The sequence below is a fragment of the Citreicoccus inhibens genome, from assembly GCF_019039035.1.
Taxonomy (GTDB): Bacteria; Myxococcota; Myxococcia; order Myxococcales; family Myxococcaceae; genus Citreicoccus; species Citreicoccus inhibens.
Genome location: NZ_JAHNZT010000027.1, coordinates 55,704 through 112,229, shown reverse-complemented (window position 1 = coordinate 112,229; position 56,526 = coordinate 55,704). Strand labels below are relative to the sequence as shown.

Below are 56,526 nucleotides of genomic sequence, written 5' to 3'. Positions count from 1 at the left end.
CGCTCGTTCAGGTGGATGGTGTTGCCGTACTGGTCCGCGAACACCTGGATCTCCACGTGGTGTGGCTTCTCCAGGTACTTCTCGATGTAGACGGCGTCGTTGCCGAAGGCGTTGAGCGCCTCGCTCTTGGCGGAGCGCCAGGCGGACTCGAACTCCTGGAGGCTCTCCACGCGCCGCATGCCCTTGCCGCCGCCACCGCCCGCGGCCTTGAGCATGATGGGGAAGCCGATCTTCTGGGCGTAGTCGCGGGCCTCGCCCTCGGTGGCGAAGGGCTCGGTGGAGCCGGGCACCACGGGCACGCCGGCCTTGATCATGTTGGCGCGGGCGCGGGTCTTCTCGCCCATGGCGTCCATGGCGGAGGCGGGCGGACCGATGAAGGTGATGCCGGCCTTCTCGCAGGCGCGCACGAAGGACGCGTTCTCGGAGAGGAAGCCGTAGCCGGGGTGGATGGCGTCCGCGCCGGACTTCTTCGCGACCTCGAGGATGCGCTCCTGGACGAGGTAGCTCTCACGCGAGGGCGGGGGGCCGACGAAGTAGGCCTGGTCGGCGGTGCGGACGTGGAGCGCGGAGCGGTCCGCCTCGGAGTAGACGGCCACCGTGGAGATGCCGAGCTCCTTGCAGGTGCGCATTACCCGGATGGCGATCTCGCCGCGGTTGGCGACGAGCACTTTGCGGATCTTGGGCATGGGCGCCCCTCTAGCACGGGCGCCCGGGTTTGCCGACCCTACTTCCGCATGCCGCGGTACTGCTCCATGTAGGCCCGCGCCTGGGCCAGCTTCGCCTCCACGAACAGGTCGTCTTCGTCCGGAACCGGGGCGGGCGCGGGCAGGAGCGGCTGGGTGGCCGCGCCCCCCGAGCCGAAGTCCACCGCCGCCGCCAGGAGATTGCGCGCCGCGTCGCCGCTGAACAGGTGCGAGAGCGTGGGCGTCTCCACGCCGAGCCACCGCGCGCCCTGGCGCACGACGTCCAGGTACTCGCCCTCGGACGCACGGGCCGGGTAGCCGGGGACGGCGAGGCACGCGCGGGCGTAGCTGTGCTCGCGGTCCACGTAGAGGCCGAGCGTCCGCTCGCGACACTCCTGGGCGAGCCCCTTGGCGATGGCGTCCAGGTGCTCCTCGGGCGAGGGGCCCTTGCCGCCAGGCAGCGGCACCTCGGCCACGTGCCAGCCCGCGTCCGCCAGCCCGTCCGGACGGTGGGGCACCCAATGGGCCTCGGGCGGGGGGACGTCCAGCGCATCACAGACGCGCTGAAGCGTCGGGGGCAGGGCAGGGAGGGGGCCTTCGACGTCGGACACGAAGAAAACGAGGCGGCGCAGGGTCACGCGGGCAGCTCCTTGGGTAGCTCCCTGAAAGCCCACGCGCCGCCCGAGAATTTCCCGGACGGCGCGCGCCTGCCTGCCCTGCGTCCGGAGGAGGGCGTCCTCCGGGCGACGCGGGATTACAGCGGGATGTTGCCGTGCTTGCGCGGCAGGTTCTCCTGGCGCTTGTCCTTGAGCATCTCCAGGGCGCGGATGACCTTGCTGCGCGTGTCCTCGGGCCGGATGACCTCGTCGATGTAGCCCAGCTCCGCCGCCTTGAACGGGTTGGCGAACTTCTCGCGGTACTCGGCCACCAGGCGCGCGCGCTCGGCGTTGGGGTCCTTCGCCTTGAGCAGCTCGTTGCGGAAGATGATGTTGACCGCGCCCTCGGGGCCCATCACGGCGATCTCCGCCGACGGGTACGCGTAGTTGATGTCCGCGCGGATGTGCTTGGAGGCCATCACGTCATACGCGCCGCCGTAGGCCTTGCGCGTGATGATGGTGATCTTGGGGACCGTGGCCTCGGCGTACGCGTACAGCAGCTTGGCGCCGTGGGTGATGATGCCGCCCCACTCCTGGTCGGTGCCGGGCAGGAAGCCGGGCACGTCCACGAAGGTGACGAGCGGGATGTTGAAGCAGTCGCAGAAGCGCACGAAGCGCGCGGCCTTCACGCTGGCGTCGATGTCCAGGCAGCCGGCGAGCACCGCGGGCTGGTTGGCGACGATGCCCACGCTGCGCCCGTTCATGCGCGCGAAGCCGACGACGATGTTCTTGGCGAAGTGCTCCTGCACCTCGAAGAAGTGCTTGTTGTCGACGACCGCCCGGACGATCTCCTTGATGTCGTAGGGCTTGTTGGGGTTGCTCGGCACGAGCGTCTTGAGGGACTCCTCGGCGCGGAACGGGTCGTCGTCACACGGCTGGGCGGGCGCGTCCTCCTGGTTGTTGGAGGGGAGGAACGAGAGCAGCTCGCGGGTCATCACGATGGCCGCCTGCTCGTTCTCCGCCGCGAAGTGCGCCACGCCGGACTTCTGGTTGTGCGTGAGCGCGCCGCCCAGGGCCTCCTTCGACACCTCCTCGTGCGTCACCGTCTTGATGACGTCCGGGCCGGTGATGAACATGTAGGAGGTGTCCTTCACCATCATGATGAAGTCGGTGATGGCCGGCGAGTACACCGCGCCGCCCGCGCACGGACCCAGGATGAGGGAGATTTGCGGCACCACGCCCGAGGCGAGCGTGTTGCGCAGGAAGATGTCCGCGTAGCCCGCGAGGCTCTCCACGCCTTCCTGGATGCGCGCGCCGCCCGAGTCATTCAGGCCGATGACCGGCGCACCCACGCGGGTGGCCATGTCCATGATCTTGCAAATCTTCTGGGCGTAGGCGCCGGACAGCGAGCCGCCGAAGACGGTGAAGTCCTGGGCGAAGACGAAGACCTTGCGGCCCTCGACGGTGCCGTAGCCGGTGACGACGCCGTCGCCGAGGATCTTCTTGTCGCCCATGCCGAAGTCGTTCGAGCGGTGGGTGACGAACTTGTCCAACTCGCAGAAGGAGCCGGGGTCCAGCAGCAGGTCGATGCGCTCGCGGGCCGTGAGCTTGCCGGCCTCGTGCTGCTTGGCGATGCGGTCAGCGCCGCCGCCTTGCTCGGCCTGCTGCTCCATCTGCTGGAGCCGTGCGCGGAGAGGATCCTTCTCGGGGGTTCCGTCCATGGGGCGCCGTCTACCACACCGGCGCGCGGCCCGCGCGTGTCCCGAACCAGCGCCCGGGCCCCGCGCGCCCGACCCGGCGCGGTGCGGCATGGCCTGGGGGGAGGGCGGTCCTGCCCCGGGGCGCCGGGCGGTCCGGGTGGGTAGATTGGCGGTGGGAGGCCGTTCATGAGCGTCATCACCCTCGCGAAGCAGGGCAAGAAGGTCGTGCTGGACAAGCTCGCCACCTCGCCGGACAAGAAGGTGAAGCGCGAGTCGGCGAAGGAGGAGTTCGAGGCGCTGGGCGCCGAGCTCTTCGACCTGCAGGACCTCCAATGGGGGGCCCGGCTGAACTCGGTGCTCATCGTCCTGCAAGGGCGCGACACGGCCGGCAAGGACGGCACCATCAAGCACGTGGTGGGGGACCTGAACCCGCGCGGCGTGGCCGTCACGTCCTTCGGCGTGCCCACGGCGGAGGAGAACGAGCACGACTTCCTCTGGCGCGTGCACAAGCACACCCCGCGCCTGGGCGAGTTCGCCATCTTCAACCGCTCCCACTACGAGGACGTGTTGGCGGTGCGCGTGCACAAGCTGGCGCCGAAGCCGCTGTGGAAGGCCCGCTACGGCCACATCCGCGACTTCGAGGAGATGCTGGCCGAGCACGGCTGCATCGTCCTCAAGTTCTTCCTCCACATCAGCCGCGAGGAGCAGGAGCAGCGCCTGCTGGACCGGGAGAAGGAGCCGCGCAAGGCGTGGAAGATCAGCGCCGGCGACTGGGATGACCGGCGGCACTGGGGCGACTATTCGCAGGCGTACCAGGATGTCTTCGAGCAGACATCCACGCCGTGGGCGCCGTGGACGCTCGTGCCCTCGGATGCGAAGTGGTACCGCAACCTGGTGGTGGCGCGGCGGGTGGCGGAGGCGCTCCGGCCGTACCGCAAGGCGTGGCAGGAGCGCCTGGATGAAGTGGGCACGCGCAAGAAGGCGGAGCTGAAGTCCTGGCGCAAGAAGCGCTAGTTCGGCTTGGAGAGCAGCCGGTCCACGGCCTCCACGTCGATGGCGTAGCGCGCGCGCAGCTCCGTGACGGACACCTCCCAGAGCTGTCCCCACGCCGCGCCGAACAGGGGCTGCGCGCGCTGGCCCAGGAGCCAGCCGCGCACGAGGGCGCGCAGGCGCGCGTCGCGCTCGGCGAAGGCGTAGAGCAGGGTGTTGGCCAGTCCGCCGGTGAGCACCGCGAGCGCGAACGGGCTGCCAATCTGCGCGAGGCTGAAGGCCTGGACCCCCAGCTCGCCGGCCACGTCCGCGGAGAAGCCGGTGAGCACGTGCCACACATCGTGCGTCTCCAAGAGGTGCGCGCGGACGTAGAGCGCGTCCGTGGGGGCCTCCATGCGCGGGAGCGCGGCGGGGTCCAGTCCGTTCACGCGCAGGTGCTCCGAGTAGCTGCGGCCCAGCGTGCCAGGGGGAAGCGCTCCCAGCCACGTCAGGTCCAGGTGCCCCACGCGCGGGCGCTCGCAGAAGGCGCGCGCCACGGCGGGGTGGCGCTGGAGGTTCCGAGCCAGGGCTTGGAGTGACTCGGGCGGCACCAGCACCGGGGCCAGCTCCAGGATGTCCGTCAACAGCGTCGGGTCGCGCACCGCGTGCGTGGCCCGCCAGGCCGCCTTCGCCCACTTGAGGGGATTGTGCATTGCTTCCTCCGCTGCTCGCGGTGCCGCAAGCGCACCGTTGTTGAACCACCGGCGCCCGCCCGGCCCGCGGGGGCGACCGGGTGTTCGCGGGTGGGCTGCCCGCAGGCGGACGCCCTGAGCCCGCCGCTGCTCGGAATTGGGAAATGGGCGCGAGGGGCTCGGAGCGCAACCCCTCGGAACCTCGCGAAACGTTCGTTGGCGCACGCGATGCACAAGGGGCCAGCGCGGTGCGGCGCTGCTCCACGCCAGCCCATCGCACGAGGCACCACTTCCTGCCTGCGTGGAGAGGAGAGCCGTCATGATCTGCAACGAGAGCGGGGTCGACCGTTCGCTGCGTGTCCTGGAGGGGTTGGTGATGTTGGCGTTGGTGGTGGCGGGGCCGCGCACGCCGTGGGGCCTGGTGGGGTTGGTGCCGCTGCTCACGGGCGTGTTGGGGTACTGCCCGCTCTACGCGCTGCTCGGCGTGAGCACGCAGCCGAGCGGGCTGGTGTCCGTGCGCGGCATGCCGTGAAGCGCTCGGGTGTCCTCTTGGCCCGAGGCGGGCGGACAACCGGGCTCCTTCCTGTCCCGTGCGCGCGTCGCCGGTGGGATGGAGCTTGAGACTCCGGACCGGGCCCATGCCTCCAGTGGCCCGCGCGCCACCAGGATGCTCCGGAGGAGGGCCGATGCCAGCCACCACACGCGGGGGACTACAATTCGCGTCGTTTCGCGGCATCCCCATCCGCGCGCATTTCTCCCTGCTGCTCATCCTTCCCCTGTTGGCCTTCCTGTTCGGCGGCGCGTTCCGTCGCGCGGCGGAGGTGGCGCACCTGCCTCCCGAGCGCCTGGCGGGCTCGCCCTTTCTCTGGGGGCTGGTGGTCGCCGTCGGGCTGTTCGCCTCCGTGCTCGTCCACGAGCTGGCGCACACCGTCTACGCGCTCCGCCACGGCGGCCGGGTGCGGGGCATCACGCTGATGATGGTGGGCGGTGTGTCCGAGCTGTCCGAGGCGCCGCCGCGTCCGCGCGACGAGGCGTTGATGGCGCTGATGGGACCGCTGACGAGCCTGGGCCTCGCCGCGGTGCTGGCCGGCGCGACGTGGCTCCTGCGCGACCTGCACGCATTCAACCTCCAGTTCGCCTGTTTCTACCTGGGCACCCTCAACCTCTTCCTGGGCCTGTTCAACCTGCTGCCGGCGTTCCCCATGGATGGGGGACGCATCGTGCGCGCGGTGCTCACCAGCCGATGGGGCCCGCTGCGCGCCACGCGCGTGGCCGCGGGACTGGGGCGTGGGTTCGCGGTGCTGCTGGGGTTGTGGGGGCTCGTGCAGCTCAACCCGCTGCTCGTGCTCATCGCGTTCTTCATCTTCCTGGGCGCCGAGGGCGAGGCGCGGCAGGTGCGGATGAAGGTGACGCTGGAGGGCATTCCCGTGGCGCAGCTCATGTCGCCTCGGCGCGTGGGCGTGGACGTGGGGGACTCGCTCTGGGATGCGCAGTGGGCGCTGCGGCGCGAGCGCGTGCCCGTGCTCCCCGTGACGGAGGAGGGGCGCCCGGTGGGGCGGGTGACGTTGGAGGCCCTTGGCGCCGTGCCCGAGGATGAGCGCGGTCACCGCACCACGCGCGAGGTGATGCAGTCGCCCGCGGTGACGGTGTCGCTCGCGGACGACGGGTGGACGGCGGTGCGGCGCATGGCCGAGGCCCAGGTGCCGCAGCTCGCGGTGGTGGAGGAGGACGGGCGCCTGGCGGGGACGGTGGACGTCACCGACGTGCAGCAGACGCTGGCCCTGCACGCGTCGCGGACCGAGCGCGAGGAGCGCCGCGGGCCGCGCTGGCGTCAGGAGCGGCCCGCCTGAGCCCGAGGTGCTCGGGGGTTACTGCGCGGGCGGCAGGGCCCACGTCATCGCGAAGCGGTGGCCTCCGCCGGCCGCGCTGTCGAGCCAGCCGGTGAGGCGCTCGCTGCGCGCGAGCAGCGGCCCCAGCTCCGAGCTGGCGGCGAACATCGCCGCGAGGCTGTCATCCCCCATGACGTCCAGGAGCGACACCTGCGACAGGCCCCGCGCCAGGCGCTTGGGGTCCACCGCGAACTCCACCGCGTGCTGCTGCGCGGTGGGCGCGGCGGGCAGCACCCCCAGCAGGGCCTGCGTCACGGCCTCGTCGTTGCCCATCACGAGCTGGTTGCCCTTGAGGCGCAGCACCAGCGTGCCGCCCTTCACCGCGAGCGCCCAGCCGTCCGCCAGCGGCTTCGCGCCCGGGAACTGGCCCACGGGCTCCAGGGCGGCCTTCGCCGCCGCCGCGTCCTTCACCTCGGCGGCCAGGGCCTGCCGTCCGGCGAAGAAGCGGCCCGTGGCGGAGCGCAGCGAGCCGCGCACCTGCACCGCGTCCACATCCAGCAGCACCGCGCCCGTGAGCTGTCGGGCCACCGCCGCGGCCACGGCCTTCACCCCGTCCGCCGGGCACTCCGGACACACGGACTGCACCGCGGTGCGCACCGAGCCCAACGCCTGCGCCACCCCGGCCGGGGCAATCTGCGCGCGCGCGACGAGGAGCCCCTCGGGCTTCACCGCGCCGTAGGGGCTCGCGGCCAGCGCCTGGAAGGGCGGCAGCGGCAGCGTGGACGCGGTGCCCTCCACCTGGAGCGAGTTCGCGGTCCCATCCAGGCCCAGCACCCCCTCGGGCGTCTGGAGATACAGCACGCCCGGCACCTTGCCCATGCGCGCGTCGGGCGTGGGCGCGCGGCCCACCAAGCGCACCGCTTCCTTCAGCAGCGCGCCGCGCTCGTCGGAGCCGCCGAAGGCGCAGGCCTCGTCGCCCTTCAGGGCATAGCCCACGCTGCCGCCCTGCGGACGCGGCAGGCTCACCGTCGTCACGCCCTTGGCCGCGACGGGCTTCACCGCGCCGTTGGGGGCCAGCGCCTCGGCGGCCTTGGCCTGGAAGGTCTTCGCGTCCTTCAGGTGCGTGCAGGACACCCGCCCGTCACCCCGCATGGACACGGTGGCGGGGCCCGCGGCGTCGATGCCCAGCGCGGCGAGCGTCTCCGGGTGCGCGGGATCCAACTCCAGGAAGGGGTGCAGCTCGGGCCGCCACGCCGCGGGCCGCAGCAGGCTCGAGTAGGTGCCCGCCCGCTCCAGGAAGGCGGTCAGCCCTTGGACCCGGTCGAACTGGGGCACGTGGACCACGGTGTTCGCCGAGGCGGCGATGCGGGGAGCGGGGGCTGCGGCCAGGGAGGCGGCCAGGGCGAGCGCGAGCATGCCCCGACGTGAGAGCAGACGTCCTCCCCTGTCAAGGTGAACGGCGCCTAGAACGCGCCACTCAACGTCAGGCCGCCACCGTTGGCGTTCATGGCCAACGCGGGCAGCACTCCGAGTGCTTCCGGCGTCGTCAGCTCATACGCCACCACCGCGCCCAGCACGGCCACGGGCGCGCCCACCAGCACCCAGGTGGCGCCTCGGTCCTGTGAGCCCCCCACGAAGGCCGCCACCGTGCCCGGCACCCCGCCCGCGAGCGCTGCCAGGAGGCTGCCCCGCCCGTCCAACAGCGTGCCCACCGTCCACGTGCCCAGCCCCGCGCCCAAACCCAACCCCAGCGACGGCAGCAGCGCCGAGCCGCGCATGCGGTGCCACGGGAAGTCCTGCCGCGTGGTCCAGCCCTTGAGCCCCAGCCCCAGCGCCGCCCCCGCCGCCGCGCCGCCCAGGAAGGCCCCCGCGGGCCGCAGCAGGCCCGGCTCGGAGGTGACCGGGGTGAGCGTCGCCTCCTGTGCGCTCGCGCGTCCCGCGAGCAGCGCGAGGGCCAGCCCCGCGCCCCGCGCCAGCGTGCGCGAGGGGTGAGGCCGGGAAGGGAAGACGCGACTCGGACAGGGGGACTGGCTCAACGCACTCCTCCTCGCGACGGGGCCGTGGGCCGCGCTAGAGGCGGCCGGCGTTGGCCCATTCAATCATCCGCTCCGCCAGCTCCTCGGCGTTGCGGCGCAGGTGCGCCAACTGAAGCACCTCGTCATCCGTGCGCGCCAGCGCGAGCCGCCGCGTCAGCCCGTCCGCGAAGCGCACCACCTGGGCGATGCTGACGTAGAAGCGGTCCTCCAGCACGCCCGCGAAGCGCGCCACCTCGGCGTCCACCCCGTGCCCCTCCGTCACCAGCGCCTCCACCAACGCCTGGCGCGCCACCGGGTGCTCATACTCCGCCGGATGGCGAAGCTGGCGCTTCCACGGCTGCGCCTCCCAGCGCAGCCGCGCGGGGTCCTTGGCCACCCACGTCGAGCGCGTGTCCGCGCCGCCCAGGCGGGGTGCGCCTTTCTCTCCTGGCATCCACAAGCCCATCTCCATCAGTGCCCCCTCTCCACTACGGGGTCCGTCCACAGGCATGACTGACATCGATGCATCACTCCATCCGCGTGGGTACGTCGCAGCGCGCCACCGGCGCGGACCGGTGGCACGAGGTAATGACGCGGTCGCCCCGAATCCTTGGGGAGGGTGCCCGTGAGGGCATCGTTGACAGGGAGCGGGGCGATCGGGACAGTCCGCCGCGCCATGGCGACCTACCCCGCGACCCCCCGCGAAGCCTTCCAACAGCTGCGAGCCCTCGCCGAGGACCTGCGCCAACCCGAGCGTCGGGCCCTGGCCCTGACGGAGCTGCGCGCGCTGGCGGAGCTGGCGCGGGGCAAGCCCGAGAACGCGCCGCTGCGGCTGGAGCAGGTGGTGGTGGCGGTGGGCGCGTCGCAGGAGCGGCTGGAGCTGTTCCTGTTGCCCTCCATCTTCGCGCCCGAGGCGTGGGCCTTCACCTTCCTGGAGGGACTCCTGAAGGTGCCGCTGGACGAGTACGCGGGGAAGCGGCTGGTGGAGGTGGGCTCGGGCTCGGGGTGGATCTGCCTGGCGCTGGCGAAGTTCACCGGCCTCGCGCGCATCCACGGCATGGACCTCAACCCGCACGCGCCGGTGGTGGGGGTGTGCAACGCGTGGCTCAACGGCGACGAGCAGCTCGTGTCGCGCCTGTCCTTCGGCGAGAGCGACCTGTTGCGGGGCCTGCCCGAGACGCCGTCCTGGGACTTCATCGTCGGGTGCATCCCGCAGGTGCTGCGCGGCGAGGGGCTGCCGGCGGAGCTGGAGCTGTCGCAGGCGGATGAGCAGGCGCTCTACGACCTCTCCAACTACTGCACGCTCCAGAACGTCTATGAGGACCACTTCGGCCTGGGCCTCATCGCGCGCCTGTTGGACGAGGCGCCCGAGCGGTTGGCGCCGGGAGGCCGGCTGCTGTTGAACCTCGCGGGCCGGCCGGGGCGCGCCATCATCGAGCGCATGTTCACCCGCCGGGGCTTCGCCACCCGCGTGAGCGTGGCGCGCCGGGTGATGCAGGCGGCGGACACGGACATCCGCCCGCTGGTGGCGCTGGAGCAGCGCACCGGACGCGAGTTCGAGTTCTTCATGGAGGCCCACAGCCCCGAGCCGCTGCGCGCCGCGACCGCGCTCGGGTGGCTGCAGGCGGGCAATCCCATCTGGCACGAGGTGGCCGTCTGGGAGGCGAACCTCGCCCAGCCGCGCGAGACGCTGGCGCTGCGCGCGTCGCTCCGGAAGCTGAGCATCGCCGCGCTCCAAGAAGAGCTGGACCTGGGCGCTGCGTCCGCCGAGCAGCTCGGGTTCGCGGCGTCGCTGGCGGGGCGATTGGCGCGCACGCCGGAGTTGCCGTACGCGCACGAGGCGGGCGACGCGCCGTTCCGCCGCATGGTGGCGCGCTACCTGGACCGTTACTTCGGGCTGCGGCTGGCCGAGGACGCGCTGTTCGTCGCGCCCGAGCGTGAGCAGGCGGTGTACTCGCTGCTGTTGTCCATGTGCGACCCGGGCGACGAGGTGCTCGTGTCGCGCAGCCTGCACCCGCTCTTTGCCCGCTCGCTGGACAAGGCGGGCGTGCGCGCCACGGTGACGCACACGTCGCTCGGGGAGATTCAGCGCCTGTTGGCCGCGTTCGACGTGAAGGCGGTGTTCCTCACGGTGGAGCCCGGCGAGCGCACCAACCTGGCCGTGCTGCGCGACATCGTCGCGGAGGCCGCGCGGCGCGGCATCTGGGTGGTGCTGGATGAGAGCGCCTTCTTCAACATCACCGGGGGCGTGGAGCCGCGCACGCTGTTCGAGTTCCTCGCCCGCGAGGTGCCTTCGCCCAACCTGGTGGTCCTCTACGGGCTCATCAAGAACGCGGTGTGGCCGGACCTGGAGCTGACGCTGCTGTTGCCCGTGCCGGAGCCCCTGCGCGCCGACCTGGAGGTGGCCGCGGAGGTGACGTACTCGCGCATCAGCACGCTGGCGCAGTGGTTCTACGAGCGCACCTTCGCGGAGCTGCTCGCCTTCCGCCTCGCCTTCGCGGAGCCCGCGCCTCCCGCGCCGCGCCCGAAGCCGGAGAATCCGCTGCCGCGCTCGCAGCGCATCGCCCACCTGTCCACGTTCCCCGCCTTCCTGCCTCGCATCTTCCGCGAGGAGGATCCCGAGCTGGTGCGGTTGGACTACGGCGAGAACGAGGGGCCGCTGCCGCCGCCGCTGGTGGAGGGACTCGTCGCGGCCAGCGTCGCGCCGCCCGCCGCGGGCACGCAGACGGGGCTCGCCGAGGCCCTCACGTCGTTCCTCTTGGAGACGCGCGGCGCGCGCTATTCGCCGGACGAGCTGGTGCTGGCTCCGGGCGTGTGGCCGCTCGTGCATCACCTGGGCGTGGCGCTGCGCCAGCGGTTGGGCCGCGCTCCTCGCGTGTTCCTGGCCACGCCCTGCTACGGCGTCCTGCCGCCCACCTTCGTCGCGGCCGGATGCGAGGTGGAGCTGGGGACGCTCGCGTCGTTGCTCGCGCGTCGGGGCGCGGGTTCGCCCGACGCGGTGGTGGTGTCCCAGCCGTCCAATCCCGCGGGCACGTACCTGACGCACCAGGAGCTGGTGGCCCTGTCCACGTACGTGGTGGAGCAGCGGTGCCTGCTGGTGTCCGATGAAATCTTCGGCCTGGTGCACCTCACCAACCCCACCGCCGAGACGGTGCACAGCCCTGTCACGCTGGAGGGCGCGGTGCCGGGCGTGGGCGCGCGCACGGTCATCCTGGGCGGGCTGTCCAAGGAGTTCGCCGCGGGGGGACTGCGCGTGGGCTGGCTGGCCACGAGAGACAGGGCGCTTGCTCAAGCGCTGCGCGACAGCGGGCCGGGCGCGCTGCATCTGCCCACCGCGCGCGCGGCGGCGTACCTCTACGCGGCCTATGCGCGCAGCCCCGAGGGGCAGCTCTTGTACGCGGCGCGGCACCGGGCCCTGCGAGACTTCCTGGGGAAGATGCGCCGCGAGCTGGCGGAGAAGCGCGCGCTCCTGGCGGAGGTGCTTCCGGACGCGGGGCTCTCCGAGTCCGCTGAGGTCGGCGGCCTGTTCCTCGCGCCGCGCGTGACGGCGTGGCTGGGCCGCGAGGTGGATGGTGAGCGGCTCACGCCGGAGAACCTGCCGCGCATCGTCTACACGCACACGCGCGTGGTGCTCAACGGCGGCGCGTGGTGTGGGGATCCGGAGCGCGTGCGCGCGGTGTTCTCCATCCCGATGGCGAAGCTCTTGCGGGCTCGGGACAGGCTGCGCGCGTTCGGGATGATGGTGCGCACGCGCTGAGGATGCTGGCTGGTTGACACGGAGCGAGCCCCACGGGCCACTGCCGCGCGGACGCGCGGCGCGGCACACTGCTCCCCCGGCACCGGCGCGCGCGGAGGCCGCCGGGCCTGATGGGGGGGATGCGCGATGGGCGAGCCCGGGCCACGGCCGGCGATCGAGCTCCTGGATGTGCACAAGTCGTTTGGCGACCAGTCGGTGCTCGCTGGGGTGAGCCTCGTGGTCCCCGAGGGCACCACCTGCGCGCTGTTGGGCGTGTCCGGCTCGGGCAAGACCGTGCTGATGAAGCTCATCGACGGATTGCTCCAGCCGGACCGAGGCACGGTGCGCGTGGCGGGCGAGGACCTGTCCCGCCTGGGCGTGGTGGACCTGGACCGGGTGCGGCGCAAGCTGGGCATCCTCTTCCAGGGCGGCGCGCTGTTCGACTCGCTCACCGTCTTCGACAACGTCGCCTTCCCGCTGCGCGAGCGGGCCCGCCTGCCCGAGCGGCAGGTGCGTGAGCGCGTGCGGCGCGCGCTGGCGCTGGTGGACCTGGAGGCCGCGGCGGACCAGTACCCGGGCGAGCTGTCGGGCGGCATGCTCAAGCGCGCGGCGTTCGCTCGCGCCATGGTGCTGGAGCCCTCGGTGCTGCTCTACGACGACCCCACCGCGGGGTTGGATCCGCTCAAGACGCGCTCCGTGGTGGACGTCATGCTGATGGGCAAGCAGCAGCTCCACGCCACCTCGCTCGTCATCACGCCGGACGTGGCCACCGCCTTCGAGGTGGGGGACCACCTGGCCTTGCTGCACGAAGGGCGCATCGTGGAGCACGCCGCTCCGGACGCGTTCCGTCAGTCCCGGCACCCCGCGGTGCGCGCCTTCCTGCATGACTGGCTGGAGCGCCGCGCGCAGCACGCCTCCTCGGACTCGACTGCTTCCCACTGAACGTTCGGGGCGGGCCTGTTCACGTCGGGACAGTCCCGGCGAGCGCGGTGTGAACGCAGTGGACCCATCGCGCCCGCATCGTGCGGAATCGCCGCGAGGAAGCGCGGTGCCTCCCGTCCCGCGAGAGTCAGGGCCCAGCGAGGCCCTCGGGGTATGTCATGCCAAACCTGCTCGATCTGCCACGCCAGGCCTTGCTGGATTTTCGCTCGCGCCTGAGTCACCTGCCGCTGGTGTCTCAGCTCCAGCGACGCAATGTCGTCCCGGAGAGCCTCAACCTGTCGAGCCCCGCGCCCCAGGACTCGATGCTCGCGGACCCCGAGCGCGTGGAGGTGTGGCGGCTGGCCATCGAGCGTTACGTGCGCACGGGGCAAGTGGTGGTGGACGTGTGCACGGGCACGGGCCTGCGCACGTTCCTGGCTGCCTCGCGCCACCCGCGCAAGCTGTACGCGGTGGATGACTCGCGGCTCTTGGACACCACGCAGTGGGTGGCGCGGCGCAACGGCCTGGACCACATCGACTTCGTGCGCGAGCCGCTCCGGCGCTTCCAGTCGGCGGAGCGCGCGGACGTGCTCCTGCACGAGCTGCTGGGAGATGCGCTGTTCGACGCGGGCATGGTTCCGCGGATGCTCGACATGCGCTCGCGGTTGCTCCGGCCGGGCGGGCGCATCCTGCCCAACCGCTTCGAGGTGTTCGTGGAGCCGGTGCAGCTGCGCGACGAGGCCTGCATCCCCTTCATCTGGAGCCAGCGCTTCCCCAGTGTGGACTACCGCTGCCTGCAGTCGCTGCGCGAGGCGATGAGCCCCTCGTACTTCACGCGGCTGGTGCGCTCGTACGAGGTGGAGCACCTCTTGTGCGAGCCCGAGCCATCCTTCGCCTTCGACCTGGAGACGATGGCCGTGGACGGTCTGCCCAGCGTCGTCCGCTACGAGCGGCCCGTGGTGGAGAGCGGGCGCGTGGATGGCCTGTGCCTCTTCTACAAGGTGGCCTTTGACGCGGAGCTGTCCTTCACGGTGTCGCCGCTGCGCGGGCGCCACCACACGGGCATGACGCTCTTGCGCGTGGACCCGCGCGAGTACGAGCGCTTCGAGATGCTCTCCTTCGAGTTGGAGCTGCCGGACCCGGCGGATGTCCGCACGTGGCGCTGGCGGTTTCTCTGAACGATTGCGCGGACCTTGCTCCGCGGGCCGGTTGCGGGCGAGAACGGCGCCATGTCGGCCCGAGAGCGGATGGCGAGCGCGGACGCGGCGTGGCTCCAGATGGAGGAGCCCGCCAACCTGATGATGATCACCGCGGTGCTCTGGTTCGAGGGACGCCTGGACCGGCAGCGCCTGCGGGACGTCGTGCGCGAGCGGCTGGTCGAGCGCTACCCGCGCTTCCGCCAGCGCGTGGAGACCGGGCGCCCCGGCGCGCCGCACTGGGTGGATGTGGAGGACCTGGACCTGGACGCCCATGTGACGTCCGTGGAGGTGGCCGCGCCGGGTGACCGGGCCGCGCTGGAGGCGCTGGTGGGGCACTGGATGAGCGTGCCGCTGGAGCGCTCTCGGCCGCTGTGGCACCTGCACGTGGTGGAGGGCGCGAACGGCGGCGATGTGCTGCTGGCCCGGCTGCACCACTGCATGGCGGACGGCATCGCGCTGGCGCGGGTGCTGCTGTCGCTCACGGATGGCGCCGAGGTGGAGGTGCCTGTCCCGGAGCCCCGGCGCGTGGAGACGCCGGGGTGGATGCGGCTGGCGCTCGGCGCGATGAGCGTGGCGGGGACGGCGCGCGCGGCGCTGCGCAAGGGCGTGCAGCTGGTGCAGGAGCCCATCCTCGCCGGAGACCTGATGCGCGAGGGCGCGCTGGGCGCCGCGGCGCTGGGCAAGCTCCTGGTGATGCCGGCGGATCCTCCGTCGCCGCTGCGGGGACCGCTGGGCCAGGAGAAGCGCGCCGCGTGGTCCACGCCCATCCCGTTGGCTCGGGTGAAGGCGCTGGGGCGCGCGCTGGAGGGCACGGTGAACGATGTGCTCCTGGCGGCGCTCGCGGGCGCGGTGCGGCGCTACCTGGAGTCGCGCGACGCCCCCGCCGAGGACGTGCACGTGCTGGTGCCGGTGAACCTGCGGCCCTTGGATGAGCCCGTGCCCCGCGCGCTCGGCAATCGCTTCGGCGTCGTCTTCCTGCGCTTGCCCGTGCATATCGAGGAGCCTCGGCGGCGGGTGCGCGAGCTGGCGCGTCGCATGGAGGCGCTGAAGCGGTCTCCCGAGGCGGTGCTCACCTTCGGCGCGCTGGAGTTCCTCGGGCACACGCCGGCCGCGGTGGAGCGGTGGGTGGTGGACGTCATGGGGACGAAGGCCTCGCTGGTGGCCACCAACGTGCCCGGCCCCAAGGCGCCCGTGTCGCTGGCGGGCACCCGCTTGGAGGGCCTGACGTTCTGGGTGCCGCAGGCGGGCCACGTGGGGCTGGGCGTGAGCCTCTTCAGCTATGCGGGGCAGGTGACGGTGGGCGTGGCGGCGGATGCGTCGCGCGTGCCTGAGCCCGCGTCGCTCCTCGCCGCCTTCGACGCGGAGCTGGATGCGCTCGATGCCGCGTGCGCGTAGCGCCCGCCGTCACATCAGGCCGTGCTCCTCCAACTTGTTGTAGAGCGTGCGCCGGCTGATGCCGAGCAGGCGCGCCGCCAGCGTGCGGTTGTCTCCCGCGCGCTTGAGCGCGTCCTCCATGGCGTGCCGCTCGGTGTCCTTGCGCCGCGACTCCAGCGTGCCCGCTTCGGCGTTGCCAGAAGCTGCCTCCACCGCGGGCGAAGGCGCGACGGGCATGAGGGTGAGGCCGGGCTGTCGTCCCAGCTCGCGCGCCACGTCCGCGCCGGTGAGCTGGGGGCCATCCGAGAGCACCACGAGGCGCTCCATGAAGTTCTGGAGCTGCCGCACGTTGCCGGGCCACGGCTGGGCCTGGAGTGCGGCCAGCCCCTCCGGCGTGAGCGTGAAGGGCGGGCGTCCGTTGGCCTTCGCGTGCACCTCCAGGAAGTGCAGGGCGAGCGCCTCCAGGTCCTCGGGGCGCTCGCGCAGGGGCGGCAGCCACACCGGCACCACGTTGAGGCGATAGAAGAGGTCCTCGCGGAACTCTCCGCGCCGCACCATCTCCTCGAGCGGTCGGTGCGTGGCCGCCACGAAGCGCACGTCGACCTTCACCGTCTGCGTTCCGCCGAGTCGCTCGAACTCGCGCTCCTGGAGCACGCGCAGCAGCTTCACCTGCACGGCGGGGGAGATGTCGCCAATCTCGTCGAGGAAGAGGGTGCCCCCGTGGGCCAGCTCCACGCGGCCCGGCTTGCGCGTGGCGGCGCCGGTGAAGGCCCCCTTCTCGTAGCCGAACAGCTCGCTCTCCAGCAGCGTGTCCGGCAAGGCCGCGCAGTGCAGCTTCACGAACGGGCCCTCGCGTCGCGGGCTGTTCTCGTGGACGGCGCGCGCGGCCAGCTCCTTGCCCGTGCCGGACTCGCCGCGCACCAGCACCGTGGCGGTGCCCGTGGCCGCCTTCGCCAGCAGCGCCAGGGCTTGAGACAGCGCCGGGCCCTGACCGACGAACGCGCTCCGCGACTTCAGCGGCGCGCGCGGGGCCTCGCTGTACGCGCCCACGAGCGCCTTGCGCACCGTGAAGAGAATCTCCTCCCGGTCGAACGGCTTCAGCATGAAGTCCGCGGCGCCGGCTCGCATCGCCTCCACGGCCAGCGGCACCGTGCCGTGCGCGGTCAGCAGGATGACGGGCACCTCCGGCCAGCCCTTCGCCACCTCGGTGAGCAGCTCCATGCCGTTCATGCCCGGCATGCGCACGTCGCTGATGACCACGTCGATGGGGCGGCGCGCCAGGCACGTCAGCGCCTCGGCCGCGCTCATCACCACGTGCGGCGTCAGGCCGGCCTGCGCGAGCAGCGCGCCCAGCACCTTGGCCACGGCCGCGTCGTCATCCACCAGCAGGACCTGGCCCTTCAACGGCTCGTTCACGCGGCTTCTCCGTGGGGCTGCCGGGCCGGTGACGCGGATGCCGTCGGCAGGTGAAGGCGGAGAATCGTGCCACGCCCCTCGTTGCTCGTCAGCGCCACCGAGCCGCCGTGCGCCTCCACCACGCGCCGCACGAAGGCGAGCCCCAGGCCGCTGCCCGAGGCCTTGGTGGTGTAGAACTCGTCGAAGGCCCGCTCGCGCGTGCGGGCGTCCATGCCCTCGCCGGTGTCCTCCACCGCGAGCGTCACGCCGCCCCCATCCTCCGTGGTGCGCACGGTGAGGGTGCCGCCCGAGGGCATCGCCTCGAACGCGTTGCGCACCAGGTTCTCCAGCGCGTGGGTCAGCAGGTCCTCGTCTCCCACGAGCGCCGGCAGCGTCGGGGCCAGGGCGCGCACCAGCGCCACCTTCCCGGGGTTGGCGAAGGCCTGGAGGGACAGCACGCTGTCCACCAGCCGGTGAAGGTCCAGGGGGCGCATGAGCGGCTCCACGCGCGCCAGTCGCTGGTAGGTGCCCACCACGCCGTCGAGCCGCTCCACCTGCTCCAGCAACAGGTCCAGGAAGTCGCCGTGCGCATCCCAGGGTTGGCCGCGCGCGTGCTCCTCCTTGAGGTACTGCGCGGCGCCCTTCATCGCGGCGATGGGGTTGCGCAGGTCGTGCGCCATCTGCGCGGAGAAGCGCCCGAGCGTGGCCAGCCGCTCCAGTCGCTCCCGCTGGGTGACGAAGGCGGTGACTCCGCGACGGGCCGCCGCGAGCATCGCGAAGGTGATGGTGGTGGTGCCGATGACCAGCGGGCCCGCTTGGCCCGCGAACAGCCAGAAGACCGCGAGGTAGGCGAGCACGCCCGACAGCGCCAGCACGCCCGCGGACAGCGCGCCACTCGCGCCCTGGTCCTCACCGAAGAGTCGGAAGCGCAGCGCCACCGTGGCCATCACGGGCAGGCCCAACAGCGTGCCCAGGCTGCCCAGCCTCGGGATGCTCAGGCCCACGTCCGCCGCGAAGTCCGTGAGCAGCAGCGCCACGGTCAGCGCGAGCCCCAACAGCACGAGCCCCGCGCGAGCCCGCTCCTCGGCTTGTCTCGCGCGGAGCAGGTGCGCGCCCAGCAACCAGAAGCCGGCGGCGAGCACCGGCAGAGCCAGCGCACCCATCAGCAAGGCCAGGCGGGCCGGCGTGCGCCACACGGCCAGGGCCGGAGTGCTCGGGCTCGCCAGCAGCGCGAAGCCGACGGAGCCCATCACCGCGTAGGCGCCGTACATCGCCCAGGCCGAGCGCTTGCGGCGCCCCACGAAGGCGAGGATGAAGTGCAGCGCGCTGGGCAACATCATCAGCGCGGCGAGCGCGCCCACCAGCCGCCAGTCGGACTCCCCCGAGCGCACCAGCGCGAAGGACGCGAAGTCCCACGTCGACAGGCAGATGCACAACAGCGACAGCGGGAGCGCCAGGACGCCGCGCCCCACGCGCGCGAGCGAGAGCCCCGCGAGAGCGACCAGCCCCGCGCACGCCACGAGACTGAGCCACATCGCGCTCGTCATGGCGTGCGGACGGCTCCTTGGGTCAGAGCATTCCCAGGCGGCGGGCGTTGGCCAGGTCCACGGCGGCGGCTTCCCAGCGACGCACGGCCTGCTCGCGCTCGGCCTCGGGCGAGTCCGCGTAGAAGCCCAGCGTGTCGTTGAGCGCGCGGCTCAGTTCCTCGATGGCGGCGAGGCGCACGTCCAGCTCGCGGTGGCGCAGCGCCGCGACGAGCCAGTCCGCGCGGCGACGGCTGCGGTTCTCCGCCCACCACGCGGTCCACTGACGCGGCTGGAGGCCGAGCGTGGCGCGCGTCACCTCGCGCAGGGCCTCGGCGGCGGCCTGGGCGCACATGGCGTCGTCGCTGCCCGTGAGGTTGATGAGGCCCTCGATGGACTCGCGGTCGTGCAGGGCGCCCAGCGCGCGCGCGGCCAGGGAGCGGCGCAGCGGATCTCGATTCGTCAGCTCCTGGCGCAGGTCGCGCAGGGCCACGTCCAGCCGCGGCAGGTGCTTGAGCGCGGCGGCGGCCACGCGCGCGGCGCTGGAGATGTCCGGCTCCAGGTCGAACAGGCCGCGCAGCACGCCATCCACCAGCTCGACGAAGGGCAGGCTGCCCGCGGTGAGCAGCGCGAAGTAGCGCGTGTCCGCGTCGTTCGAGTCCAGCAGCGGCGACAGGGCCTGCGCGGCCGAGCGGCCCAGGCGGGAGAGGGCGCCCGGGATGGGGCCCAGCTCGTCGGCCTCGGGGAGATCGACCACGGGGAGCCGGCTCCACGCGGTGGGGCCGGGGAAGTGCTGGGCCAGCACGCGGGCGCTGGCCTCGGGCGAGCGCGCCAGCTCCGCCATCGCGCTGGAGCGCTGGGCGGCGTCCGGGCCGGTGAGGCGACGGAGCAGCGGCGTGAAGTCCGGAGGTGGGCGCTCCTCTTGCGACATCACCCGAGGCGGCACGGTGGCGGCGCGTCCCAGGTTGCCCGCGGCGCCGCGTCCGAAGAACGGGCTCCAGCCCAGGCCGGCCGCCATGGCGGGCGCGGGGGTGGGCTGGAGGCTCGCGCCGGGCGGCACGTCCTCGTCGATGGCGAAGTCGGTGGGCTCGTTGCCTCGCAGCTCGGACACGCGCTGCTTGCGGAAGAGGATGAGCTCCTGGAAGGCGGCGGGCAGGTCCTGGCAGAACAGGATGTAGTCGGACAGGCGGCGCTGGCTGATGGGCTTCTGCCCGCAGTCTCCGTAGAGGATGGCCACCAGGCGGCCCTTCACCTCGACCGGGTACAGGAACACGGTGCGCGGCGCCTGACGGCCGAACAGCTCCAGGTAGTGCTTGGTGAGCGCGTCCGGGGGCAGGGGGCCCGCGTAGCTGCCGCGGGTGACGGCCACGGTGCGGAAGACGCTGCTCGCGTCGAGCGGGATGGACACCTGGTGGAGCGGCTCGCCGAGCATGCCCTCACCCCGTGCATCCCAGCCCACGCCCGCGCCGCGCATGACGGCGAAGGCGGACACGTAGTCGAACGTGCGGCGGCCAAAGCGCAGCGCGACGTCCATCAACTTGTCGCGGTCCTTGGAGGCATCCTTCAGCGCGGCGCGTGCCTGCGCCAGCGTCCAGTCCGGGACATCTTGTCCAGAGGGCGGCTGCGCGGCGGGGCGAGCGGCGGCCTCGGGACCGCGCGCGGGCTTGGGGACGGAAGGGTTGCTGAAGACGAGGAACGACGGCTCGGTGCGCGGCGGAGGCGCGGGCGGCTCGTTGCGACCGGGCGTCGGGATGGCCGCGAAGCGCATCGTCGGAGGACTGGTGGGCGGCGGCGACGGAGGCCACACCTGCGGGGGCGCCGCGGGGCGCGGAGCCTGGGGCGGCGCGAGAGGCCGGCTCCCCTGCGCCGAGGGCGTGCCCTGTGGAGACACCACCGTGGTTCCACTCGGCGGCGGGGGCTGGTGCGCAGGCGAGGCGGACGACGTCCCGCTCGGTGCGCCGCTGCCCTGTGGTGCGCCCGACTGAGCCTGTGTGGACGAAGCGCCCTGCGGCGCCCTCGCCTGTGCGGCTGCGGCGTTCTGCGCCTGCGTGGACGACGTCCCGTGCGCGGCGCCCTGCTGCGAAGCCGCTGCGCCCTGCGCGGAGGCGGTGCCGTGCGCGGCGCCCTGCTGCGAGGCCCCCGCGCCGTGCGATGCCTGCGCGGACGTGGCCCCAGGTGCCGAGGCCGTCGCACCCTGCGTGGAGGCGACACCGTGAGGCGCAGCCGCGCCCTGTGCGGACGCAGCCCCGTGAGACGCGGGGCTTCCCTGCGCGTGCGCGGACGAAGCCCCGGGCGCGGTCACTTGCTGCGAGGGCATCTTGCCCTGCGGCGCCTGCTGAGCGGGCGCCGAACCGTGCGACGCGGCCGTGCCCTGCTGTGCACGCGCGGGCTGCGATGGCGCCGTCCCACTGGCGGGCGCGGTCGCCGGCTTCGCGGGAGCCGCGTCGCTCGGCATGTTCAGCCGGAGCGGCGCTCGCACGAAGGCGGGCGGAGGCACCGTGGTGGCCTCGGGCGGCGGAGGCGGCGGGCTGTTGAGGCGCAGCGGCTCGCGCACGAACGCGGGCGGTGGCACGGCGGCGGGCGCGGGGCGAGCCTCGGTGGGGGCGGGCTCCTGCGCCACCGAGCGCGCCAACTGCTCCACCATGTCCTCGGTGAGCGAGTCCTCGTGCGCCTCGGGCGGAGGCGGGGGCGGCGTGGCCTGCCGCTCCGGATCCAACATCGCGGAGAGCTGCGAGAACCGAGGCGCGAGCGGCTGCCGGTAGATGATCGAGATCCACTCTCGAACGCGCAGCTCGATGGCGACCCACAGCTCCAGCGGCTTGCCGAGCAGGAACCCGACTTCCTCCAGCTCCTTCTTCGGCACCGGATATCCACACGCGACGTGCAGCGTGTTGCCATCCAATGACAGAGGCACCACGCACAGCCGCTCGGCGATCTTCGGCGGGATGAAGGACGCGACGTCCGGGTTCGGCTCGAAGTCGATCAGGTTCACTGGCTTGACGCCGGAGACCTCACCGAGCAACGCGAGCACATCCTGCTCACCGAGCCCGCGCTCCAGCAGCGCCGTGTCGACGTGGTCCCCTTGCGTCTGCTGCTGACGCAAGACCTCCCCGGCCTTCTCTTGGGTGAGCAGGGTGCGCGAGACGAGAAGCTGGGCGAGGCGGGCTGGCATGAAGGGCGCGGCATCTTACGGCCGCGGCCGCAAGGAACAATGAGTCGTTACTCAGCGAGTCGTTGCTCAGCTCGGTTGGACGACGAAGGTGGACGTCAGCTTGTCATGCAACGTCTGTCCGCGGCGGTCGAACAGCGCCATCCAGAATCCACCGAGAAACAGGAAGAAGGACAGGCTGGCCAGCATCGCACGGAGGATGGCGCGCCCCGGCGCGGGGGCCAGGCCGTGCGTGTCCACCAGCCGAAGCCCGAGCAGCAACCGTCCGAGCGTCCGCCCGTTCCACAAGATGGCCGCCACCGCGCAGTAGACGGTGGCCAGGACGAGCATCAGCACGACGCCCGGCAGCAGCACGGCGTGCAGCGCGCGCAGCCACGCGACGAACGCGTCCAGTCCGGTGAGGCCCACCTGGTGCGGCGCCTTCACGCCCGCCACGGAGGACGCGAGCGTGATGTAGGCAGCCGCCACGGCGCCAATCGCCGCGGTGTCCACGCTGAAGGACAGCACCCGGCGCCACAGGGAGGCCGGCCGGGCGTGCACCTCGTCGACGCCCGGGGTCGTGGGCGTGCGCGGCTTCAGCGCGACCCCCGGGAGCGGGCCCTGGGGACGGGCAACGGCCGGCGGCTCCATGCGCGCGGGGGTCAGCTCCACGTGGGGCGGCTCCATGTGCGCGGGGGCCTCCACGGGGAGGTCGTCCATCTGCGGCAAGAGATCCGGGGCTGGCGTGGAACCCAGCACGTCCAGGAAGAGCGGATCCGTCTCGGTCGGCGCGGGCGCTACGGGGACCGAGGCGCGGTGCACCGGCGGGGTCCCGTAGGCGGGCGTCAGCGGAGAGCCCACGGGGGGCAGCTCATAGTCCGGGGCTGGCATGCGCGGCGCGGCGACGCCCGGCAGCGCGTGCGACATCTCCGTGGGGGCAGCCCGAGGCGGGGCCATCGGAGCGACGGCCTGCGGAGCTGCCATCGGAGCGACGGCCTGCGGAGCTGCCATCGGAGCGACGGCCTGCGGAACCGCCATCGGCGCGACGGCGGGCGGGGGGGCCATCGGAGCGACGGCGGGCGGCGGGGCCACGGCGCGCGGCGCGACCATGGGCGCCTGGGCCGGCGGCGTCATCTGGGGGGCGGCGGCGCGCGGCACTGGCGGCTGCTGTGGGGCCACCGGGGCGGCTGGCCGAGCCATGGCAGGCTGCTGTGGCGGAGCGGCCATGCGCGGCGCGGCGGGCTGCGCGGGAACGCCACCCAGAATGGCGGGCTGCGCGGGAACGGCGGGATGGGTCGCGGCCATGCGCGGCTGCGCGGGCGGGGCGATGCGTGGGGCGGCGGGCTGCGCGGGGACACTCCCCGGGGCGGCGGGCGCGGCCATGCGCGGTTGGGCTGGAGCGCTTCCCGGAACGGGCGGCTGCGCGGCCCCGCGAGGAACAGGCGGCTGCTGCGGCGCCGCGACGCGGGGCGCGGGCGCCTGCGGAGGCGGCGCGGCGCGAGGCGCGGACGGGCGGACCGCCGGAGTCATCCCGGGAGGCGTCACCGGGCTGCGCGCGAGGTCGGAGAAGGCTGGCACGGCGTTGGGAGTCGCGGCGCGCTCCGGCGAGCGGCGGTCGATGTGGATGTCCCGGTCGAGCAGGCTGGGGACAGCCGGCACGGGCGCGTCACGCAGGGTCGTGGCGCAGGCGGGGCAATCTCCCTCGGGCGGCAGCGTGGCTCCGCACTTCAAGCACTTGGACAACGTTTCCTCCCGGCGATGCAGGCAGCGGCCGCCATGAAAGGCCGTCCCAGCGCGGGGAGCAAGAAAAGTACAAGCCCCCGAGGCCCCTCGCCCGGGGAACCGTCAGGGGCTCGTCACCCTCACGCCCTAGGCGTGGACGCGTCGGTGCTTGTTTGCCGACTGCACGATGAGCAGCACGATGATGGCTCCGACGATGGACATGATGATGCCGGAGGTTCTCAGCTCGAAGAGCTTCCCGTTGCGCTCGAAGAGGGAGCCGATGAGCCCACCCACCAGCGAGCCGACCATGCCCAGCAGGGTGGTGGCGATGAGCCCCATGCTCTGCCGCCCCGGGAGGATGGCTCGGGCAATGAGGCCCGCGATGAGACCGATGATGATGAACGCGATGATCCCCATGAATGGTTCTCCTGTGGTGGGACCGCGCACGGCCCCGGATGGGAGAAACGTAGGAATCCCAACTCGGACGTGAGAACCAGGGAGGAAGGAGCGCCTGCCTCCTCGGCGGTCATCCGAGTTCGCCATCCAGGTGCATCATCACCGCCAGGGCAGCCAGCGCGGCGGTCTCCGTTCTCAGGATGCGCGCCCCCAGCGTGACGGGCTTCGCGCCGAGCGCCCACAGCGCGGACACCTCCTCGCGGGCCAGTCCTCCCTCGGGGCCCACCACCAGCGCCACGGGCGTGCCTGGGCCCGCGGCGCGGAAGGCCTCGCCCAGCGGCACAGCGGACTCTTCTTCATCCAGCACCAGCACCACAGTGCCCGGCGCCAGGGCGCGCACGGCCTCCGCCAGCGGCCGAGGCGCATGGACGGGAGGCACGTCATTGCGGCGGCACTGGCGCGCGGCCTCTTCCACAATCTTCATCCAGCGGCCGGTGCGCTCCACGGCCCGCTTGGGCTCCAGCTTCACCACGCTGCGCACGGTGTCCACGGGCCAGAACGCGGAGGCGCCCAGCTCGGTGCCTTTCTGGAGCACCCACTCGAGCTTGTCGCCCTTGGGCAACCCCTGCACCACGGCCACCTCGCGCCGGGGCGGCGTCACGCGCGCCGCGCCAAGCGAGAGCCGCACGTGCTCCGGCGTCAGCTCCACCACGCGCGCGTCGCAGGCGCGGCCCTGCCCGTCGAACACCTCCAGCGCGTCGCCCGCCTCCAGCCGCAGGACGTGGACGAGGTAGTGGCGGCGCTCGTCGGTGAGCGTCACCTCGGAGGGGATGGGCTGGGGCAGCGGGACGAAGAGGCGGACCACGGCGGCGGGCTCCTGGAAGGGCCGCAGGATTCAGCAGGACGCCGCCGCGCGCCAGCCTCGCGTCACGGCGGGTCCTGGGAACTTCACCGGAACCCCCTGGCAGCTACACGGCGACGCGGGTCGCGGCGCTCCCGACCGACGTGGCCCGCGCGTGTAGCTCGCGCTTGAAGCCCATTCCGAACAGGACGAGCGTCAGCAGGTACACGGGCTCGATGAAGAACAGCAGCGGACCGCCCAGGGACAGGCCGTGCGTCTTCTTCTCGAAGACGACGTGCGCGCCCACCACCAGCGCGAAGCGCGCCACCATCACGCCCAGGGCCACGCCCGCGGCCACGCCCGCGGGCAGGCTCGCCACCGCGAGGGCCGCCAGGAGCGTGGGCACCAGCAGCGGAACCATGAGCAGGCCCGCGGTCCACTCCAGCGTCAGCGCGTAGAGCACCACCGCGGCCACGAGCGCGTGCGCGGCCGTGAGGCCCAGGCCCCCGGGCAGCGCCACCCACGCGAGCGGAACGCACAGCGAGAAGATGAACAGGTAGGTGCCCACGAAGTGCGCGGCGCGGCTCACGCCGTTCTCGTGCAGGGGCATCCAGGCGCGCAGCTTGTCAGCGAAGGTCATGGCGAGGTCCAGGGGCGCCTCACGCCCGAGCGGGCGCGGCGGTCTCCGACTTCAGCGCGTAGTCCCCGGTGAGCAAGGCCACGAAGAACAGCGGCCCCACCAGCGCGTGCACCAGGTTGGTGAAGAACGAGGGGGACTTCTTCTCCCACACCGCGTGGCCCGCGAACTGGATGGCCCAGCCGCCCACCGCGATGGCCACCACGGACCACATGGGCATCATCCGCCCCAGCGGGATGCACAGCGCCATGTAGAGCGACACCGCCAGCCCCAGCTTCACGTCCGCGCGCAGGTACCACAGCGTCACGAGCGCCCACGCCACCAGCCCCAGCGTCAGCATTCCGCCGGGCAGCACCGGCAACGCCACCAGCTTCACCCAGTCGAGCATCGCCACGATGTGCAGCACGATGACGGGGATGGCGATCTTGTGCGTCAGCCGGTTCGTCGGGTGCTGGTGCGCGGACGCGTACTCGTCGAAGAGCGCGACCACCTGGGGCTTGAGCATGGGGGTCTCCAAGGAAAGAGTCGTTTCGACTCTCTAAGGTAGGGGATGTCCGCGCCGGTTTCCTGGCCCGGCGCGCCAAACTCCTGGCCCGGGACGCCAACCTCAGGGGCCCGCGTCCGAGCCCACCCCGTCCCGCCATGCCCTCGGCGTCTTGCCTGTCCACCGCTTGAACGCGCGGTCGAACGTGCTCAGCTCCGCGAAGCCCAGGAGGAACGCCACCTCGCTCACCCCCAGGTGCGGATCCGCCAGGTACTGGCGCGCGAGCGTGTTGCGCACCGCGTCGACCTCGTCCTGGAACGTGGTGTCCTGCTCTGCCAGCCGTCGCTGGAGCGTGCGCGCGCTCACGTGGAGTCCCCGAGCCACCTCGGCCATCTGAGGCGCGCCATCCTGGAGCGTGGCCCGGATGGCCTCGCGCACGCGGACGGCGAAGTCGCCGCGCGCGGGCTCGGTGGCGGGCGGCGGAGGGGGGGCGGTGGCGGCGCGCTCCAGGACGGAGAGCAGGGCGGGATCTCCTCCCGTCACGCGCAGGTCCAGCGTGGCGGCGTCCAGGGTGAGCGCGTTGTGGCCAGCGCCGAAGCTCGGCGTCACGCCGAAGTGCTCCACGAGCGGCGTGAGGTCCGCCGGCGCGGGATGCGCGAAGGCGACCGCGCGGGGCCGCCAGGGCTGCTCGGTGAGCTGCCGGCCCGCGTGTACGAAGAGCGCGAGCCCGAACTCGCTGGCGTGGCGACCGTAGACGAGCGGCTCGCCGGGGATGCCATAGGTGAACGTGCCGCCCTGGGGGCCCAGGTCGCGGTAGGCAGACGTCCACGCTGGGTCGAGCAGCGCCATGTAGCGGGCCAGCGCGCGGAACGTGTCGCGCAGCGTGGAGCAGGCCCGGGCGATGTACTCGACGAGGCCATAGGTGCCTCGGGGCAGGCCCTGCGCCACGTGCAGCCCGAGGAAGGCATCGCCGCTGAGACGCTCGGCGGCGTCCAGCAGGGCGCGCAGGGTGGGCAAGGGCAGGCGGACCTCGGGCAGGGCCTGCGCATCCAGGGGCAGCCCGAACTCGCGCACCAGCGCCCCCGGCTCATGCCCGGTCGCGCGCAGGTGCGCGAGCAGCGGCCCCACGAGCTGCGACCGCACCTCGGCCGTGGGCCCGGTGGACTGCCGCGGAGGCTGGGAGGAGGGAGGCGTCACCACGCGGGAGCGGAGGCTAGCGCGCCCCGCCCCCCGGGTTCCAAGGGCGGAGGGCCCTCAGCGCTTGTCCAAGTCGATGCGAACCCACTCGCCCTGCTGCGCGCCCTCGAGGACCGTGCAGCCCAGCTTGCGGTAGGCGTCCTCCACGTCCTGGCGCTGATGGGCCAGCACGCCGGCCAGGATGAGCCTCCCATGGGCCTTGGCGACGATGAGAGGCGCCAACTCGATGAGCGTGTTGGCCAGGATGTTGGCGAGCACCAGGTCGAAGGTGCCGGAGACCTGGGTCAGCTCGCGGCCGGACACGTCGATGTCCGGGGTGCCGTTGTCGACGCAGTTCTCCTGGGCCAGCTCCACGGAGGTGGGGTCGTTGTCGGTGCCCACCGTGGCGCCCGCGCCCAGCTTCTTGGCCGCGATGGCGAGCACGCCCGTGCCGGTGCCCACGTCGAGCACCGTGGCGCCCGGGCGGGTGGCCATGAACGTGTCCACGGCGGCCAGGCACAGCGAGGTGGTGGGGTGGTCGCCGGTGCCGAAGGCCATCTTCGGCTCGATGACGATGCGCACCTTGTCCTGGGGCGCCTTGTCCGCCTCCCAGGGCGGGCCCACCCAGAGGCGGCCCACCTGCACGGACTTGATGAGCGACTTCCACTGCTCGCTCCAGTCCTGCTGGGGCTGCTCCTCCAGGCCGTGGCGGGCGTGGGGGAAGGACTCGGCGATGCTGGCCTGGGCGGCCTCGGCGGTCTCGCGATCCTCGAAGTAAGCGACGATGAGGGCCTCGCCCGGGGCGGGGGCACGCACGCCCGGCATGGTCGGCTGTTCGCGGTCGCGGACTTCCAGGCCCAGGGCGTTGCCCTCGTGGAGGAGGTCCTGTGCGGCCTCGGACTCTTCCTCGGGCAACTCCACGGTGAGTGACAGATAGGTCTGGGACATGCGGGCCCTTCTACCGCACCGTGCGTAGCGTGGGAGCGCCGTGAGACTCGCTCAAGTCTTCTGGCCCCTGCTGTGCCTGACCGCCTGCTCCGGTCCTCCCGCCCCCGACGTCGCGGTCTGTCAGGACGTCATCACCCGGCTGTGCGCCTCGCTGAGTTGCCCCGGCGTGGTGGAGACCCTCTCGGTGGGCCCGGCGGACTGCGCGGGCACCTTGCGGGAGCGCACGGGCTGCGGCACGGAGGCCTTCGCCTTCGTGGAGCCCTCGCGGGACCGCTTCCTGGATTGCCGTGAGCCATTGCTCCGTCAGGGGACGGCGCTGAACCAGCTGCCCGCGTGCTCGGACGTGCAGCGGGCGCTGTCGGACTGCCCGGACATGACGACCTTCTTCCAGGGGGCGACGCCATGAAGCGGGTGGGCGTGGTGCTGCTGGGATTGTCCGTGGGCTGTGCCTCGCTGGACGCGGACCGCCGGGTGGAGCGAGGCCCCGCGCTGCGCACCGAGACCCGCGAGCACACGCTGGGAGAGCGCGTGACGTTCGCGTCGGTCGAGACGTCCTGGCCCCAGCTCACGCTGCGCTTCTCCACGGCGGACATCTGCCGCACCGAGCAGCACACGCAATACACGGAGACCGTGGTCACTCAGCGGCGCACCACGCCCGCGGCGGCAGCGGTGAGCACGGGAGGCATCCTCACGGCGGTGGGCGGCTTCCTCGTCATCGGCCGGTCGCTGTTCTCGGATAAGCCCAACCGGGACACCCTCGACGAGGACGGGCACTACGGCGCCTCCAGCCGCAAGGTGGCGACGGGGTGGGGCGTGGGCGTGCTGATTGTCGGCGTACCCGCGCTCGTCACCGGAATCATCCAGCTCGCCACCGCGAAGGAGGAGCGCGAGACCCGCCCGGCGGACGAGCTCACCGCGCTGCGCGAGGTGCCCTGCCAGCCCGCGCCCGCGGAAGGCCAGGTGACGCTGTCGGGCCCGCTCGGGCCCGTGGTCGAGCCGCGCGCCACCCAGCAGGGACAAGTCACCTTCTCCGCCCATGAGTTGCAGGGCCGGGAGTGGACGGCGGTGCAACTGGATGCCGCCCCGGTGCTGCTCATGGGCGAAGGCCAGACGCGGCTGGAGTTGTTTCGCGCGTGCCTGCCCTGGCTGACCTCAACGCCTGACGCACAGCGGCTCGTGGAGGAAGCGCGCCTTGTGCCCGAGCGACTGCGGAGCCTGCGTCAGCTCATCCGAGGGTGTTCCGCGATTCCCGGCGCGCCCACGGGCCCGTGGTTGCAAGCGATGGATGCGGCGCTCGAGACGCCCTCCCCGGGCGCAGGGCCGACGCCGCAAGCCCCCTCGCCCGCGAGCCCACCTCCTCCCTGACGCGCCGCTCAGACGTAGTAGGTGATGGCGAGGATCTCCTTCGCGCGCTTCTCTCCGAAGTACTCCTTGAGGACCTCCTGTGCGTTCTGGAGGTCCTGGAACTTGAGGGTGCTGCCCAGCGGCTTGTCCGGATGGACAATCAATGCCTCTCGCCGATACGCGCGCGTGATGGTCTTGAGCGCCTCCTCGTCGATGCGCAGGTCCTTCCACGACAGGCCCAGCGTGGTCGCCGCCAGCTCCATGTCCTTGACCGTCGGCCCGCGGAACTGCTCGACCGATGAGAGCGGCCGGGTCTGCACGCCGAGGAAGGTCGCTCCCGGCTTGACGCGCTCGTGGGCCTCTTCAATCACCTTGGGCAGGTACGTGGTGCCTTGCAGGCCCATGCCCAGCAAGAGCGTCTCCATGTAGGTGAGGAAGAGGGGCGCCTCGGCCTGGTACGTCTCCATCATCCGGAGCACCACGTCCGATTGCGGCGCGAGCCCCTGGAGCTTCCCGCAGATGGTCGTCGTGGCGTAGCAGGCGATGGCGCACGCGAGGTCGAACGGGGTGTCCCCCACTGACGCGCGCTCCGTCAGGGTCGAGTAGAGCACCCCCACCATGAGGTCGAGCGTCGCGCCCTGGGAGACGCGGCTGTCCACGAAGCGGCCGACGAGGTCGAGCGCGCCCTGGCTGTTCTCACATTCGCCGCACTGCTTGGCGAACTCGACGTCGCCCGCGGACAGCCAGTTGTTCGCCCAGGTGCAGTGCTTCTCCACCACATCGAGCACGTCGCAGCTCCCCGCCTTGCTGCACTGGGTCTCGAACTCCTTCAAGTGAATGAAGGGAGTGGAGCCGGTGGGCTGCGTCTTCGGGTAGTAGCTGATGAGCGCGCGGGAGCGATCCAACTCCTTGCGCAGCGCGCTGCCCGACCACCCTCCTGCCACCGCCTTCTTCTTCGCGAGCGCCAGGATGACCGCGCGGTACACCGAGCAGAGCGCGAAGCAGTTGGCGCGGATGTAATCGCCGCTGGACACCGTCAGCTGGCCCAGCACATCCACGAGTCGCCCGATGAGCGTCTCCGCGAGCCGGTCGGACGTGGCGTTCTTGAGCGTGGACTCGGTCCCGTTCCACACGGTCGACAGCCAGGTGATTTCATCCTGGACCAGCCAGTGCAGCGTCGCCTTCGAATCCACCAGGCTCAGCGCCTGGACCGCGACCGCGCGCACGGGCCGGACCTGACTCTTCGCCCCCGAGCCCAGGTACGCGGCGTACTCCATGAACCCGAACCGGATGCCCACGGCGATGCTGGCGCGAGCGACGACCGCGTGCGCCTTGGCGGAGGCCTTGGTGATGGCGACGCCCACGCCCTTGGGCAGGAACTTGCGCAGCGGAGGCTGCCCGCTCTTCGCGACCAGGAGCACCTTGAGATCGCTGTACCACTTGCTGGTCAGCGCGTTGACGGGCTGCTTGTTGCTGAGGATGCCGTCCTGCAGCGCCTTCTGGCTGAACGTCTTGCCGAACTCATCGCTGAACTTCGCGCCGTACGTGTCCTGGAGCAGCGTGACGAGCCCGTCGAGCGTTCCTCCATGGGTCAGCTGGAACTGGGTCCAGCCCGAGATGCCCTGGATGTTCTGTTGCTTGAGCTCGCGGTACGCCGCGAGGCAGCTGCGCAGCGACTCCGTGCCCCGACAGTTGGCGCAGCCAAACTGATGCGAAATCTTGTGGGCCTCGTCTCGATAGGTCTTCAGCAGCGCGGCGTACTTCATCGACGCGAAGTACCGCCCGAGCCGTGAGCTGTCATAGGCCTCGTTCGGGTCGTAGCCGTCGTCCTCTATCTGCAGATAGAGATTTCGGAATCGCTTCCGCATGGAGCCCAGTCCTTCAGGTCAATGAACGTGGGACGGATATGTCAGGGACGGCACAATCCCTATCACGAGCCCCACACGCGGTCTGCCCGGAGGCCGGACGGACTCACGTCTGGAGCTCGTGAGGTGTGCGGGTGCCACCTGACTCACTCCTGTCGCGCCATGCCGCGACAGGAGTGGCCGTGCGCGCCACGCTCAGGGCCCGACGATGGCGAGCGCGGAGTGGTTGAAGTCGATGACCTTCCGCGCCACGTCGCGCACCTCTTCGGGAGTCACCGCCGCGACGCGGTCGGCGTAGTGGAGGAAGTTCTCCTGATTGAGGCCGTAGCAGGTGTCCAGCGCGAGGAGCGCGGCGCGGGCGCCGTTGCGCTGCAACCCAATCTCATGCGCGCCAATGAGGTTGCGCTTGGCGCGCAGCAGCTCCGCGTCGGGGATGGGCTCGTCGCGCACGCGCTCCAGCTCCGCGCGGATGCCCGCGAGCGCGGCGTCCACCTTCTCCGGGCTCGTGCCCATGTAGACGGCGAAGTAGCCGGGGTCGACGCCCTCGACGGAGAAGCTGCTCACGCTGTAGGCCATGGAGCGCTTGTCGCGCAGCTCGACGAAGAGCCGCCCTCCCTGACCGGACAGCACGGTGGAGAGCACCTCCAGGGCGAACCGCCACGAGTCATCCACGCGCGCCGCCTGGAACCCGAGCACCAGGTGCGACTGTGCCCGCGCGAGCAGCTTCTTCTCCTGCCGAGGAGCGCTGGGCGGGGCCTCCAGGGGAATCACGGGCGGCGGCGCGGCGCGGCCTCGCGACTTGCCGAAGTACTCGTTGGCCAGGGCGAGCACCGCGTCCACCTTCACGTCACCCACCACGCTCAACGTGAGCTGAGACGGGTCCAGATGGGCCGCGTGCCAGGCGTGCAGGGCCTCAGGGGTCAGCTTCTCCACCGCCGCCTGCTCCCCCAGGGTGGACATGCGATACGGATGCGCGTGGAAGAGCGTCCGCGAGAAGAGGTCGAGCGCCACGCCGGAGGGCTTGTCCTCGCGCGTGAGGATGTCCTGTAGGAGCAGCGTGCGCTCCCGCGCGACTTCCTCCTCGGAGTACGACGGATTCGTCAGGCAGTCCGCGAACAGGCGGAAGCCGGCCTCGAAGTGGCGTGAGAGGAAGTCGCCGCGCAGGCCCACGGAGTTTCGGCCACTCTGTCCGCTGAGCGTGCCCGCGTAGGCATCCACGAGCTGCGAGATGTCGTCGGCGCTGTGCGTGGGCGTCCCGCGAGTGAGGCTCCGCGCGAGCAGGGCGGAGATGCCGTTGTCCGCGACCGTCTCATAGCGCAGGCCACCGGGCAGCGCGGCCCGCAGGGCGAACAGCGGCACCGCGGGCTCCACGCGCACCACCACGCGAGCGCCCGACGACAGGCGCTCCTCCACCACCTCGGACGCGCTGCCGGTCCGAGACACGCCTGGACGGGACGAAGGCGCCGAGGCCCCACCGGGTCGAGACCGACGCGCGGGCGGCGTGACGGGCTCGCCACGCGCGGCCCGGTCCAGCGCCTCGTTCACGTGGGCCTCGGTGAAGGCCGCATCCGGCGGCAACAGTCCGGTGACGACCGCGTGCTCCAGGCGCAGGTAGCGCTCGGCCACGTCGCGCAGGTTCTCGGGCGTGAGGCGGCGGATGTCCTCGTGGTAGCGGGCCTCGGCCTCCAGTCCGCCGGGGCTCGTCTGGTACGAGCCCAGCTTGCGCGCCGTGCCCTGCACCGTCTCACGCTGGTAGACGGCCTCGGCTTCGACCAGGGCCTTGGCGGTGGCCAGCTCCTCCTCGGACACGCGCGTGGTGCGCAGCGTGGACAGCACGCGCGCCGTCTCCTCCAGGGCCCGCGCGGCATTCTGCGCGGGGAACTGCAGCGACGCGGCGAAGAACCCCGGGTTCTTGGGCGTGTACGCATACGCGTGCACGTCGTTCACCAGGTTCTGCCGGCGCTTCACCTCGCGCACCAGCCACGAGGCGTCTCCCTGGCCGGCGATCATCGCCAGCACATCCAGCGCCGGCACGTCCGGGTGCTCCGACTGGGGGATGTGGAAGGCCAGGTGCAGGTGGGCCTCCTTCACCGGATCCGCACGCAGGAAGATGCGCCGGCCCGTGGGGGCCGCCTCTTCCGGGCGCGCGACGGCCCCCTCGTAGGGACGGCCCCAGTCTCCGCCGAAGATGTCGTCCACCCACTCGCGCAGCTCGGCCTCGCTCAGGTCGCCGCAGACCGAGAGCACCAGGTTCTTGGGCGTGTAGTGGCGCCGGTAGAACTCCAGCACCTTGTCGCGGGTGAAGCTGCGCACGCTCTGCTCGGTGCCGATGACGGGCAGCCGGTACGGATGCGCCTGGAAGACGGTGGAGAACAGGTCGCGCGAGGCGCGCCGGGTGGGCGTGTCGAGGCTGCGCTTGATCTCCTCGCACACCACTTCGATTTCGCGCGACAGCTCCTCGGCGTCGAAGGACGAGCGGCGCACCGCGTCCCCGAGGATGTCCAGGCCCGTGCGCGCGAACTGGCTGGCGATGACGATGTGGTAGACCGTCTGGTCAAAGGATGTCCAGGCGTTGATCTCCCCGCCATGGGACTCCACGTCGCGGGCAATCTCGCCAGGCCCTCGGCGCTCGGTGCCCTTGAAGAGCATGTGCTCGTGGAGGTGGGCGAGCCCGGCCTGGTCCGGTCGCTCATCCGCGCTGCCGGCCTTGACCCAGACCTGGAAGGCCGCGACCTTGGCGGCGTGCTGCTCTTCGAAGACGACGGTGAGCCCGTTGGGCAGGGCGTAGCGGATGGCCATAAGGAGCGTCCGAAGCTGTCACCGCGCCTGCGGTGAGGCAAGGCGAGGTGTGATGTTTCCCTCACTGGCTAACGTCCAGTGGCCTTGGCGTCGAGGGGACTGTGCACCCGGCCTCCCTCGGGGGGAGAGGAAGCGCCAGGGGGCTTCACGCGTCCCTGGTGGAAACCGCCCGTGGCCAGTAACCTGTGGAACGCACATGCCGTCGTCACCCTCGGACGAGGTGGATCCGTTCGCGGACCTGCGGGACATGCTGGACGATGGCAACGCCTCCGTTGCCTCCCCCCCTCCGGCAACCCCCAGGCCTCCTTCGGTTCCCAAGCCCGTCTCCGCACCTTCGCCCGCGGCTTCCGCCCCGCCGCCCCTGCCGCCGCGTCGCCCGGCCGCTGCGGCTCCGGCCGTCCCGGCGAGCCCGGCCCCGGCTGCCCCGAGCGTGGCCGCCCCCGCCGCGGTGGTGCGCAGGCCCCTGGGCAATGACCCCTTCGGCGAGCCTCCCGAGCCGCGCCTGCCCATGGGCGCCTCGCCGGAGGACAAGCTGGAGTTCTTCCGCGCCGTCGTGAAGCAGAAGACGGAGACGCTGGCCCGGGCCCGCACGCTCTACGCGGAGCGAGAGGGCGAGCTGGCTGGCGTGAAGGTGTCCCTGGAGAAGGCGCGCAAGGAGTCCGTCGAGGCGCGCACCCTCCTGGCCGGCGTGAAGGACTCGCCGGTGAAGCTGACCCAGGCCACGGAGGTGGCGGCGCGCGAGGAGAGGCGCGCGACGGCCGCCGAGGCACGGGCCACCGAGCTGGAAGCGAAGCGCGCACAGGCCGAGGTCGAGCTGGCCGCGGTCGAGGCGGACCGCAAGGACCTCGCGCGCGCCCTGGCGGAAGTCGAGGCGGAGCTGGCGCGGCTGGGCGCGGACCTCCAGTCCGAGCGCGAGTCGCGAGGCTCGCTCGCCGAGGAGCTGGTCGGAGCCAAGGAGGCCCTCGGCCTGGCGCAGGACCGGGTCGCCGAGCTGGCCGCGGAGAAGTCCGAGGCGAAGGGCGCCCTGGAGGCGGTCCAGGAGCAGTACCAGGCCACCCTGGCGGACGTGGAGCGGCTGACGGCCGAACTGGACACGGTCGCCCAGGAGCGGGACGCGGCGACCCTCCGCAGCGCCCAGTTGGAGGCCGCCCTCTCCGAGGCTCAAGGCGCGCTGGGAACCCTGGAGAGCGAGAGCGACTGGTCCAAGAGCTCGCTGGAGGAAGCCCAGTCGCGCGCGGTGACGTTGGAGGCCGAGCGCGACGATGTGCGCCGCCAGCTCGCCGTGGTGGAGGAGGGGCTCCGAGGACTCCAGGTCCAGGTGTCCGAGTTGGAGCGAGCGCTCGCGCTGAAGGACGCGGACGCCGTGGGGTTGCGCGCCGCGCTCACCGCGCGCACCACCGAGGCGGCGGAGCTGCCCGCGCTGCGCAAGGCCCTGGAGAACCGGACCGCGGAGCTGGTCCAGGTCCAGGCGCGAGTGACGGCGCTCGACGCGGAGGCGGCCCGAGCCCGCGAGGAGGTCGAGGCCCAGGCGGCGCGCGCGGAATCGCTGACGGCCGAGATTGCCGGGCTGAAGGAGCACCTGGAGGCCGCCGAGGTCGAGCAGGTCTCGCTGCGCGACCGGATGGAATCGGACGCAGCCGCTCTGGGCGAGGCGGTGCACGAGGCGGAGGCGAAGGTCGCGGAGCTGTCCGCCGGGGTCGAGGCCGCGCGCGCTGAGCGGGATGCGCTGAAGAAGGACCTCGCGGTGGTGGAGATGAAGGTCGCCACCACGCAGGCGGAGCGCGTGGGGTTGTCGGCCCGCGTGACGATGTTGGAGACCGCGTCCGGGCAGCGCGAGGCGGAGCTGGCGCGACTGCAAGGGGTCGTCTCGCAAGCGCAGGGAGACCTCGCGCTGGAGCTCGCCCGTCGTGAAGCCGCCGAAGCGGCGCATGAAGACGCAAGGCTCCGGGCCGCTGAAACCGAGGCCCGCGTGGACGCGCTCGCGCAAGTCGAGGGCGGCGCACGGGAGCAACTCGAGGCCGTCACCGAGCAACTCGCCGCCGCGCGGGCGGAAGCGGACAAGGTGGACCGCCTCCACTCGCGCGTGAAGATGCTGGAGGGAGCGCTGGAGACCTCCGAGGCGAAGCGCCGAGCCGCGGAAGCACAGGCCGCTCAAGCCGCAAGGGCCAAGGATGTGGAGGCCAAGCTGGCGCAGACCGAAGCCGCGCTGAAGGCCGAGCAGGCCGCGCGAGCGAAGGATGTCGAAGCGACACGAACCCCGCTGGAAGCGAAGCTGGCGCAGGCCGAAGCCGCGCTGAAGGCCGAGCAGGCGGCACGGCAGGCGGTCGAGTCGAAGCCGGCCGCAGCGAGCATGGCCGCGCCTTCCGGCTGGGAGGTCGAGCGCGACCAGCTCAAGGCGGACGTTGCCTCCATGAAGCGCAAGCTCATGGCCGCCGAGACAGCGCTGGAGACAGCGGCCAGCCTGAAGGCGAAGGTCGCGAGGCTGGAAGCGCAATTGAAGGGCGGGAAGTAGGGTTTGAGCCGCATGCCTTTCTCGTCCCCCATCGACCCGCTGACGGGCATGGCCGCCGCGCGCTTCGGGCTGTACCTGCACTTCCCCTACTGCCTGGCCAAGTGCCCGTACTGCGACTTCGCGGTGGCGGTGGCCCGACAGATCCCCGAGGAGCGCTACGCGACGGCGGTGCTCGCGGAGCTGGATGCTCGGTTGGCGGCTCAGCCCGCTCTGCGCACGCGCCCGCTCGACTCGGTCTTCCTCGGGGGAGGCACGCCCTCGTTGTGGCATCCCCGGCACGTGGCCCGAGTGCTGGACGGGCTCGCGGCGAGGCTGTCCTTGTCTCCCGGCGCGGAGGTGTCATTGGAGGGCAACCCGGAGCGCGCGGATGCCGAGCGCTTCGCGGGCTTCCGCGCCGCGGGCGTCAATCGATTGACGTTGGGCGTTCAGTCCTTCCAACCGCAGACGCTGAAGGCCCTGGGGCGCGCGCATGACGCCGCCATGGTGGAAGCCGCGGTGGACGCGGCGCGGCGCGCGGACTTCCCCGTGCTCGCCCTGGACTTCATCTACGGCGTGCATGGACAGACGCGCGAGCAGGTGGAAGCAGATGCCCTGCGCGCGGTGGCACTCCAGCCCGAGCACCTGTCCACCTACGCGCTGACCGTGGAGCGCGAGGTGCTCGCGGAGGACACGCCGCTGGCGAAGCAGCTCGCGCGCGGCGAACTCCAGCTCCCCGAGGACGACGAGGTCGTGGCCATGGCGCGCACGCTGCGCGAGGTCTACGGCGCGCACGGCCTGGGCCGGTACGAGGTCTCCAACCACGCGAGGCCAGGACTCAGCTCCCGGCACAACGCGCTCTACTGGACGGGCGGGGAGTACCTCGCGCTGGGCGTAGGCGCCACGGGCATGTTGCTGACCCCCGAGCCGCACCGGTACGTGAACCAGCGCAGCCCCGAGGTCTACTTGCGCGCGGTGGAGGAGGGGCGTCTACCCGAGGCGAGCCGCGAGCCCCTGAGTCAGGACGAACTCTTCGCGGAGCGACTGTCCATGGGGTTGCGGCTGGTGTCAGGAGTGGACTGGGAGGCCGTGTGTGCGCGATACAGCCAACCTGTGGAGTCGCGGCGCGGAGAGGTGGCCCAATTGGTTGAGCACGGATTCGCGACGCTCCGAGAGGGGCGGCTGGCCTTGACGGACCGGGGCCTGGATGTACACAGCGCCGTCTGCGCCCGGCTGCTCTAGCGGTCCGCGCCCGAGGGAACCTGAAACGCCATGTCGAGCTCCTGGATGTTGTGGATGTTCTTCTCGCTGCTGACGGGGCGTCCGCTCCTGTCGCTGGTGCTGGTGGTGGTGACCCTCTGGTCCATGGACCGCTTCACCTTGCAGGTGCTGCCCAGTCCGCTGCGGAGCTTCAAGCGCTGGCAGCGCGCCGGTGAGCTGGCGGGCGCCATCCTCACCAACCCGCATGACCGCCGCTCTCGCGCCGAGTTGGCGGACATTCGCGTGGGGCAGAAGCGCTACGCGGAAGCCGTGGACATCCTCAAGCCCAACCTGGACGCGGGCGACGACGACGTGGACACGCTGTTCCTCCTGGGCGTGGCCTACCTCGGGGCGGGCGATGCGCGTCGCGGCGAGCTCCTCCTGGACGAGGCCGCGCGGCAGAACGAGTCCTACCGGCAGGGCGCCATCGACTTGGAGCGCGGGCGCTTCCGTCTGGAGCGAGGCGACGCGAAGGGCGCGCAGGAAGCCCTCACGCGATTCCTCCAGGCGCGTCAGGGCACAGTGGAAGGACGCTGGCTGTTGTCTCGCGCGCTGGCCCTGCAAGGCAACGCGGATGCCGCGGCCGACATGCGCGAGGAAGCGTGGCGCGAGTACTCAGTGGCGCCGCGCTTCCAGCGTCGTCGCGAGCGCGGCTGGGCGTGGCGCGCCAATCCCCGCCGCCCTGCGCTGTACGCGGTGCTGGCGCTGGTCGCCCTGGGCGCGGGCATCTACGTCTCCCGCCACTACGTTCCGCCCGCGCCGAACGGCGGCTACGGGATGAACCGGTATGCCGGTGACAGCGCGGACGAGTCCGGCGCCGAAGACTAACCACCGCGCCGAGGCGCTCGAGTGAGCGCCTCGGCCGGACTCAATTGGCTACTTCGGGCCCAGGCCGTTGATGGTGGTCCGGTCCGTCTCGTCCAGGCCATCGCCGTCGGCAAGGTTCCACACGGCATGCTGCAGGTCCATTGAACCGGGTGGGAGCTTCTTGTTGGCCAGCTGCGCGAAGAAGTCCTGGAAGTCCTTGTACTGGGTGATGGGGCCAGGACGGAATTCGTCATCCGGGAAGCTTCCGACACGGTCCGCATTGAGGCAGTACAGAAACAGGGGGACATAGAAGTCCTGTCCGGGGGGCAGCTCCACGGTCTCGCCCTGGATGAGGATGCCGTTCTGCACGTCCAGGCTTTCCGAGATGAAGATCATCCCGGATGGGAACGAGACGTGGATGATCTGGGTCGTCGTGTTGCGCAGCGCCAAGCACAGCCGGACCATGTCGCCGCTCCCGCGACCGTCCGACTCCTTCTTGTCATGGCACTTCTCTGGGAATACAGCGTTGTAGCTCTTGATGGTGGGGTTGATCCACGCCACCCCTGCGGGCAGGCTGAACGGGGCACCCTCCGGAGGCTTCGTTGACACCCCCATGCCCGGACGCTCTGCTCCGGCTCCCGGATCATCGGTTGTGCCGGGATCGTCCTTGTCACTGCAGGCCGCCGTGCACAACACCGCCACCAGCAGGCCCACCTTCATACCCACGTGCCAGTTCATGCCCTGCTCCTTTTTGCCGCTGCCTTCTGCTCCGCTGCACGGCCCAGTGGAGCCCGTCTATCGGTCGAGTAGCCGGCTGCCATGGACTTGAGGAAAAACACAACGGGTCGTATGTGACATTTGTGTGACATCTTCGATCCCTCGCCAGCCCCTCTTCTAAGTCCCGGTACACTCCGGGCATATGTGGATTCCAGGGATGAATGCGCGAAGTCGTGAGGGCGGACAGGCGGCCGTAGAGACGGCCATCGTCCTGCCTCTCTTTGTATTCCTGATCCTCGGGACTCTCCAGCTTAGTCTGATGCATCAGGCCCGGCTGATGACGAAGTACGCGGCCTACAAGGCCGTGCGGGCTGGCTCCATCCACAGCGCCAACGTGGCTCAGATGGAGAAGGCCGCCCTCGGGGTGCTGCTCCCCATGCTGAGCAAGTCCTCCGGCGGGGCGGAGTACATCAAGACCGTGACCAGTGGCACGGACTTCGCCGCGAAGTTCACTTGGCCAGAGGTCAACCGCAACCTGATGCCGGATACCGGCATGAAGTACGCGGTGGTTACCATCTGTGGGCCGACAACCCAAACCGCGGGTCTGAGTGGCAGGGGAGAGTACGACTTCGACGACCCAAAGAACACCGCGAACGATGATTGGGATCAGGGACAGCGGACCAAGCTGCGCGTCCAGGTCACCTTCAACTACCGGATGCCAATCCCCTTCGCGGACATGGTTCTCTTCAATCTCGCCCGCGCCCGAGAGCTCCCTTCTGTGCTTCGTCTGGGGAAGACGCCGCAGAACAAGCGCCCATTTCATGATTTCGGTCAGTACGACGCGGCTGCAAGCAACCGTCACTATATCTTACCCATCCGCGCCACCTACACGATGCGGATGCAGTCTAACTTTTTTCTCTCCAAAAACCCTCTTCCGAAGGACAACGAATGCGTCTTCACCTGGAAATGAAGCGGCGTAAGGCGCGTGGACAGTCTTTGGTTCTGTCGTGTCTGTCATTTCTGATTATGGCGCTGATGACGACGCTGAGCTTCAATCTCAGCCATGCGCTTCGGGAGAAGGTCAGCCTTCAGCAGCATAGCGACAGCCTTGCCTATTCCATGGCCGTCATGGAGGCGCGAGCACTCAATTATTACGCGGCCAGCAACCGCGCCATCGCCGCTTCCTATGTCGCGATGACGAGCATGCACGCGTACGTGTCCACGGCGAGCTTGACCGCAGACATGCTAAGCGCGGCGAAGATCAATTTCTATATCATCGCCGGCATGGAGTTCGCGCAGTGCGCATGCTGGACCTGTTTCATGCATTGCGTCCACGGATTCAAGGCCATCAGTATCGCCGGTAAATACGGAAACAAATCCAGAAGCTACGGCAACAAGGTCAAGAATCTGGATAAGGACATGGAGAAGGTTGTCGATTACCTAGACCGAATGATCGACACCATTCATGCTTCTCAAGACGCGGTACATCTCAAAACAGCTCAGACGGTATTGGACGGCAGTTCAAATGACCTGAAGGATCTGACCGACTACAACGTTCCGGGGGCGACGACTCTCCCGATGGCCGTCGGGGGCCTGAACGCTAATGAGTTCAACTGTGCCGTGGATGGCCTCCCTTGCCCAGGGGGCGAATCCAGCACATCACGTCAGGCGGCGAGCAGGACCATGACAGAGGTCGCCAACGCCAGTCGACCCACTTGGCCGTCGACTCGGGCAACGGGCCTTCTCTCCAAGGTTCTTCCCATGGTCGTCCTGCATCCTTCGTTCCTTCAGGAGTTGATGTCTGACATCCCTGGGGAAGGTGCCCATTTTGCCCTCCCACTCCTCAGTGTGGGCGCCTCCACTGTTACAGATGCGACGCGCAACTGGAACACGACCCGGTCTGGCAGCGAAGGGAAGATGGTGATCTCGAAGGAGGCCCACGGTGCCATGTTCGACCAATGGAAGCATGGCGTCGGGCCGTATTACCCATTCGATGCCGAGGTGTATAGCAATAGCAATAATGGTAGCCACTCTCCAAGCGGTACCCATAGCGGTAATCATAAGTTCGAGGGTGTTAGTGCCAAGGCTCTGACGAGCTGCATTGGCTCAGGTAACTGCTTCATGAAGTTCCGAGGTAGCTCGGACGAGAAGAAAGATTACGGCCAGCCGCGCGTCTACAGCTACGTCACCAAGAAGATGCGCGTGGGCGACGTGTCCAAGGCCGACTGGGAGATCAACTCAGCGGCCACCATCAAGTTCAAGCACGGAGCCCAGGGCACGGGTGAGCTTGTTCTTGCTGCAGACGAGGGCGCCGCTCTGTCCAAGGCGCTCGTCTACTATCATCGCTTTGGTGAGAATGGCTGGCGTGAGGCGCCCACGCTCTTCAACCCGTACTGGCGTGCCAAGCTGCATCCATTCCGAGACGGCCAGGAGGCGGCCAAGGTCCTCGGCCTGGCTGGCAATAAGGACGGTGCCATGATTGCCAACGTTCCGGGGGTGTCCCTGTGAAGAATACCTTGCGTCAGCGTCGACACGTACGTGGGGCCGCGGCGGTGGAGACGGCCCTGAGCATGATCGTCTTCATCCCCGTCTTCATGTACGCGATCTTCCTGGACGACCTCCTGCGCTATTCGCTGGACTCGCAGGAGGCGGCACTGTCCACGGTGTGGGATTTTACCGTGCAGGACTACACCAAGGACCTCAAGAAGGCACCAGCCAAGGCGCCGGTCGGTGGATCCACCATGATCCAGAAGCAGGCCCGCCTGATGTTCTGTGACCACGAATCGGGGAAGGATCGTCCAAAGGAGTTCGTCACGGTTTCCAGCAGTGATCCGGATGGTGACGACACCGTGAATTACAAGGACTGTGCTGACACGGACCACCACAAAGCCATTGTGGCCCACCAGTGTTGGATCAATCCCAAAGCCAAGCAGGTGACGTGCGAGGCCGCCGAGACAGGTAAAGGCAACCTCGGTGTGCCTATCCACAATGAGTACATGAAGAAGTACACCACTGGTGGGATAATCAAATGCTCCGCTCGGCTCATCGTGGAAAACTACCTGCTGCCGGAGACGCTATTCCCTCAATTCAGCGAAGTTGACAAGCTCGCGAAAGAGCGTTGGCATGGACAAGGCAAGACGATCCACGACAACGCGAATCAGGGCACCAACGACAACGCATACTACATAAAGGAACAGGGGTTGGCGATCCTCACGGACACGTGGGCGCTCACTACGCCGGCGGATACTCGCCCAGGAGACAAGAGCGGCGAGTTCTACGAACGGATTGCGAACATTTATCAGAACCCAATAAACATTGGTTACCCGATGGCGGCGTTGTCCTCAGCGACCTTCTTTTCAAGGGCGCTGAGCGACAATCTGCTGAGCCCAACGTTGCTGGCAGCCATGGACAGGAATATCGGGGGCCTCCAAGCAGACAACCCTCTCAAACCCAATCTCGCTATCGCGCCACAGAAGGGCGCCGCGCCGACGGAAGAGATTACGGTGGCGGGCTCGCCGACCAAGTTCTTCAATACAGAGTGGCAGGACTGGGACAAGAACCGCACGAAAGACAGCTACAACAAGCGCGGGAGCAACTACATGGGCTGCAAGCAGGCTGAGAAGTGCTGAAGCTGCTTCGCACCAGCCTCGCTATTCGGCTGTCGCTATTGCTGTTCGCGGTGACCGTGGCGGGCGCGCTCCTGGGCTTCGCCTGGGAGGATGCGGTCTACTCTCGCGAGCCAGACTCTCCGCTTGAAAAGGCGGAGCTGAGGGCTGCCGAGATGTTGCCACCCCCTTCCCGCTCGCCGGAACGTACGCGGGAGGAGCAGGCCATCCTGGCGCGTTCCTTGTCGGGCTTCCCGCCGTATCCAGGCGTGTCGAGCGCGCCCGAGGCCCTGGCGGCGGATTACCTGGGGCCAGATGTCCCCATCGCAGTCGCGTGGTTCTCCACGAAGGATTCGCCTCGGCAGGTGCTATCCCACTACCGTGGCCTGCTGATGGATGCGGGGCTTCCTCCTCTGAGCGCGGACCTGGGGACCAACGGTGGTTACGTTGGGTATTGGAGCCCCGCCGATGACGAGGTCCGGCTGGTCTCCGTCCTTGCACAGAGTGGAGAGACGCTGGTGTTCGTGTCCGCCGGGCAGATGGCCAAACTGGCCGACCGGGGCTTGAGAGTGCCGGACTGGATGCCGATGCCGGCCTCGGCGGTGGATCCCCAGTTCATCTCCTTGAAGATGGAGGGCGCCACGAATCACGTCGTGACCGGCAAGATGGCTGAGGACTCGCTTGCTGAGTCCGAGGCAGACTGGCGGAAGGCGCTGGGCGGGCGTGGTTGGCACATGGGCAATACGGCGGAGTCCATGGGCCAGACACGCGCCTTCGAAGTGAGTCATGATGGAACAGTGGGCCAGATGCTGCTGCGGCAGACCGGCACCGGCGTGGAGTTCAACCTGTCGCTGATGCAGCGTGCTCAGACATCAGAATGAGCGCCGAACGGAGGACACGAGGATGAAGCTGCTTGGAATGTGGACCCTGGCGAGTGCCCTGGCTCTGACGTTGGTGAGTGCTCCGGCGCGGGCGCAGAGCTGCTCGCGTGGGTGCGAGAGCGATGCCGAAGTCTGTAAGGCCGTGTGCAAGAAGTACGGGGGCAAGATGGCGGGCAAGTGCAACGAGGCGTGCATGGAGGAAAAGGACGCCTGCCAGAAGGACTGCAAGACGGGGGGCTATACCCCGCGCAAGGGAGACACCGATGACGCCCACGCCTCGCACTGAGCTGCGCCGCCGTCGGCGCGGTCAAGCCATGACGGAGTATGCCGTGGTGACCGCGGCCCTGTTTGGCTTCACCGTGTTGAGCTGGCCGTACACCGTGGCCCTCATCAACGGGCTCAACAAGTACTTCCAGTCGATGTACTTCGTCATCCAGTCGCCCGTGCCCTGATGCGTCGCCCGTGCCCCGTCCCCCACTGAGCGGGACGGGGCCGGCGCTCCAGGGACCTCAGGGCGCCACGGTGGTGACGAACTCCGCCTTGCCATTGGCCACCTTGAGCACCACGGCCTCCTTCACGGCGTCGCGGTTCGCGTCCAGGTTCACGGTGCCCGCCACGCCCGGGAAGTTCTTCGTCGCGGCGATGGCGTCGCGGATGGCCGGGCCACTCAAGTCCGGCGCGCGCCGCATGCCGTCCACCAAGAGTCGCGCGGCGTCATACGCCAGCACCGCCACGCTGTCCGGCACCGCGCCGTAGGCCTGCTTGTACTTCTTGAGGAAGTCCTGGATGCGCGGGTCCGGATTGTCTGGTGAGTAGTGATTGGAGAAGAAGCTGCCCTCCAATGCCGAGCCGCCCAACTCGAACAGCTTGTCCGAATCCCAGCCGTCTCCGCCGAGCAGCGGCACCGTCAGCCCCACCTCGCGGGCCTGCCGCGCGATGATGCCCACGTCCGTGTAGTAGCCCGGCACGAACACGGCCTGCGGCTTCACCTTCTTCAGCGCGGTGAGCTGGGCGCGGAAGTCCGTGTCGCCCTTGGAGTAGCTCTCGTTGGCCGCGACCTCGCCACCGAACTCCTTGAACTTCTGGTTGAAGACGTCCGCGAGCCCCACGGAGAAGGCGCTCTTGTTGTCCGTGAGCACCGCCACCTTGTCGAGCTTGAGGTTCTCGCGCGCGAACTTCGCCATCACCAGGCCCTGGAACGGGTCGATGAAGCAGACGCGGAAGATGAAGTCTCCCTTCTTCGTCACCTCGGGGCTCGTCGAGGTGGGGGTAATCATTGGCACCTTCGCGGCCTGTGCCTTCTCCGCCATGGCCATGGACACCGACGAGGCGGCTTCACCCAACACGGCCAGCACGTGGTCCTGTGCGATGAGCCGCGTCACCGCCTGCGCGCCTTCTTCCGGGCGGCCCTGGCTGTCGTAGACGCGCACCGCGACCTTCTTGCCCTTCACGCCGCCCGTGGCGTTCACCTCATTCAGCGCCAGCTCGATGCCGTTGCGCGCCGAGATGCCGAACGTGGCCTCGCTGCCGGTCAGGCTGCCCACCTCGCCGATGAGAATCGTGTCCGTGGCGGACCCGGCCTGGGCCGCGCCGACCTGCGAGCCCTCCGAGGATGGCGCGGCGGACGCGGTTTTCTTCTCACAGGCCAGCATTGGCAGGGCCAACGCGGCGAGCAGCAGTGGCAGGGGAAGGCGCATCGTTCGTGCTCCTCACGGGCAGTGCGGCGAGGCCCCACCCTAGCGCCTACCCGCCGACGGGAACACCAGGGGGCCCCTCGGGCGCAGGCCCTCCTTCCCGACAGGACTGCTCGGCCCGTTGATTTGAATGTGGACTGGAGCAGTCCACATTACGTAAGAGCGCGCTGCGGCCCGAGGGCCTCGGCGAAGGAAGGAGACACCCGCACCTATGCTCCGGATGAGCAAGATGACCGACTACGGCATCGTGTTGATGACCGAGTTGGCTCGCGCAGACGGGGAGACCCGGACGACGCGCGAGCTGGCGGCGCGGACGCGCGTGCCGCTGCCCTCGGCCAGCAAGGTGCTCAAGGGCCTGTTGGCGGCGGGGCTGGTGGTCTCGCACCGTGGCGCGAGCGGAGGCTACGGCCTGTCTCGCCCGGCTCCCGATATCTCCCTGGCGGAGCTGGTTGCTTCGCTGGAGGGGCCCGTGTCCCTCACTGAATGTGGCCAGCACACGTCGGGCGGCGCCCCGTGTGAGCTGGAGTCCGTGTGCCAGGTGCGCAGTCACTGGCGGCTCATCAACCAGGCCATCCAGGAGGCGCTGGGGCGCCTGACGCTGGCGGACCTGTGCGCGCCCGCGCCGCGGATGCCCGAGCGGCTGGTGCAACTGGGCCGAGGCTCGAACGCGGTGGCTCCGGCCGCCGCCGCTGTTTCCGTTTCCGTTCCAGGAGTTCGTTCATGAGCACCGACACCCTTCAGGAGCTGACTCGCAAGGGCTACTCGGCGGGCTTCGTCACCGACGTGGAGGCGGACACGCTGCCTCCCGGGTTGGACGAAGACGTCATCCGGCAGCTCTCGCGCAAGAAGGGGGAGCCGTCCTTCCTCCTGGAGTGGCGGCTGAAGTCCTATCGCCACTGGCTCACCATGAAGGAGCCGCGCTGGCAGGCCGTGCGCTACGCGCCCATCGACTATCAGGCCATCCGCTACTACTCGGCGCCCAAGCAGAAGCCGAAGAAGGGCAGCCTGGATGAGGTGGACCCCGAGATTCTCCGCACCTACGAGAAGCTCGGCATCCCGCTGCATGAGCAGAAGCTCCTGCAGAACGTGGCGGTGGACGCGGTGTTCGACTCGGTCTCCGTGGCCACCACGTTCCGCGACAAGCTCTACAAGGCGGGCGTCATCTTCTGCTCGTTCTCCGAGGCCGTGCGCGAGCACCCCGAGCTGGTGGAGCGCTACCTGGGCTCGGTGGTGCCGTACTCGGACAACTTCTTCGCGGCGCTCAACTCGGCGGTCTTCAGCGACGGTTCGTTCTGCTACGTGCCCAAGGGCGTGCGCTGCCCCATGGAGCTGTCCACGTACTTCCGCATCAACGCGGCGGACACGGGCCAGTTCGAGCGCACGCTGCTCGTCGCGGACGAAGGCGCCACGGTGAGCTACCTGGAGGGCTGCACCGCCCCCATGCGTGACACCAATCAGCTCCACGCGGCGGTGGTGGAGTTGGTGGCGCTGGATGGCGCGAACATCAAGTACTCCACCGTGCAGAACTGGTACCCCGGCGATGCCGAGGGGCGCGGTGGCATCTTCAACTTCGTCACCAAGCGCGGCATCGCGCACCGCGACGCGAAGATTTCGTGGACGCAGGTGGAGACGGGGTCGGCCATCACCTGGAAGTACCCGAGCGTCATCCTCAAGGGTGACAACGCGGTGGGCGAGTTCTACTCGGTGGCGCTCACCAACCACCGCCAGCAGGCGGACACGGGCACGAAGATGGTGCACATCGGGAAGAACACCCGGAGCACCATCGTGTCCAAGGGCATCTCCGCGGGCCACGGGCAGAACACGTACCGGGGGCTGGTGAAGGTCCTGAAGAGCGCGCAGGACGCGCGTAACTACACGCAATGCGATTCGTTGTTGCTCGGTGACAAGTGCGGCGCTCACACGCTGCCGTACATCGAGGTGAAGAACGCGTCCTCGCAGGTGGAGCACGAGGCGTCCACGTCGAAGATTGGCGAGGACCAGCTCTTCTATTGCCGGCAGCGCGGCATCTCTCAGGAGGACGCGGTGTCGATGATCGTGAACGGCTTCTGCCGACAGGTCTTCAAGGAGCTGCCCATGGAGTTCGCCGTGGAGGCGCAGAAGCTGCTCGGGGTGAGTCTGGAAGGGAGCGTGGGGTAACACATGGCACTGCTGTCTGTTCGCAACCTGCACGCCCGCGTGGGCGACAAGGACATCCTCAAGGGCATCGACCTGGAGGTCGGCCCCGGTGAGGTGCACGCCATCATGGGGCCCAACGGCTCCGGCAAGAGCACCCTGGCGGGCGTGCTCGCCGGCCGCGAGGCGTACACGGTGACGCAGGGCGAGGTCTCGTTCGACGGGCAGGACCTGCTCTCGCTGCCCGCGGAGAAGCGTGCGCTGGCCGGCGTGTTCCTCGGCTTCCAGTACCCGGTGGAGATTCCGGGCGTGGGCAACCTCCACTTCCTGCGCACGGCGCTCAATGCGCAGCGCCGCTCGCGCGGCCTGGAGGAGTTGGATGCGATGGACTTCCTCCAGCTCGCTCGCGAGAAGGCGAAGCTCGTGCAACTCGACACCGCGTTCATGAACCGCTCGGTGAACGAGGGGTTCTCCGGCGGCGAGAAGAAGCGCAACGAGATCTTCCAGATGGCGGTGCTCCAGCCTCGGCTGGCGCTGCTCGATGAGACGGACTCGGGCCTCGACATCGATGCGCTGCGCATCGTGGCCGGTGGCGTGAACGCGCTGCGCTCGAAGGAGCGCGGCATGGTGGTGATCACCCACTATCAGCGGCTGCTCGACTACATCGTTCCGGACCGCGTCCACGTGATGGCGGCGGGGCGCATCGTTCGCTCGGGTGGGCGTGAGCTGGCGCTGGAGCTGGAGGAGAAGGGCTACGGCTGGTTGGGGTTGGAGCAGGCGAAGGCGCCGAAGGAGGCGCGGTCGTGACGTCTGGCCTCGCCCACTACCTGGACGTGGCGACGCGCTTCCAGGCGGAGCGCGCGGATGCTCCTGTCTGGCTCAAGCGCCTGCGTGAAGAGGCGCTGCGCCAGTTCGAGCGACAGGGGCTGCCCACGCCGCGCGATGAAGAGTGGAAGTACACGAGCGTGGCGCCCGTGGAGGCGCGGCCGTTCTCGCTCCCGCGCGAGCTGGTTGGGAGCGCGGACGTGGCGGCCGAGGTGGCGCGCCTGTCGAGCGCGGGTCCCCGGCTGGTCTTCGTGGATGGGCGGCTGGACTCCTCGCTGTCGGTGCTGGGCGGTCTGCCTCGCGGAATGACGCTCAAGCCCCTGCGGGATGCGCTGCGTGATGACGAGGCGGTGCTGGCCGAGGTGCTGGGGCAGCGTGCTCGGGCGGAGGCCCATCCCTTCGTCGCCCTCAACGCCGCGTTGCTGGAGGACGGCGTATTCCTTCGGCTGGGGCGCGGAGTTCGCGGCGAGGCGCCGGTGCAGGTGCTCTTCCTGTCGCGCGCGGGCGGTGAGGCCGTGCTGTCCAGCCCGCGCGTCGTCGTCGTGGCCGAGGAGGGCAGCGAGGCGACGCTGGTGGAGACGTATGCCGGCGCGGGCGCCAGCTTCACCAACACGGTGACCGAGGTGACGCTGGGCGACAACGCGAGCCTGAACCACGTGAAGCTCCAGGTGGAGGGCGACGCGGCGCTGCACCTGGGCGTGCTGCACTCGCGCCTGGGACGAGACAGCCGCTTCGCGTCGCACGCGTTCAACCTGGGCGCGGCGCTGGCTCGCAACGAAGTCCATGCGGCGTTCGCGGGCGAGGGCGGGGACTGCACGCTCAATGGCCTCTTCGTGGGGCAGGGCACGCAGCACTTGGACCACCGCACGGACCTGGACCACGCGGTGCCTCGGTGCACGAGCCGCGAGTTGTACAAGGGCGTGCTGGATGGCCGCGCGCACGGGGCCTTCCATGGACGCGTGCGGGTGCGCGAGAACGCGCAGCGCACGGACGCGCGCCAGACGAGCCGCAACCTGCTGTTGTCGGAGACGGCGCAGGTGGATGCTCGGCCGCAGTTGGAGATCTTCGCGGATGACGTGAAGTGCGCCCACGGCGCGGCGGTGGGGCGGTTGGATGAGAACGCCTTGTTCTACCTGCGCTCGCGCGGCATCGACCGCGCCCAGGCCGAGCAGTTGCTCACGCATGCCTTCGCCAGCGAGCTGGTGCGGGCCGTGCCCGAGGGCAACGTCCGAGCGCGCGTGGAAGCGATGCTGGCGTTGAAGCTGCCGGGCGCGCCCCGGCTCGAGGTGACGGCATGAGCACGCCTGGATTCGATGTGCGCCGCGTCCGCGCGGACTTCCCCATCCTGCACCAAGAGGTCCGAGGCCGACCGCTCGTCTATCTGGACAGCGCGGCCACGGGGCAGAAGCCCCAGGCCGTCATCGACGCGCTGACCCGCTTCTACACGCACGACAACGCCAACGTGCACCGTGGCGTGCACATCCTTTCTGAGCGCGCCACGCAGGCATACGAGGACGCGCGCGAGTCGGTGCGGCGGTTCATCAATGCCCGCGACGCGAAGGAGATTGTCTTCATGCGCGGCACCACGGAGGCCATCAACCTGGTGGCGTCCACGTACGGGCGCAAGCACGTGGGGCCCGGGGACGAGGTGCTCATCTCCGCGATGGAGCACCACTCCAACATCGTCCCGTGGCAGATGGTCTGCGACGCGGTGGGCGCGAAGCTGCGCGTGATTCCGGTGGATGACCGGGGCGAGCTGAGGATGGACGCGGTGGACGCGCTGCTCACCGAGCGCACGCGCATCCTCGCGGTGACGCATGTTTCCAACGCGCTGGGCACCGTGAACCCCGTGCGCGAGCTGGTTCGCAGGGCGCACGCGAAGAACATCCCCGTGCTGCTCGATGGCGCGCAGGCGGTGACGCACCTGCCGGTGGACGTGCAGGACCTGGGCTGCGACTTCTACGCCTTCAGTGGCCACAAGCTGTTCGGGCCCACGGGCATCGGCGTGCTCTACGGCCGGTTGGACGTGCTGGAGGCGATGCCGCCGTATCAGGGCGGCGGGGACATGATCCTCTCCGTCACGATGGAGAAGACGGTCTACAACCGCGTGCCGCATCGCTTCGAGGCGGGGACGCCGGACATGGCCGGCGCGGTGGGACTGGCGGCGGCCATCCACTATCTGGAGTCGGTGGGGATGGCGGCCATCGCGGCGCATGACCAGGCGCTGCTCACCTACGCGACGCAGGCGCTGAGCGCGGTGCCGGGCCTGTCGCTGGTGGGCACGGCGAGCGAGAAGACGGGCGTCCTGTCCTTCACGCTGGCGGACGTGCATCCCCACGACGTGGGCACCATCCTGGACCGCGAGGGCGTGTGCATCCGCACGGGCCACCACTGCGCGCAGCCGCTGATGAAGCGCTTCGGCGTGGCGGCCACGGCGCGCGCGTCGCTGGCCTTCTACAACACGCCCGAGGACGTGGACGCGCTGGTCCGAGGGCTGCACAAGGTGCGGGAGGTGTTCCAGTGAGCTCCGACTTGCAGGACCTCTATCAAGAGGTGGTGCTGGAGCACTCCAAGCGCCCGCGCAACTTCCGCGCGGTGCCGGACGCCAACCGGCAGGCCGAGGGCTACAACCCGCTCTGTGGCGACCAGCTCTCCGTGACGGTGCACATGGAGGGAGACGTCATCCGCGACATCGGCTTCCAGGGACAGGGCTGCGCCATCTCTCGCGCGTCCGCGTCGCTGATGACGGGCGCGGTGAAGGACCGGACGCTCGCGGAGGCCGTGGCGCTGTTCGAGCAGGTGCACGCCCTGGTGACCGAAGGGCCCAGCGCGGTGGACGTGGAGTCATTGGGCAAGCTGGCCGTGCTCTCGGGTGTGAGCGAGTTCCCCGCGCGCGTGAAGTGCGCGAGCCTGGCGTGGCACACGTTGCGTGCCGCGCTGGAAGGCCGCTCGACCTCGGTGTCCACGGAATAGGGAAGGAGAGGCGGACATGCGAGGCATGATGACGGTGCTCGAGCGCGACGTGGACGCGATGCTCATCCCCAGTGGGGACAAGGTGTCGCTGCCCGCGGGCGCGGAGCTGCGGGTGATGCAGACGCTGGGCGGGAATGTCACCGTCCAGGACCCTTACGGTCAGCTCTTCCGCATCAACGAGAAAGACACCTCCGCGCTGGGCGCGGACTTCGCGGCGAAGGTCCCCGAGGCGAGCGCTCCGACGTCGGACGCCTCCGCGGAGGAGTTCAGCGAGGAGAAGGTCTGGGAGCAGCTGCGCACCGTGTTCGACCCGGAGATTCCGGTGAACATCGTGGAGCTGGGCCTGGTGTACCTGTGCAAGGCCACGCCGTTGCCCGAGGGTGGCCAGCGGGTGGACATCCACATGACGGTGACGGCGCCGGGCTGCGGCATGGGGCAGGTGCTCGTGGAGGATGTCCGCTCGAAGGTGTCGTCGCTGCCGGGCGTGAAGGAAGCCCAGGTGGAGCTGGTGTGGGAGCCACCCTGGGACCAGAGCCGCATGACGGACGTGGCGCGGCTCCAGCTCGGGTGGATGTGAGCGTCAGCGGGTGGCGGCCAGACGGTGCGCGGTGAGACCGAGCGCCGCCGTGGCCAGCACGCCCGCGAAGACCTTGGGCCAGCGCTTTCGTGTGGGGGCGGGCTCGCGGTCGCGCAGCTCGGGCACGCGCTCCTCGAAGAGCTCCACCATCGCGCGTTCGAGGGCCGCGAGGTCGTGAGGGTCTCGGCTGGTGACCCAGTTGCCGTCGCGCACCACCGGCTCGTCCACCCAGAGGCCGCCCGCGTTGCTCACGTCGTCGCGGATGCCGGGCCACGAGGTGAGTCGACGTCCCTCCACCAACCCCGCGGACACGAGCACCCACGGCGCGTGGCAGATGATGGCCATGGGCAGGTCCAGCGTGTCCGCGTCGCGCACGAAGTCCAAGGCGAGCGCGTTCTGGCGCAACAGGTCCGGGCTCAGGAAGCCACCTGGTAGCACCAGCGCGTCGAAGTCCGCGGCCTTCGCGTCGCGCAGCGTGGCGTCCACGTGGCGTGCTCGGCCCGGAGTGTGTCGCGCCATCCCCTGCACCGCGCCGGGCTTGAGCGAGACGAGTGTCACGGTCGCGCCCTCGTGCTGGAGCTTCCTGACGGGCCGCGTCAGCTCGGCTTGCTCGAAGCCCTCGGCCGCCAGCACGGCCACTCGCATCCCGGACAGCTTCTTCATCGCGGCCTCCCTCGGAGTGGGCGTGGTCGCACGGCCCATTGCTGTCGGAGACGATGGGGATGGCGCGAGCCGAGGGGAACCGCGCCGCGCGGTCCGCGGACCAGCCCCTGCCCGTGCCCTGGCGTGGCGGCGTCCAGTCGAGGGCGCGCTGTCTCGGGGTGGCGTTGTCCCGCGCGGGGCGGGCGTGCTACCGACCGGACACGTGCGCGGCTTCGCTCCGGCTTGTCCGCCGAGGCTCGGCCGCCGGCTGCCTGGAGGCCCTTCGCATGCTCGCTTCGCTTTCGTCCGGTTCCTGGAGTCACCTGGTGGCGGCCTCGCTGGTGATGCTCACCTGGGGGTGCGCCGCCAGCACGCGGTCGGTCTCCGCGAAGCGAGACGAGGCGATGATGCACGAAGAGGCGGCGCCTCGGCCGAAGCCGAAGTGGGGCCTGGTCATCCACGGCGGCGCGGGGGTGATTTCGCGCGAGAACCTGTCCCCGGAGCGCGAGGCGGCGGTGCGTGCCGCGCTCGCCCAGTCACTGCAGGCGGGGCATGCCGTGCTGGCTCGGGGAGGCAGCAGCCTGGATGCGGTGAGCGCCGCCATTCATGTGATGGAGGACTCGCCGTACTTCAACGCGGGCAAGGGCGCGGTCTTCAACCATGATGGGGTGAACGAACTGGACGCCGCCATCATGGATGGCCGGACGCGGGCCGCGGGCGCGGTGGCGGGCGTGCGTCACATCCGCAATCCCATCGACCTGGCGCGGATGGTGATGGAGAAGTCGCCGCACGTGATGATGGTGGGCGACGGCGCGGAGGCCTTCGCGCGCTCACAGGGCATGGAGTGGGTGGATCCGAAGTACTTCTACACGGAGGAGCGCTGGCAGTCGCTTCAGCGCGCGTTGGAGAAGGAGCGCGAGACGCAACCGTCGGCTCCGGCGTCGTCGCTGACGCCGGGATTGGATCCGGTGACGGGCGACCACAAGTTCGGCACGGTGGGCGCGGTGGCGCTCGATGCCTCGGGCAACCTGGCGGCGGGCACGTCCACGGGCGGCATGACGAACAAGCGGTTCGGACGGGTGGGGGACTCGCCCGTCATTGGCGCGGGCACCTACGCGGACCCTCGCTGCGCGGTGTCCGCCACGGGGCATGGTGAGTTCTTCATCCGCTACACCGTGGCGCGCGACATCTGCGCTCGCGTGGAGTACCAGGGCCTGCCGCTGGCCGAGGCCGCTCATGTCGTCGTCAACGATGTGCTGGTGAAGGCGGGCGGCGAGGGCGGCGTCATCGCCATGGACCACCAGGGCAACGTGACCATGCCCTTCAACTCCAGCGGCATGTACCGCGGCGTCATCGGCGAGGACGGTGTGCCGCACGTGGCCATCTTCCAGGAGTGAGCACGCGGAGCTGGAAAGGGCCTGCTGTGTCTCGCGGGGGCGTGGCGTGGGCTGCGGAGTGGCCTCATCCGGAGGCATGTCGGCCGCGGCGAAGGGCGTTAGGGTGGAGGCATGTGCCGCAACATCAAGCCCCTGTTCAACTTCGCGCCGCCCGCCACGGACGAGGACATCCGCGCGGCCGCGCTCCAGTTCGTCCGGAAGATCGCCGGGACGCGCAATCCCTCGAAGCAGAACACCGACGCCTTCGAGGTCGCCGTGGAGGAAATCTACCGCAGCTCCAAGCGCATGCTGGAGGGGCTCGTGGCGACGACTCCGCCGCGTGACCGGGCCCGCTTCGAGTCCATGAAGCGCCTGCGCTTCAAGAAGGCCGAGCGCGCCCGTCCCCAGGAATGACGAAGGGCCCCGGGCGGGTGCCCGTGGCCCTGTCCGTGACTGCGTCGTCGTGAGCGTTACTGCTTCACGAGGAACATCTCGCGCACCTGGATGAGGTCCACGTCTCCCGCGAAGGCCGAGAACTTCTCGTAGTCACGCGGGGAGATGCGGTTGCGCGGCACCTGGAGCGACTCGTTGAGGGTCAGGGTGCGGCCCTCCTGCTTCTCCGCGCGCGCGAAGTGGCCGAAGTCGCTGTCCACCTTCAGCGACGCCTGCGGATCCGCCAGCTTCCAGCCCTGGGGCATGGTCAGCGTCACCTGCGTGCGGCTGGCCTCCATGCTGTCGATGAACAGCGGCGTGTCGCGCGAGCTCAGCTCCACGTAGCGACGCCCCAGGAGCGCGGGGAAGGTCAGCGCGCCCAGCACCATCTTCTGGTCGCCCTCGAGGCGGCCGAAGCGCGGCACGGTGAACTCGTAGTGCAGCACGAACGGCGCGCCCACCTCGGTCGTGCGGTCCAGCTTCACCGAGGACAGCTCCGCGCCCCCGAAGTAGCGCGACACCGCGCCCTGGAGCGCCTGGTTGCGGCTCTCGGCGGAGAGCTGCTCGAACGCCTCGGCGATCTGCGCCGCCTCGAAGCCCGTGTAGACCTCGTCGCCCTTGCCCGTGAGCTTCCCGTCCGCGGACAGCTCCAGGTCCAGCTTCACCTGCTTGCCCGGACGGTCCTTCAGCGCGGGCGTGGTGACCTTCTGCTGCGCCTTGCCGGGCTCGGGCATCAGGTACGCCTCGCGCTCGCCCATGGCGGTCTCGGGCAGCTCGCCGAACGGGCCGAAGCGCACCGAGGTGTCCACCCAGACCGGCGCCTCGCCCGGGACCTCCACGCGCAGCGCGGCGTAGGGCAGGAGCTGCTCGTTGGGGAAGAGGTACGGCGCGGGCGGCGTGTTGAAGGTGCGCACGGCGGCCACGCGTGAGGGGATGCCCAGCGTCTCCAGCCCCGCCTTCAACACCGTGAGGCGGCTGCCTCGGTCCTGAGCCACCGTGGAGGCCGCGGACTGACCCAGCCCCGTGTCGCGCCCGGAGAAGCGCTTCATCACCGCGGCGTGCAGGGCCTTCACGGCCTCCAGGCCCTTCTTGCCCTCGGTGGCCTGCTTCGCGAAGGCCTCGACCTCGGTGGTGCGCTGCCAGCGGTCCTGGAACGCGTCGCCGTACACCTGCACGAGCCCGTCATTGCCCGTGGCGCCGGTGCCCACGACGACGAACGGCAGGTACTCGTTGCCAGAGGGCGGCGCGTCCGGCTCGGGGATGAAGGGCGGCACGCGGCGGGCGTCGTAGTGGAAGACTTCCTGGTCGCCCTGCACCACCGGCTCCGGCGCCTTCATGTTGTGCGCGTCCACGCGCAGGTTGCTGCCCTTGGGCGCCACCACCGTGTACGTGGACCAGGCGTTGGGCTGGTTGGCGATCTGGAAATAGAACGCGGACGCGGCGAAGCCCGGCTGCGCGGGGCCGCGGTCGCCCTCGGCCAACAGGTACTCGACCTCCACGTAGTCGCCCACCTGCACGCCGGGCAGGCTCATGGTGTCCTTGCCCTCGATGTTCTCCGGCTCCAGCACGCGGCCGTCGGCCTTCAGCGTGCGCAGCGCGAGCAACTGCGCGCCGCGGGGCAGGTTGACCTCGGCGATCTCCTGCACGCCGGACTGCTCCAGCGCCTTCTGGATGGTGTGGATGCGGTTGACCAGCGAGCCGTCCGGGAAGGCCTGCACGGCGGCCGCGTCCAGCACGTAGGCCGCGGCGCTGCCGCCCGTGACGGGCGAGGCCTCGTACGCGCGGATGGCCTCGCGCCCGTCGATGGCGTGGGCCTGGAGCAGCTCCTTGCCCGTCTTCGCGCGCTCCACCGCCCGGCGCAGGGTGAGGTCGCTGCCGTCCAGCATCAGCGCCTGCTCGCGCAGCGCCAGGGCCTCGGCCTTGTCGCCCGCGTACTCGCGCACGTCGGCCAGGCGCTCCAGCAGCTCCTTGTTGCGCGGCCAGATGGTGAAGAGCGAGCGCAGCACGCGGGTGGCGTCATCGAAGCGGCGCAGGCCGATGTACGCGTTGGCGAGCGCGGCGCCGGTGGTGACGTTGTCCGGGTCCCGCGCCAGCATGGTGGCGTAGGCCTGGGCCGCGGCCTCC

The 56,526-nt window shown here is 70.3% G+C and carries 50 protein-coding genes (2 of these 50 running past the window's edge); 27 read left to right on the top strand and 23 right to left on the bottom strand.

Annotated elements, in window-relative coordinates:
- The 3 genes from KRR26_RS26165 to KRR26_RS26155 all read right to left on the bottom strand — a co-directional run.
- On the bottom strand, positions 1-686 hold the start of the coding sequence (locus KRR26_RS26165; protein ID WP_120209701.1) for an acetyl-CoA carboxylase biotin carboxylase subunit. It extends 829 nt beyond the left edge of the window; 686 of the gene's 1,515 nt are visible here — the first part of the coding sequence; its start codon is at positions 684-686; the stop codon falls past the left edge of the window.
- Positions 687-724: 38 nt separating this feature from the next.
- Positions 725-1,321 (bottom strand): hypothetical protein, encoded by a 597-nt coding sequence (locus tag KRR26_RS26160; protein ID WP_120209702.1) that lies wholly within the window; start codon positions 1,319-1,321, stop codon positions 725-727.
- Between the two features lie 116 nt (positions 1,322-1,437).
- Positions 1,438-3,000, bottom strand: a complete 1,563-nt coding sequence (locus tag KRR26_RS26155) for an acyl-CoA carboxylase subunit beta (RefSeq protein WP_120209703.1) — start codon at positions 2,998-3,000, stop codon at positions 1,438-1,440.
- A 165-nt stretch (positions 3,001-3,165) separates the two neighbouring features.
- Between KRR26_RS26155 and KRR26_RS26150 the strand changes: the two genes are divergently transcribed.
- Positions 3,166-3,993, top strand: a complete 828-nt coding sequence (locus KRR26_RS26150; RefSeq protein ID WP_120209704.1) for a polyphosphate kinase 2 family protein — start codon at positions 3,166-3,168, stop codon at positions 3,991-3,993.
- Here KRR26_RS26150 and KRR26_RS26145 read toward each other — a convergent pair.
- A complete protein-coding gene (locus tag KRR26_RS26145) occupies positions 3,990-4,661 on the bottom strand; it encodes a Coq4 family protein (protein ID WP_233577412.1) in 672 nt (223 codons plus the stop codon). The two genes, KRR26_RS26150 and KRR26_RS26145, sit on opposite strands and share 4 nt — an antisense overlap.
- Before the next feature lie 298 nt (positions 4,662-4,959).
- On the opposite strand from KRR26_RS26145, the gene KRR26_RS26140 reads away from it, so the two are divergent.
- Together KRR26_RS26140 and KRR26_RS26135 are read left to right on the top strand one after the other, a co-directional pair.
- Entirely contained in the window at positions 4,960-5,172 is a 213-nt protein-coding gene (locus KRR26_RS26140) for a YgaP family membrane protein (protein WP_120209706.1), read from the top strand.
- A gap of 154 nt (positions 5,173-5,326) precedes the next feature.
- Positions 5,327-6,490, top strand: coding sequence for a site-2 protease family protein (locus KRR26_RS26135; protein ID WP_217081148.1), 1,164 nt, complete (start codon positions 5,327-5,329; stop codon positions 6,488-6,490).
- An 18-nt stretch (positions 6,491-6,508) separates the two neighbouring features.
- Here KRR26_RS26135 and KRR26_RS26130 read toward each other — a convergent pair whose 3' ends face one another.
- The 3 genes from KRR26_RS26130 to KRR26_RS26120 are packed head-to-tail and all read right to left on the bottom strand — an operon-like array spanning position 6,509 to position 8,938.
- Positions 6,509-7,885, bottom strand: a complete 1,377-nt coding sequence (locus KRR26_RS26130; protein ID WP_217081147.1) for a hypothetical protein — start codon at positions 7,883-7,885, stop codon at positions 6,509-6,511.
- A 47-nt stretch (positions 7,886-7,932) separates the two neighbouring features.
- Positions 7,933-8,505 carry a hypothetical protein gene (locus tag KRR26_RS26125; RefSeq protein ID WP_217081146.1) on the bottom strand — a complete coding sequence of 191 codons (573 nt, stop codon included), beginning with the start codon at positions 8,503-8,505 and terminating at the stop codon, positions 7,933-7,935.
- A gap of 34 nt (positions 8,506-8,539) precedes the next feature.
- A complete protein-coding gene (locus tag KRR26_RS26120; protein ID WP_233577413.1) occupies positions 8,540-8,938 on the bottom strand; it encodes a hypothetical protein in 399 nt (132 codons plus the stop codon).
- Positions 8,939-9,160: 222 nt separating this feature from the next.
- Between KRR26_RS26120 and KRR26_RS26115 the strand changes: the two genes are divergently transcribed.
- From KRR26_RS26115 to KRR26_RS26100, 4 genes are all read left to right on the top strand, one after another.
- Positions 9,161-12,241, top strand: a complete 3,081-nt coding sequence (locus KRR26_RS26115) for an aminotransferase class I/II-fold pyridoxal phosphate-dependent enzyme (protein ID WP_217081144.1) — start codon at positions 9,161-9,163, stop codon at positions 12,239-12,241.
- Positions 12,242-12,367: 126 nt separating this feature from the next.
- Positions 12,368-13,162: an ABC transporter ATP-binding protein gene (locus tag KRR26_RS26110; protein WP_217081143.1), complete on the top strand. Its 795-nt coding sequence runs from the start codon at positions 12,368-12,370 to the stop codon at positions 13,160-13,162.
- Positions 13,163-13,320: 158 nt separating this feature from the next.
- Positions 13,321-14,319: an SAM-dependent methyltransferase gene (locus tag KRR26_RS26105; protein WP_120209713.1), complete on the top strand. Its 999-nt coding sequence runs from the start codon at positions 13,321-13,323 to the stop codon at positions 14,317-14,319.
- Between the two features lie 51 nt (positions 14,320-14,370).
- Positions 14,371-15,735: a WS/DGAT/MGAT family O-acyltransferase gene (locus KRR26_RS26100; RefSeq protein WP_217081142.1), complete on the top strand. Its 1,365-nt coding sequence runs from the start codon at positions 14,371-14,373 to the stop codon at positions 15,733-15,735.
- A 9-nt stretch (positions 15,736-15,744) separates the two neighbouring features.
- On the opposite strand, the gene KRR26_RS26095 is transcribed toward KRR26_RS26100, so the two are convergent.
- The 10 genes from KRR26_RS26095 to prmA form a co-directional block, all read right to left on the bottom strand.
- Positions 15,745-17,130 (bottom strand): sigma-54-dependent transcriptional regulator, encoded by a 1,386-nt coding sequence (locus KRR26_RS26095; protein WP_217081141.1) that lies wholly within the window; start codon positions 17,128-17,130, stop codon positions 15,745-15,747.
- The gene (locus KRR26_RS26090) at positions 17,127-18,656 is read right to left on the bottom strand and encodes a sensor histidine kinase (protein ID WP_120209716.1); all 1,530 of its coding nucleotides are present in this window, start codon (positions 18,654-18,656) and stop codon (positions 17,127-17,129) included. Before KRR26_RS26090 ends, KRR26_RS26095 begins: the two co-directional genes overlap by 4 nt.
- Positions 18,657-18,678: 22 nt before the next feature.
- Positions 18,679-21,804 (bottom strand): GspE/PulE/PilB domain-containing protein, encoded by a 3,126-nt coding sequence (locus tag KRR26_RS26085; RefSeq protein WP_217081140.1) that lies wholly within the window; start codon positions 21,802-21,804, stop codon positions 18,679-18,681.
- A 66-nt stretch (positions 21,805-21,870) separates the two neighbouring features.
- Positions 21,871-23,523, bottom strand: coding sequence for an RDD family protein (locus KRR26_RS37010; RefSeq protein ID WP_236069194.1), 1,653 nt, complete (start codon positions 23,521-23,523; stop codon positions 21,871-21,873).
- Between the two features lie 126 nt (positions 23,524-23,649).
- Positions 23,650-23,919: a GlsB/YeaQ/YmgE family stress response membrane protein gene (locus KRR26_RS26075; protein WP_120209719.1), complete on the bottom strand. Its 270-nt coding sequence runs from the start codon at positions 23,917-23,919 to the stop codon at positions 23,650-23,652.
- 109 nt (positions 23,920-24,028) lie between these two features.
- The gene (locus KRR26_RS26070) at positions 24,029-24,763 is read right to left on the bottom strand and encodes a 16S rRNA (uracil(1498)-N(3))-methyltransferase (protein WP_217081139.1); all 735 of its coding nucleotides are present in this window, start codon (positions 24,761-24,763) and stop codon (positions 24,029-24,031) included.
- A gap of 103 nt (positions 24,764-24,866) precedes the next feature.
- Positions 24,867-25,379 carry an Mpo1-like protein gene (locus KRR26_RS26065; protein WP_217081138.1) on the bottom strand — a complete coding sequence of 171 codons (513 nt, stop codon included), beginning with the start codon at positions 25,377-25,379 and terminating at the stop codon, positions 24,867-24,869.
- Positions 25,380-25,398: 19 nt separating this feature from the next.
- Entirely contained in the window at positions 25,399-25,881 is a 483-nt protein-coding gene (locus tag KRR26_RS26060; protein WP_120209722.1) for an Mpo1 family 2-hydroxy fatty acid dioxygenase, read from the bottom strand.
- Positions 25,882-25,983: 102 nt separating this feature from the next.
- Positions 25,984-27,060: an AraC family transcriptional regulator gene (locus tag KRR26_RS26055; protein ID WP_233577415.1), complete on the bottom strand. Its 1,077-nt coding sequence runs from the start codon at positions 27,058-27,060 to the stop codon at positions 25,984-25,986.
- Between the two features lie 54 nt (positions 27,061-27,114).
- Positions 27,115-27,984: a 50S ribosomal protein L11 methyltransferase gene (gene prmA / locus KRR26_RS26050; RefSeq protein ID WP_217081137.1), complete on the bottom strand. Its 870-nt coding sequence runs from the start codon at positions 27,982-27,984 to the stop codon at positions 27,115-27,117.
- A 40-nt stretch (positions 27,985-28,024) separates the two neighbouring features.
- Here prmA and KRR26_RS26045 point away from each other — a divergent pair, with 40 nt between their 5' ends.
- Both KRR26_RS26045 and KRR26_RS26040 read left to right on the top strand, forming a co-directional pair.
- Complete coding sequence (locus KRR26_RS26045; RefSeq protein ID WP_217081136.1) at positions 28,025-28,390, top strand: hypothetical protein; 366 nt, start codon at positions 28,025-28,027, stop codon at positions 28,388-28,390.
- Entirely contained in the window at positions 28,387-29,349 is a 963-nt protein-coding gene (locus KRR26_RS26040) for a hypothetical protein (protein ID WP_217081135.1), read from the top strand. Before KRR26_RS26045 ends, KRR26_RS26040 begins: the two co-directional genes overlap by 4 nt.
- A gap of 8 nt (positions 29,350-29,357) precedes the next feature.
- On the opposite strand, the gene KRR26_RS26035 is transcribed toward KRR26_RS26040, so the two are convergent.
- Both KRR26_RS26035 and KRR26_RS26030 read right to left on the bottom strand, forming a co-directional pair.
- Positions 29,358-31,196 (bottom strand): J domain-containing protein, encoded by a 1,839-nt coding sequence (locus KRR26_RS26035; protein WP_217081134.1) that lies wholly within the window; start codon positions 31,194-31,196, stop codon positions 29,358-29,360.
- A gap of 192 nt (positions 31,197-31,388) precedes the next feature.
- Complete coding sequence (locus KRR26_RS26030; protein ID WP_217081133.1) at positions 31,389-33,992, bottom strand: M16 family metallopeptidase; 2,604 nt, start codon at positions 33,990-33,992, stop codon at positions 31,389-31,391.
- A 430-nt stretch (positions 33,993-34,422) separates the two neighbouring features.
- On the opposite strand from KRR26_RS26030, the gene KRR26_RS26025 reads away from it, so the two are divergent.
- Genes KRR26_RS26025 through KRR26_RS26015 form a run of 3 tightly spaced genes read left to right on the top strand, consistent with a single transcriptional unit; the run spans position 34,423 to position 38,568 of the window.
- The gene (locus KRR26_RS26025; protein ID WP_328707217.1) at positions 34,423-36,504 is read left to right on the top strand and encodes a coiled-coil domain-containing protein; all 2,082 of its coding nucleotides are present in this window, start codon (positions 34,423-34,425) and stop codon (positions 36,502-36,504) included.
- Between the two features lie 12 nt (positions 36,505-36,516).
- The gene (hemW, locus tag KRR26_RS26020) at positions 36,517-37,722 is read left to right on the top strand and encodes a radical SAM family heme chaperone HemW (RefSeq protein ID WP_217081131.1); all 1,206 of its coding nucleotides are present in this window, start codon (positions 36,517-36,519) and stop codon (positions 37,720-37,722) included.
- Between the two features lie 30 nt (positions 37,723-37,752).
- Positions 37,753-38,568, top strand: coding sequence for a tetratricopeptide repeat protein (locus KRR26_RS26015; protein WP_217081130.1), 816 nt, complete (start codon positions 37,753-37,755; stop codon positions 38,566-38,568).
- A gap of 48 nt (positions 38,569-38,616) precedes the next feature.
- Here KRR26_RS26015 and KRR26_RS26010 read toward each other — a convergent pair whose 3' ends face one another.
- Positions 38,617-39,285 carry a hypothetical protein gene (locus KRR26_RS26010; protein WP_217081129.1) on the bottom strand — a complete coding sequence of 223 codons (669 nt, stop codon included), beginning with the start codon at positions 39,283-39,285 and terminating at the stop codon, positions 38,617-38,619.
- A 196-nt stretch (positions 39,286-39,481) separates the two neighbouring features.
- On the opposite strand from KRR26_RS26010, the gene KRR26_RS26005 reads away from it, so the two are divergent.
- The 6 genes from KRR26_RS26005 (at position 39,482) to KRR26_RS25980 (ending at position 44,202) form a co-directional block, all read left to right on the top strand.
- A complete protein-coding gene (locus tag KRR26_RS26005) occupies positions 39,482-40,234 on the top strand; it encodes a TadE/TadG family type IV pilus assembly protein (RefSeq protein WP_236069193.1) in 753 nt (250 codons plus the stop codon).
- A complete protein-coding gene (locus KRR26_RS26000) occupies positions 40,213-41,772 on the top strand; it encodes a hypothetical protein (RefSeq protein ID WP_217081127.1) in 1,560 nt (519 codons plus the stop codon). The genes KRR26_RS26005 and KRR26_RS26000 overlap by 22 nt, the downstream gene beginning before the upstream one ends.
- Before the next feature lie 62 nt (positions 41,773-41,834).
- Positions 41,835-42,893 (top strand): hypothetical protein, encoded by a 1,059-nt coding sequence (locus KRR26_RS25995; protein WP_217081126.1) that lies wholly within the window; start codon positions 41,835-41,837, stop codon positions 42,891-42,893.
- Positions 42,887-43,750 carry a hypothetical protein gene (locus KRR26_RS25990; RefSeq protein WP_217081125.1) on the top strand — a complete coding sequence of 288 codons (864 nt, stop codon included), beginning with the start codon at positions 42,887-42,889 and terminating at the stop codon, positions 43,748-43,750. The genes KRR26_RS25995 and KRR26_RS25990 overlap by 7 nt, the downstream gene beginning before the upstream one ends.
- A 22-nt stretch (positions 43,751-43,772) precedes the next feature.
- Positions 43,773-44,036, top strand: coding sequence for a hypothetical protein (locus KRR26_RS25985; RefSeq protein WP_217081124.1), 264 nt, complete (start codon positions 43,773-43,775; stop codon positions 44,034-44,036).
- A 28-nt stretch (positions 44,037-44,064) separates the two neighbouring features.
- Positions 44,065-44,202 carry a hypothetical protein gene (locus KRR26_RS25980; RefSeq protein ID WP_233577446.1) on the top strand — a complete coding sequence of 46 codons (138 nt, stop codon included), beginning with the start codon at positions 44,065-44,067 and terminating at the stop codon, positions 44,200-44,202.
- 57 nt (positions 44,203-44,259) lie between these two features.
- Here KRR26_RS25980 and KRR26_RS25975 read toward each other — a convergent pair whose 3' ends face one another.
- Positions 44,260-45,447, bottom strand: a complete 1,188-nt coding sequence (locus KRR26_RS25975; protein ID WP_120210036.1) for an ABC transporter substrate-binding protein — start codon at positions 45,445-45,447, stop codon at positions 44,260-44,262.
- 208 nt (positions 45,448-45,655) lie between these two features.
- On the opposite strand from KRR26_RS25975, the gene KRR26_RS25970 reads away from it, so the two are divergent.
- The 7 genes from KRR26_RS25970 to sufT are packed head-to-tail and all read left to right on the top strand — an operon-like array spanning position 45,656 to position 51,952.
- Positions 45,656-46,168, top strand: a complete 513-nt coding sequence (locus KRR26_RS25970; protein WP_120210037.1) for an SUF system Fe-S cluster assembly regulator — start codon at positions 45,656-45,658, stop codon at positions 46,166-46,168.
- Positions 46,165-47,601: a Fe-S cluster assembly protein SufB gene (sufB, locus tag KRR26_RS25965; protein ID WP_120210038.1), complete on the top strand. Its 1,437-nt coding sequence runs from the start codon at positions 46,165-46,167 to the stop codon at positions 47,599-47,601. The genes KRR26_RS25970 and sufB overlap by 4 nt, the downstream gene beginning before the upstream one ends.
- Positions 47,602-47,604: 3 nt before the next feature.
- The gene (gene sufC / locus KRR26_RS25960; protein ID WP_120210039.1) at positions 47,605-48,384 is read left to right on the top strand and encodes a Fe-S cluster assembly ATPase SufC; all 780 of its coding nucleotides are present in this window, start codon (positions 47,605-47,607) and stop codon (positions 48,382-48,384) included.
- Positions 48,381-49,700, top strand: coding sequence for a Fe-S cluster assembly protein SufD (gene sufD / locus KRR26_RS25955; RefSeq protein WP_120210040.1), 1,320 nt, complete (start codon positions 48,381-48,383; stop codon positions 49,698-49,700). The genes sufC and sufD overlap by 4 nt, the downstream gene beginning before the upstream one ends.
- Entirely contained in the window at positions 49,697-50,926 is a 1,230-nt protein-coding gene (locus tag KRR26_RS25950) for a cysteine desulfurase (RefSeq protein ID WP_217081123.1), read from the top strand. Before sufD ends, KRR26_RS25950 begins: the two co-directional genes overlap by 4 nt.
- A complete protein-coding gene (sufU, locus tag KRR26_RS25945; RefSeq protein WP_120210042.1) occupies positions 50,923-51,375 on the top strand; it encodes a Fe-S cluster assembly sulfur transfer protein SufU in 453 nt (150 codons plus the stop codon). Before KRR26_RS25950 ends, sufU begins: the two co-directional genes overlap by 4 nt.
- Before the next feature lie 16 nt (positions 51,376-51,391).
- Complete coding sequence (gene sufT, locus KRR26_RS25940; RefSeq protein WP_120210043.1) at positions 51,392-51,952, top strand: putative Fe-S cluster assembly protein SufT; 561 nt, start codon at positions 51,392-51,394, stop codon at positions 51,950-51,952.
- Positions 51,953-51,955: 3 nt separating this feature from the next.
- Here the strand turns inward: sufT and KRR26_RS25935 are convergent, their stop codons facing one another.
- Positions 51,956-52,615, bottom strand: a complete 660-nt coding sequence (locus KRR26_RS25935) for a type 1 glutamine amidotransferase domain-containing protein (RefSeq protein ID WP_217081122.1) — start codon at positions 52,613-52,615, stop codon at positions 51,956-51,958.
- Between the two features lie 383 nt (positions 52,616-52,998).
- Between KRR26_RS25935 and KRR26_RS25930 the strand changes: the two genes are divergently transcribed.
- Together KRR26_RS25930 and KRR26_RS25925 are read left to right on the top strand one after the other, a co-directional pair.
- Entirely contained in the window at positions 52,999-53,991 is a 993-nt protein-coding gene (locus KRR26_RS25930; protein ID WP_407931739.1) for an isoaspartyl peptidase/L-asparaginase family protein, read from the top strand.
- Between the two features lie 111 nt (positions 53,992-54,102).
- Positions 54,103-54,384, top strand: coding sequence for a DUF2277 domain-containing protein (locus KRR26_RS25925; protein WP_120210046.1), 282 nt, complete (start codon positions 54,103-54,105; stop codon positions 54,382-54,384).
- Positions 54,385-54,440: 56 nt separating this feature from the next.
- On the opposite strand, the gene KRR26_RS25920 is transcribed toward KRR26_RS25925, so the two are convergent.
- Positions 54,441-56,526, bottom strand: partial view of a tetratricopeptide repeat protein gene (locus tag KRR26_RS25920; protein WP_217081120.1) — the 3' portion only. It continues 1,682 nt past the right edge of the window; only the last 2,086 of its 3,768 coding nucleotides appear in the window; the start codon falls outside the window, past its right edge; the stop codon is at positions 54,441-54,443.

Coding starts and splice junctions, on each gene's coding strand:
- KRR26_RS26155 (WP_120209703.1), bottom strand. CDS start 3,000: ATGGACGGAACCCCCGAGAAGGATCCTCTCCGCGCACGGCTCCAGCAG.
- KRR26_RS26150 (WP_120209704.1), top strand. CDS start 3,166: ATGAGCGTCATCACCCTCGCGAAGCAGGGCAAGAAGGTCGTGCTGGAC.
- KRR26_RS26145 (WP_233577412.1), bottom strand. CDS start 4,661: ATGCACAATCCCCTCAAGTGGGCGAAGGCGGCCTGGCGGGCCACGCAC.
- KRR26_RS26140 (WP_120209706.1), top strand. CDS start 4,960: ATGATCTGCAACGAGAGCGGGGTCGACCGTTCGCTGCGTGTCCTGGAG.
- KRR26_RS26135 (WP_217081148.1), top strand. CDS start 5,327: ATGCCAGCCACCACACGCGGGGGACTACAATTCGCGTCGTTTCGCGGC.
- KRR26_RS26130 (WP_217081147.1), bottom strand. CDS start 7,885: ATGCTCGCGCTCGCCCTGGCCGCCTCCCTGGCCGCAGCCCCCGCTCCC.
- KRR26_RS26120 (WP_233577413.1), bottom strand. CDS start 8,938: ATGCCAGGAGAGAAAGGCGCACCCCGCCTGGGCGGCGCGGACACGCGC.
- KRR26_RS26115 (WP_217081144.1), top strand. CDS start 9,161: ATGGCGACCTACCCCGCGACCCCCCGCGAAGCCTTCCAACAGCTGCGA.
- KRR26_RS26110 (WP_217081143.1), top strand. CDS start 12,368: ATGGGCGAGCCCGGGCCACGGCCGGCGATCGAGCTCCTGGATGTGCAC.
- KRR26_RS26105 (WP_120209713.1), top strand. CDS start 13,321: ATGCCAAACCTGCTCGATCTGCCACGCCAGGCCTTGCTGGATTTTCGC.
- KRR26_RS26100 (WP_217081142.1), top strand. CDS start 14,371: ATGTCGGCCCGAGAGCGGATGGCGAGCGCGGACGCGGCGTGGCTCCAG.
- KRR26_RS26090 (WP_120209716.1), bottom strand. CDS start 18,656: ATGACGAGCGCGATGTGGCTCAGTCTCGTGGCGTGCGCGGGGCTGGTC.
- KRR26_RS26085 (WP_217081140.1), bottom strand. CDS start 21,804: ATGCCAGCCCGCCTCGCCCAGCTTCTCGTCTCGCGCACCCTGCTCACC.
- KRR26_RS26075 (WP_120209719.1), bottom strand. CDS start 23,919: ATGGGGATCATCGCGTTCATCATCATCGGTCTCATCGCGGGCCTCATT.
- KRR26_RS26065 (WP_217081138.1), bottom strand. CDS start 25,379: ATGACCTTCGCTGACAAGCTGCGCGCCTGGATGCCCCTGCACGAGAAC.
- KRR26_RS26060 (WP_120209722.1), bottom strand. CDS start 25,881: ATGCTCAAGCCCCAGGTGGTCGCGCTCTTCGACGAGTACGCGTCCGCG.
- prmA (WP_217081137.1), bottom strand. CDS start 27,984: ATGTCCCAGACCTATCTGTCACTCACCGTGGAGTTGCCCGAGGAAGAG.
- KRR26_RS26040 (WP_217081135.1), top strand. CDS start 28,387: ATGAAGCGGGTGGGCGTGGTGCTGCTGGGATTGTCCGTGGGCTGTGCC.
- KRR26_RS26035 (WP_217081134.1), bottom strand. CDS start 31,196: ATGCGGAAGCGATTCCGAAATCTCTATCTGCAGATAGAGGACGACGGC.
- KRR26_RS26030 (WP_217081133.1), bottom strand. CDS start 33,992: ATGGCCATCCGCTACGCCCTGCCCAACGGGCTCACCGTCGTCTTCGAA.
- hemW (WP_217081131.1), top strand. CDS start 36,517: ATGCCTTTCTCGTCCCCCATCGACCCGCTGACGGGCATGGCCGCCGCG.
- KRR26_RS26015 (WP_217081130.1), top strand. CDS start 37,753: ATGTCGAGCTCCTGGATGTTGTGGATGTTCTTCTCGCTGCTGACGGGG.
- KRR26_RS26010 (WP_217081129.1), bottom strand. CDS start 39,285: ATGAACTGGCACGTGGGTATGAAGGTGGGCCTGCTGGTGGCGGTGTTG.
- KRR26_RS26005 (WP_236069193.1), top strand. CDS start 39,482: ATGAATGCGCGAAGTCGTGAGGGCGGACAGGCGGCCGTAGAGACGGCC.
- KRR26_RS26000 (WP_217081127.1), top strand. CDS start 40,213: ATGCGTCTTCACCTGGAAATGAAGCGGCGTAAGGCGCGTGGACAGTCT.
- KRR26_RS25995 (WP_217081126.1), top strand. CDS start 41,835: ATGATCGTCTTCATCCCCGTCTTCATGTACGCGATCTTCCTGGACGAC.
- KRR26_RS25985 (WP_217081124.1), top strand. CDS start 43,773: ATGAAGCTGCTTGGAATGTGGACCCTGGCGAGTGCCCTGGCTCTGACG.
- KRR26_RS25980 (WP_233577446.1), top strand. CDS start 44,065: ATGACGGAGTATGCCGTGGTGACCGCGGCCCTGTTTGGCTTCACCGTG.
- KRR26_RS25975 (WP_120210036.1), bottom strand. CDS start 45,447: ATGCGCCTTCCCCTGCCACTGCTGCTCGCCGCGTTGGCCCTGCCAATG.
- KRR26_RS25970 (WP_120210037.1), top strand. CDS start 45,656: ATGCTCCGGATGAGCAAGATGACCGACTACGGCATCGTGTTGATGACC.
- sufB (WP_120210038.1), top strand. CDS start 46,165: ATGAGCACCGACACCCTTCAGGAGCTGACTCGCAAGGGCTACTCGGCG.
- sufC (WP_120210039.1), top strand. CDS start 47,605: ATGGCACTGCTGTCTGTTCGCAACCTGCACGCCCGCGTGGGCGACAAG.
- KRR26_RS25950 (WP_217081123.1), top strand. CDS start 49,697: ATGAGCACGCCTGGATTCGATGTGCGCCGCGTCCGCGCGGACTTCCCC.
- sufT (WP_120210043.1), top strand. CDS start 51,392: ATGCGAGGCATGATGACGGTGCTCGAGCGCGACGTGGACGCGATGCTC.
- KRR26_RS25935 (WP_217081122.1), bottom strand. CDS start 52,615: ATGAAGAAGCTGTCCGGGATGCGAGTGGCCGTGCTGGCGGCCGAGGGC.
- KRR26_RS25930 (WP_407931739.1), top strand. CDS start 52,999: ATGATGCACGAAGAGGCGGCGCCTCGGCCGAAGCCGAAGTGGGGCCTG.
- KRR26_RS25925 (WP_120210046.1), top strand. CDS start 54,103: ATGTGCCGCAACATCAAGCCCCTGTTCAACTTCGCGCCGCCCGCCACG.